This is a genomic window from Kitasatospora dryopteridis (assembly GCF_050749075.1).
Lineage (GTDB): Bacteria > Actinomycetota > Actinomycetes > Streptomycetales > Streptomycetaceae > Kitasatospora.
This window is the reverse complement of sequence record NZ_CP192749.1, coordinates 904,095-958,865: the sequence shown is the minus strand read 5'-3', so window position 1 is coordinate 958,865 and position 54,771 is coordinate 904,095. Positions and strand designations below refer to the sequence as shown.

The window sequence follows — 54,771 nt, the reverse complement described above, 5'->3', positions numbered from 1 at the left end:
GTTGTCGAGGTCGTGGCCGCCGCTGGTCGGCGACTGGTGGTCGGCCGGACCGACGTCCAGGGCCAGGGCAAGGTGGCGGACCACCGCCACCTTGCCCTGGCCGACCGGTGCCTCCACGTTGGCGAGGTGGGCGGCCGGCCGCACCTGGCCGGGTGACCCGGCGGCGTCCCGGCCGACAGGACACCGCCCGAGGAGGTGGTGGCGTGGATCGAGGAGGCGGTGCTCCGCCCGGACCGGACGGCCTGGCTGACGTTCCGTCTGGCAGCGCTGGGGCTCACCGACGCGACACCGGCGTGCCGGATCTCCGCGAAGCCTGCGGGCGGCGGGGATGGGCCGGAGGTCGTCATGGGTCGGGTCCGCAAGGAACTCCCCGAGGAGACCGGCCGCCTGGTCGCGGTGCTCAGGACGGTGGCGCTGTCGGTGATCGTCGGCAGCGTTCTGCTGGGCCTCGGCGTCTCGTGGGGCCAGGACCGGGAGTGGCTCCGGCACGACACGACCCGGACCGGCACCACCGGCACCACCGGCACGGGCGGCGGTGCCGGCGGCCCGGGCGTCGGTGGAGGCGGTCACCTCCGGGGGCCTCGCCGACGGGCGGCCTGTTCCCGAACGGGTTGCCGACCTTCCTGACCCCGCTGCCCGGGGAGAGGGTCGGCCGCCTGCCGATCCTGTCGACGCCGTTCGACATCGGGCCCCTTCGCCCTCCAGCAGTGACCGGCGCGGCCCGGCCGGCCCGCTGCGGCCGGCCGGGTCAGCCGGCGTAGGGGCCGGTGATGGCGAGGGTCTCGGCGACCGCCTCGCGGACGGCGCGGGCGTGGGTGAGGGGCTCCGGCCCGGCCGCGTCCGGGGTCGGGCGGACGCCGCGGTCGGCCAGCAGGTAGAGCACGCGCAGCGTCCGCATGGTGTTGGAGGCGTAGGCGGGCACCGGCCCCGGGGAGGCGGCGCGGAAGTCGGCGGCGATCGGCTCCAGCCAGCGCAGCGACTGCTGCTCGGTCAGCTCGGGGCGGGTGAGGGTGAGGGCGACGGCACAACCGAGCCGGTCGTCCTCCATGGCGTCGAAGACGTGGTCGGTGGGGGTGAGGAGCCGGGCGCAGGCGAGGTCCAGCAGCTCGGCCGGGTCGGTGTGCGGGCTGCGGCCGAACGCCCCGAGCAGGTCCGCGCCGTGTGCGACGGCGTGCAGCCAGCCGAGCCCGGCGTCGTGCCCGCGGAGGTCCCGCTCCTCGCGGTACCAGCGGTCGAAGGCCCGCAGCCAGGCCGGGTCGTGGTCGCCCAGCCGGACGAGCCGGGCGAGGATCAGCGGCGCGAAGGTGCGGGCCTGGATCTCGGGGTCGGAGAAGCGTTCGGCCATCTCGTCGCCGAGCGACTGCCGCAGTTCGGGCGGGAGCCGGGGTATCCAGCGGTGCAGCAGCACGTAGGCCTGTTCGTCGCGGACCACCGGGTCCGGGGAGCGCAGGTCGGCGCTGAGGCCGGCCACCAGTCCGGGCGCGGGGCGCAGGGACTCGTCCTCGAGGAATGGCTGCCAGGGGCTCACCCGGTCATCCTACGAAAGCGCTCCCCGGCTGCCGGAACCCGCCGATCGGCTGCCGTCGCGGCGTTCTGACCGGCCGTCGGCACCGCGGGGCGCGTCCGCTGAGCCGACCGGACGGCAGCGGCGGCCGGGCGGGCCACTGCGGGTGTCCTGCCCCGTCGGGCGGGCCGGCGGCGGTTATCGTCGACAGTCCCTGCCCTCCGGATGGGAGTCGTGGTTCGCCCGTGGCGAGGTTGTCCGAGCAGTGGCCGCGCTACGTGCGGCTGGCGCCGTGGGTGCTGGTCGTCGGCGGGCTGGTCTGGGACTCGCTGGCGACCGCCGACTACTGGGGCGACCCGATGATGGCGGCGGCCTTGGTGCTGGCGGGCGCGCTGCTGTCGCTGCGGGACACCGTGGCGGTCGGCGTCGCCATCTCGGTGGGCGTGATCGTGCTGACCGCGCGGGACGGCACGATCGGCACCACGGCGGGCTGGCTGGAGCTGCTGAACACGGTCTTCGCGGCGCTGATCGGACTCTGGGTCAACCGGGTGATCGCCCGGCACGGCCGCCGGCTGGCGGTGGTGCGCTCGGTGGCGGAGGCCGCCCAGCAGGCGGTGCTGCCCGCGCCGCCCGCCCGGGTGGGCCCGCTGGCGGTGGCCGCGTGCTACCGCGCCGCACAGACCGAGGCGCTGATCGGCGGCGACGCGTACGCCGTCCAGGAGACCCCGTTCGGTGTGCGGGTGCTGATCGCGGACGTCCGGGGCAAGGGCCTGCGGGCGGTCGCGGCGGTGTCGGCGCTGCTGGGGGCGTTCCGGGAGAACGCCGACCGCGAGCCCGACCTGCCGGCCCTGGCCGCCGGGCTGGAGCGGGCGATGGCGCGGGAGAGCGCCCTCGGGGAGGAGGAGGTGCGGGCGGAGGGCTTCGTCACCGCGCTGCTCGGCGAGTTCGATCCGGCGGGGCGCCTGCTGCGGCTGCTGAACTGCGGGCACCCCGGCCCGTACCTGCTGGCCGCGGGCGGCCGTGCCGTCACGGTGCTGGAGGCCCGCGAGCCGGGCCTGCCGCTGGGGATGGGCGGTCTCGGGGTGCCGATCGCGGCGGCGGAGGAGTGGCCGTTCGCGGCGGGGGACACCCTGCTGCTGGTCACCGACGGAGTCACCGAGGCGCGGGACCGGGCGGGGGAGTTCTACGACCCGGCGGTCCGGCTGGCCCCGCTGGGCCCCTTCGAACGGCCGCAGCAGGTGATCGACGCCCTGGTGGCCGACGTCGAACGCTGGACGGGCGGCCCCCGCGACGACGACATGGCCGTCCTCGCCGTGACCTGCCGCCCGGGCCCGTAGGGCGCACCGCCTGGATGTTCCGTCCAGATCGGACGTATAGTCCAGATATGGAGACGGAACCGACCGACCCCCGGGTCCGGCTGTGGGGCCCGGTCTGCCAGGCGGTGGCCCTGCTGCTCGGCCCGTACGCCGAGGTGGTGCTGCACGACGCCCGCCGCGACCGGGTGCTCGCCATCTGGAACCCGCATGCCGGCCGCGCCCCCGGCGACCCCTCGCTGCTGGGCGAGCTCGACCGGCTGGAGCCGGCGGCCCACGACGTCTACGGCCCCTACGAGAAGCTGCTCGCCGACGGCCGGCGGCTCTCCTCGGTCAGCGCCGTGCTGCGCGGCGAGGACGGCACGCCGTCCGCCGTGCTCTGCGTCAACCTCGACCGCACCCCGCTGGACCAGGCGGCCGCCGTGCTGAGCCGCTTCGCCGCGCCGACCGCCGAGCGGCCCGAGCCGCTGTTCGAACAGGACTGGACGGAACGCGTCCAGGAGATCGTCGGCGCCTTCGTCCGCGACCGCGGCCGCCCCGTGGAGCGCCTGAACCGCGCCGAACGGCTCGCCGTGCTCGCCGAACTCGACCGGGCCGGCGTCTTCGCCGTCCGCCGCGCCGTCCCCGTCGTCGCCACCGCCCTCAAGGCCTCGCGCTCCACCGTGTACGCGCTGCTCGCCGACCTCAAAGCCCCACGGAGCACCCCATGACCCGCCTGCCCGACTTCCGCCTCGAGACGTACTTCTCCCGCTGGGAGTTCACCGCCCGCCACCACCTCACCGCCTCCGACGTGCAGACCATGCCGATGGCCGACCTGCTCGCCCTCGCCGATGCGGAGGACCTCGACGCCTGGCAGAACCTCACCCTCGGCTACACCGAGACCTTCGGCGACCCCGGCCTGCGCGAGGCGATCGCCGGCATGTACGAGACGGTCGGCGCCGACGACGTGATCTGCTTCGCCGGCGCCGAGGAGGGCCTGTACATCGCCATGCAGGTCCTCCTCGACCGCGGCGACCACGCAGTCGTCGTCACCCCCAACTACCAGGCCGCGGAGACCATCCCGCTGGCGCTGTGCGAGGTCACCGGCGTCGCCCTGGACGAGAAGCAGGACTGGGCCCTCGACCTGGACGCGGTCACCGCCGCCCTGCGCCCGAACACCCGCGTGGTGTCCGTCAACTTCCCCAACAACCCCACCGGCAAGGTGATCGACCGGGCCGACTTCACCGCGCTCGCCGCCCTCTGCGAGGACCGCGGCATCCACCTGTTCAGCGACGAGGTCTACCGCGGGCTCGAGCGCGACCCCGCGCGCGCCCTGCCGCAGGCCGCCGACCTCTCCCCGGGCGCCCTCTCGCTCAACGTCACCTCCAAGGCCCTCGGCCTGCCCGGCCTGCGGATCGGCTGGATCACCTGCCGCGACCGCGCGCTGCTGTCCCGCCTGGAGCGGGCCAAGCACTACACCACCATCTGCAACTCCGCCCCCAGCGAGGTCCTGGCCCGCATCGCGCTCAAGGCCCGCGCCACGATCCTGGACCGCAACCGGGCCCTCATCGCGGCCAACCTGCCGCTCTTCGACGCCTTCTTCGCCGAGCACGCCGACCTCTTCGAGTGGCAGGCCCCCGACGGCGGCTGCGTCGCCTTCCCCCGCTACCTCGGCGCCGACGGCGTGGAGGAGTTCTGCACCCGGCTGGTCGAGGAGGCCGGCGTCCTGCTGCTCCCCGCCGGCATCTACCGCTCCGAGCTCACCCCCACCCCCGCCGACCGCTTCCGCATCGGCGTCGGCCGCCGCGACCCCGAGCCCGCCCTGCGGGCCTTCGGCGACTGGCTGAGGGCCCGCCGGTGACCGCCCCCGACGCGCGGCCGGCGACCGGCCCCGACACCCTGCTCTCCCGGCTCCCGCCCGCTCTCCTCGCGGTGCCGTACGTCGGCGCACGGCACCCGCTGTCCCGGGCGGTCGCCGAGCGGCCCGGCCCGGAGCACGGCGCCAACTGCCAGCTCTACGCCTACGCCGTGCTCGCCCACTTCGGCCTGCGGGCACCGGCGCTGCGCTCCAGCGACCTCTGGGAGGACACCGGGAGCACCCTCCGGGTGGCCGAACCGGCCCCGCTGGACCTGCTGCTCTTCAACGCCGGACCCGACCCGTACGGCGCGCACGTCGGTGTGTGCGCCGGTGAGGGCGCCGTGCTCCACCTCTGCGCGGAGGTGGGCCGCCCGGCCGTCTGGAGCCTCGCCGAATTCGCAGCCCGGGAGCGGTACCGGGTGCTGATCGGCGCCAAGCGGGTCACCGCCTGACGCTCCACCAGTACGCAGACCCCGGGCCGCCGTGCTGGTCACGGCCCCTCCGCCCGGCCGGCGGCCCCGGGCGCGTTGGTAGATTGGGCGGCGCAGCAGTCCCCGGTCCAACCGCAGCCACCCCCGGAGGGGAACCCCGTGTCACAGCCGTCCACGTCACCGTCGGTCGGGCCGGAGCAGGCGGCGGATCTCGCCGCCGCCCGTGCCGCCTACGAGGAGCTCCGCGCCAGCGGCCTCAAGCTCGACCTCACCCGGGGCAAGCCCTCGTCCGAGCAGCTGGACCTCTCGGACGAGCTCCTGACGATCCTGCAGCCGGGCGACGTCAAGGCGGCGGACGGCACCGACTGCCGAAACTACGGCGGCCTGCAGGGCCTGACCGAGCTCCGCGCGGTCTTCGCCGAGCTGCTGCAGGTCCCGGCCGAGCAGCTGTTCGCCTGCGGCAACGCCAGCCTCACCGTGATGCACGACATGGTCGCGCACGCGATGCTCTCGGTGCTGCCGGGCGCCAAGCAGCGCTGGGCGGACGAGGACGAGATCCGCTTCCTGTGCCCGGTGCCCGGCTACGACCGGCACTTCACGATCTGCGACCGCTTCGGCATCACCATGGTGCCCGTCCCGCTGACCGGCGAGGGCCCCGACATGGACGTCGTCGAGGAGCTCGTCGCCGCCGACCCGCGGATCAAGGGCATGTGGTGCGTGCCCAAGTACAGCAACCCGACCGGCGAGAGCTACAGCGACGAGACGGTGCGCCGCCTCGCCGCGATGCCCGCGGCCGCGCCCGACTTCCGGCTGTTCTGGGACAACGCGTACGCCGTGCACCACCTCACCGCCGAGCCCACCGAGGTCCTGCCGATCCTGGCCGCCTGCGCCGACGCCGGCCACCCGGACCGCGCCTTCGTCTTCGGCTCCACCTCCAAGATCACCGCGGCCGGCGCCGGCGTGGCCTTCTTCGGCTCCTCGCCCGCCAACATGGCCTGGTACGCGGGCCTCGCCGCCGCACAGACCATCGGCCCGGACAAGCTGAACCAGCTGCGCCACGCCCGCTTCTTCAAGGACGCGGCCGCGGTCGAGGCCCACATGGAGCGCCACCGGGCGCTGCTCGAGCCGCGCTTCGCCGCGGTGTACGAGGTGCTGGAGCGCGAGCTCGGCGGCATCGCCACCTGGACGCGTCCGAGCGGCGGCTACTTCGTCAGCCTGGAGGTCCCGGAGGGCTGCGCGTCCGAGGTCGTGCGGCTGGCCAAGGAGGCCGGCATCGCGCTGACCCCGGCGGGCGCCGCCTTCCCCGGCGGCCGCGACCCGCGGGACAGCCAGATCCGGCTCGCCCCGTCCTTCCCGTCGGTCGACGAGGTCCGCGCGGCCATGGAGGGCGTGGCCGTCTGCGTCCGCCTCGCCGCCGCCGAGCGCGCCGCAGCCTGACGCGAGGCGTTCACCACCAGGGCGCGGGGAACTGCGCAGTTCCCCGCGCCCTACGGGTGACCCGCCGTTGGCGCGGCGGGCCGTTTGGCCAGCCGCAGTGAGCAGACGTACGAGACGACCACGGCGACGATCACCAGTGGCATGACGGTCAGGCCCTCGCCGCCGAGCAGCAGGCTGGCCAGCAGCACCGAGGTCATCGGCAGCTTCAGCATGGCCACCGACATGGCTCCCAGCCCCATCGCGAATCCGGCGGTGGTGTCCAGGCCGGGCAGGTGGGAGAGGGCGAGCCCGCCGGCCGCACCCACGAAGAGGGCCGGGAAGACCGGGCCGCCGCGGAAGGCGCTCAGCGAGGCGCAGTAGGCGAGCGACTTGCAGAGCACCAGCACCACCAGGGCGCCGACGGTGTAGTCGGCGCTGTCGGCCAGCAGCGGGCCGAGGGCGTCCTGCCCGGAGAAGAGCACCCCGGTGGCCGGCTTGTCGGTGATCACCGCGTAGATCAGGGCGAACACGCCCACGGTGACGCCCATCAGCACGGTGAGCGGCAGCCGGTGCCGTTCCACGTGCCGCTGCAGGCCGAGCGAGGACCGGTGGATCGCCTCGCCGAGCAGGGCCGCGGCCACGCCGGCCACGATCGCCCAGCCGAACTCGGCGAGGGTGGGCCGGTCGGTGGGAGGCACCTGGTGCAGGGTCAGCGAGTAGGTGCCGAGGCCCGTCCAGGTGCCGAGGCCGGTGAAGATCAGTGAGCCGATGCCCGCCGCCAGCAGGCCGGGCACCAGCACCACGCCCATCATCAGCCCGCCCACCCCGGACGCCTCCATCAGCAGGAAGGCGCCGACCAGCGGTGAGCCCAGCAGTTCGCTGATGGCCGCGAAGCTGCCGGCGGCGGCGACCACGTTGACGGTGCTGGGCGGCGCATCGCGTTTCAGCAGTTTGATCGCACCGGCCGCGAGCCCGCCGCCGAGCGCGATCAGCGGCGCCTCCGGGCCGAGTACGGCACCCAGGCTGAGCGTGGCGATCGCGGCGAGGGCGACACCCGGAACCGACGCGACCGTGGGTGCGCCGCCGGTCTTCAGTCCTTCGGCGGGCTTGTGGCCGCCGCCGCCCGGCAGGTACCGGATCGTCAGGGCGACCAGCACGCCGGACACCGCGAGCAGCGGGATCGCCCACCAGTCGGGTGTCCCGTCGAAGCCGAGGCCCTTCGGCAGGTCGTCGAAGAGCAGCGACTGCAGTTCGGAGACCAGGGCGAGGAAGCCGAACGCCATGGCCGAGATCGGCACGCCCAGCAGGGCCGAGAGCACCAGCACCGAGATGTAGCCGCGGCTGCGGACGATCGCCATGGGGTCCTGCGGGGCCGTGGCGGGCCCGGCGACCGGTTCGCCCGGCATACGCATCGTCTCCTCGGCATCTGGGCCCGGCGGTCGGCCGGACCCGGGGTCCCCGGTCACGTGATACCACGCGGAGGCCGCCCGGCCACGGCTGCTGCCGCCGGTCGGCGCCGCGCATCCGGCACGGTCATCCGCACGGCCCACGCCCGGTTGCGGGCACGGGCCGTGACACGGTCGGCTCAGTCGGCCTTGGCGACCGGGTCCGCCGCCGGCAGCCGGCCGGCTCGGACGGCCGCCACCAGTGCCTCGTGGTCCCGCTCGTTCTGGTCGGCGTACGCCTCGGCGAACTGCACCAGCGCCCGGTCGAAGACGTCCTTGCCGCCGAGGTAGGCGGCGATCGCGATCCGGTCCCCGGAGCGGGCGTGCGCGCGGGCCAGGGTGAAGCCGCAGAGCTCGCCGAAGGCCCGCATGCCGGGCGGCTCCATCGCCTCGGCGACCGCGATGCCCTTCCAGTCGCGCAGCTGGCGGACGTAGAAGTCGCGGCGCTTGCCGTCGATCCCGTCCACCCGCTCCCAGCCGAGGAAGATGTCGCTGGCCGCCTGCATCAGCCGCTGGCCGGCCACCACCCGCTCGCCCTGGTTGCGGTACCGGCTGGCGCCGACGTGCGCCGCCAGCACCGAGGCGTCGGCCTCCTTGGCCTGCAGGAACAGCGGGTCGCGCCCGTCCCGGCCGAGCAGCAGGAAGATCCAGCAGCGGGTGCCGACACTGCCGACGCCGACGACCTTGCGTGCCACGTCGACCAGCCGGAAGTCCGTCAGCAGGTGCCGCCGGTCGCTGGGGAGGGTGCGGCCGTAACGTTCGACGAGGCCGTGGAAGAGCGTCATCAGCGCCGTCCGCTCGACGGCGGGCAGCAGATCGGAGATCGGCATCAGCAGCGGCGCGTCCGCGGCGATCCGGGGGTGGCCGTCGACCATCTCGGTGAGCTTGTCGAAGACCTGCAGGCTGTCGCGCGTCCGGGCCTTCGCCATCGCCTGGGCGAGGCCGCGCTGCCCGCGCTTGGGCGCCCGCTCGGCGGCCAGCGTCTGCAGCATCTCCGAGTCCATCCGGGCGTACCAGACGTCCAGGTTCCGCATCTCCGCGAACCGGGCCATCGACTCGCGGTACTGACGGACCGTGGACCGCACGATGTCCGCGCGCTCCCGGCCGTCGAAGCCGTTCGCCCGGCCGGCGATCACCAGGCTCGCCGAGAGCCGCTTGACGTCCCACTCCCAGGGCCCGGGCAGGGTCTCGTCGAAGTCGTTGATGTCGAACAGCAGCTGCCGCTCCGGCGAGGCCAGCAGCCGGAAGTTCAGCATGTGGGCGTCGCCGCAGAGTTGGGCGCGGATGCCGGAGTCCGGGCTGCCGGCCAGGTCGGAGGCCATGATGGCGGCGGCGCCCCGGTAGAAGCGGAACGGCGACTCGGTCATCCGGCTGTAGCGGATCGGCACCAGCTCCTGCACCCGCTTCGCCGACTGGGCCTCCAGGATGCCCAGCGGGTCGGGCCGGTTCCGGCCCGGCCGGAACTCGGCGTGGCTGGAGCGGGGTGCCGCGCGGCGGGCCGCCCGGCCGCGCGCCGCGCGCTCCTCGGGCGTGGCGTGCTGCCCCGGCGTCCCCGTGCGCTGGTCCTGGGCCATCGGTCGTCCTCCTGCCTGGCGGAGCGCCGCACCCGCGCGTCGTCGGCGGTGGGCGCAGCCGTTCTCCGATCATCGCGGCCGGGGCCGGTTCCGTCCTGCCGAGCGGGCCGCGGCACCACCCGTACGCCCATCCCCGGTGGTGGGGGCGCCGGGCCGCGCTTCTCCTGATAGGGCGAACCGACCCCGACCCGAGGAGAGCCCGATGGCATCGAGCGACTCCGAGCCCGGCCCCGGCGAACCCCGGCCCGGCCGGCCCGACCAGGGCCCGCCGGCGGAACCCACGCCCCCGGGCGGGCAGCCGACGGTGCCCGGGACACCCGCGCCGCCGTCCGTGCCGCCGCCCCCGTCCTCCGGCACGCCCGCCGCTTCGGGTGCGGAATCGGACGAGGTCGCGCGGCTGCATGCCCGGATCGCCGCCCTGGAGGCCACCCACCCCCCGGCGAAGAAGGAGCACCACCGCTGGCGGACGTCAGGCGCCGTGGTGCTCATCGTGATCGCCTCGCTGCTGTCCATGATCTCCGTGCTGGCGGTCTGGACGGCCGACTTCGTCGGCAACACCGACCGGTACGTCTCCACCGTCGCGCCGCTGGCCACCGACCCCGACATCCAGGCGGCGGTCACCAACCGGGTCACCCAGGTCGTACTGGAACAGATCGACGTGGACGCCCTGGTGAAGGAGCTCTCCGACGCGGCCGCCCAGCAGGGCGTGCCGGAGAACGCGGCGAAGCTGATCGACAATCTCAAGGGGCCCATCAAGAGCGGCCTGACCCAGTTGGTCAGTTCGGCCGTCGACAAGGTGGTCACCAGCCAGGCGTTCGACACCATCTGGGTCGACGCCAACCGGCTCGTCCACTCCGCCCTCAACAAGGCGTTGACCGGCGAGGGCGGCGGCGCGGTCAAGCTGGAGAACAACCAGGTCGCCATCGACATCGGGCCGATCGTCGCCAAGGTCAAGGACGAGCTGGTCAACGCCGGCTTCGGCCCGGCCGCCAGGATTCCCGACGTGCACACCAACTTCGTGGTCTTCGCGTCGAAGGACATCGGGAAGATCAAGACGTACTTCCGGCTGCTCGAGGTCATGGGCGTGTGGCTGCCGATCGTCGCCGTGCTGATCGCCGCGGCTGGTGTCTTCCTGGCCGTCAACCGGCGCCGGGCGCTGATCGGCGCCGCGGTCGGCGTGTTCTTCGGCATGCTGCTGCTGGGCATCGCCCTCACCCTCTTCCGGGAGATCTACCTGGACCGCCTGCCGCCGGGCGCCAACCAGGCCGCGGCCGCCACGATCTACGACACGTTGGTCCGGTTCATGCGGGCCAGCATCCGGGCGATCGGCACGGTCGCCGTGGTCACCGCCGTCGGCGCCTTCCTGATCGGCCCGTCCAGGCCGGCCGTCGCCGTGCGCACCGCCTGCCGGCGGATTATCGGGTCGCTGCGCGACGCGCTGTACTCGCTGGGCATGAAGCTCGGCCCGGTGGGCCCCTTCGTGCACCGCTGGAAGCGGTGGATCGGCGTGGCGATCCTGCTGATCGCCGCGATCGTGCTGGCGACCTGGAGCTACCCGACCTGGGCCGTGGTGCTGTGGATCACCTTCTTCGTGGCGCTGGGCTTCGCCATCCGCGAGTTCCTCGACACGGGAGCGGAGGGAGACCGGGCGCCACCCCCCTCGGGCGTGGGCGGGCCGCCGCCGGCCCACGCCTGACCGAGCCGGGGCCGGGGCCCGACCGCCCCGCGCCCCGGCCTCTGCACGCGGGAGAGACCCTCTGCACTCGAGAGAGGACAGGCCTTGGCCGGAGCGGACACCCCCGGACCGCGGACGGAGGCCCCGGGCCGGGTGCTGGCGCCGCTCGCGCTGGCGCAGTTCATCTGCAGCTTCGCCGGCTCCAACATGAACGTGATGATCAACGACATCAGCCACGACCTGGACACCACTGTGCAGGGCGTGCAGGTGGCCATCACGGTGTTCCTCCTGGTGATGGCCGCGCTGATGATTCCCGGCGGCAAGGCCACCGACCGCTTCGGCCGCAAGCGCTGCTTCCTGGTCGGGCTCGCGGTGTACGCGGTGGGCGCCGTCCTCAGCGCGGTGTCGCCGGGGCTGGGGGTGCTGATCCTCGGCAACTCGATCCTCGAGGGCGTCGGCACGGCCCTGCTGATCCCGCCGGTCTACATCCTCACCACCCTGCTGTTCACCGACCTGACCTCCCGGGCCCGGGCCTTCGGGGTGATCATGGCGGCCGGCGGGATCGGCGCGGCGGCGGGCCCGCTGATCGGCGGCCTGATCACCTCGGCGATCAGCTGGCGGGCGGCCTTCGTGTTCCAGGCCCTGGTGATCGTGGTGATCATCGTGCTGAGCCGCTCGATCGCGGACCCGCTGCCGCCGGCCCCGGCGCGGCACTTCGACGTCCGCGGGGCCGTGCTCTCGGCCGCCGGCCTCGTCCTGGTGGTCATGGGCATCCTGGCGGCCGACAACAACCTGTGGCTGATGGCCGCCCTGCTGGTGGCCGGTGTGCTGGTGCTCGCGTGGTTCCTGCACTGGGTGCGGGCCGAGGAGCGGGCCGGGGTGGAACCCCTGCTCTCCACCGCCCTGTTCCGCAACCGCACCTCCAACCTCGGCCTGGTCACCCAGAACGCGCAGTGGCTGCTGCTGATGGGCTCCTCGTTCACCGTGGCGGCGTTCCTGCAGGTCGTCCGCGGCTACGACGCCATCCAGACCGGTGTGATCTTCACGGCGGCCACGCTCGGCCTGCTGGCCACCTCGCTCGCCGCCGAACGACTGGCGAAGCGGCGCCCGCAGCGCACCCTGATCATCGCCGGGTTCGTGCTGACCATCGCCGGGATCGGCGTCCTGATCGCGCTGGTCGCCGGCTCGCCCGGCGCCTGGGCCTTCGCCCCCGGCCTGCTGCTGATCGGCCTGGGCCTCGGCGTGATGCTCACCCCGTCGGTCAACGTCGTCCAGTCGGCCTTCCCCGAGGAGCGCCAGGGCGAGATCTCCGGCCTCTCCCGCAGCATCTCCAACCTCGGTTCCTCCTTCGGCACGGCCGTCGCCGGCACCATCCTGGTCGCCGGACTGAGCAAGAACGCGTACGCGGCCGCCATGGCCTCCCTCGCCGCGGCCGGCCTGATCGGCCTCGGCGCCGCCGTCCTGCTGCCCCGCACCGGCAAGCCGGACGGGCGGTCCTGAAGGGGCCGCGGACCGGCCTCAGCCGCCGGCCCGGGCGTCGCGGCGGCGGCCGATGCGGCGCCAGACGGCGCGCTGGAAGCGGAGCGTGGCGGTGCCGACCGCGATCAGCACGACCACGTTCAGCAGCAGCTGGAAGAACGAGCCGCGGGCCTTGTCCCAGGACTCGAAGGCCGCGGAGACGCCGACGTCGGCGGCCGCCGGAATGGTCGTCACCGAGATGAAGACGCCCAGCAGGGCGCTCGTCCGGGCCTCCGTGAGCGAGACGATCCCGACCACGCCCGCCAGGCAGGCGACCGCGACCGAGAAGAAGTCCGGGGTGCCGATCAGGTGGGAGACCGGCCGCAGGCCCGCACGGTACGCCGGGGACTCCAGGCCGAAGCCGCGGATCAGCAGGGCGAACAGGAAGGTCGCGGCGATCGCGGCGAGGAAGCCCCCGGTCAGGGCGGTGAGCCCGCGCCGGACCGCCTCCCGGTCGCCGCGGTCGAGGCCCAGCGCCACGCCGACGATCGCCCCGTACTCCGGGCCGACGACCATGGCGCCGACGATGAGGATCTGCGAGTTGGTGACGATCCCGACGGCGCCGATCAGCCCCGCCACCACCAGGTAGAGGTAGAAGCTCGGCGCGAACGCGGTCTGGGCGCGGATACGGGCCTCGACCTCCTCCCAGACCGGCGCATGGGCGCGCAGGCCGAGGCGGCGGGCGCCGTCCTGCGCGGCCCGCCCGAGGAAGGCCAGGTCCACCGGCTCCACGACCACCGATCCGAGGGTGTCCAACTCCAGCGCCCGCAGCCCGCGCAGGACCTCGTTGGCGCCGCCCGCCAGCACGTCGCACTCCAGCGCGTCCCCGTCCGGGCGGCGCGCCGACCCCGGCAGCAGGACCAGGTTCAGCACGCAGGGATCGCCGGTGAGCAGCGCCACGACCTCGTCGGTCAGCTCCGGCGGGCTCACCGCGCGGACGTGCACCATGTCCATCCGGCACCTCCCGCACTCCGGGCGCTCCGCCCGCGGGCGCGGCGGCCACCTCCAGTAACACCGCGGGCCGCGGGTGCGGCAATCCGGGCGGCGCCGGGCACAGCGGGCGCGGGCGGGCCATTGGCCCGATAGTGGACCGAGCGGGGGACCTCCGAGAGGGGATGTTCATGGACCGCTACCCGCCGATCGCCGAACACGGCCTCGTGGGCGACCTCCAGACCGCCGCCATGGTGTCCTCGCAGGGCGTCGTCGACTGGTTCGCCGCACCGCGCTTCGACTCGCCGAGCGTGTTCGCGGCGCTGCTCGACCACGACCGCGGCGGATACTTCCGGCTCTCGCCCGTCCACGAGGAGGGCACCTGCCGGCAGCTGTACTACCCGGACAGCGCCGTCCTGGTCACCCGCTTCATGTCGCCGGACGGCGTCGGCGAGGTGGTCGACTACATGGTGCCCCAACCGGGCGCCGCGAGCCCCCGGCACACCCTGGTGCGGACGGTGCGGTGCGTACGCGGCACCGTCCGGTTCACCCTCGAGTGCCGGCCCCGCTTCGACTACGGGCGGGCCACCCACGAACTCGACCTGCGCCCCGAAGGGGCCGCCTTCCGCGCGCCCGGCGCCGCAGCCCACCTGATGACCACCTTCCCGGTGGAACGCGACGGCCAGGACGTGGTCGGCGAGGTGACGCTCTCCCTGGGCGACGGCGCCGTCGCGGCGTTCACCGTCGGCGGTGCCGACGACCCGGCCCCCGCGCCGGTCTCCGTCGAGGGCGCCACCGAGGAGCTCTGGCAGGTCGTCGACCACTGGCAGGACTGGGTCCGCAACTCCCGCTACCGCGGCCGCTGGCCGGACATGGTGAACCGGGCCGCCATCACCCTCAAGCTGCTCACCTACGCCCCGACCGGCGCACCGGTCGCCGCGGCCACCATGGGCCTGCCGGAGCAGATCGGCGGCGAGCGCAACTGGGACTACCGCTACACCTGGGTGCGCGACGGCTCCCTCTCGGTGCGGGCCCTGGTCGACCTGGGCTTCGTCGAGGAGGCCGGCGCCTTCACCCGCTGGCTCGGCGCCCGGCTCCGTGACGGGGTCGACTCGGGGGGCGAGGCCCTGCAGATCATGTACAAGGTCGACGGGGAGCCCCTGCTGACCGAGGAGATCCTCGGGCACCTGGAGGGCTACCGCGGCTCGGCACCGGTGCGGCTCGGCAACGCCGCCGCCGACCAGCTGCAGCTCGACATCTACGGCGAGGCGTTCTACGCCCTCTCCGAGGGGCGTGAGGTGGAGCTGCAGTCCGCCTACCAGGGCTGGAAGACCGTCTCCAAGGCGCTGGACTGGCTCGCCGACTCCTGGGACCGGCCCGACGAGGGCATCTGGGAGACCCGCGGCGGGCGCAAGAACTTCACCTACAGCCGGTTGATGTGCTGGGCGGCCTTCGACCGCGGCCTGGAGATGGCCACCCGGTTCAGCCGCCCCGCCGACATCCTCCGCTGGCGGTCGGCCCGCGACGCCATCCTGGAGCAGGTGGTCGAACGCGGCTGGAGCGAGAAGCAGCAGGCCTACGTCCAGCACTACGAGGAGGACGTCCTCGACGCCTCGCTGCTGCTGATCCCCCGGGTGGGCTTCCTCGCACCGATGGACCCGGCCTGGCTGTCCACCCTGGACGCCATGGACCGCACCCTGGTCTCCGACAGCCTGGTCTACCGATACGACCCGGCCGCCTCCCCGGACGGCCTGCGCGGCTCCGAGGGCACCTTCAGCCTCTGCACCTTCCTGTACGTGGACGCGCTGGCCCGCGCCGGCCGGCTGCGGCAGGCCCGCTACACCTTCGAGAAGATGCTCACCTACGCCAACCACGTGGGCCTGTTCGCCGAGGAGATCGGCCCCACCGGCGAGCAACTGGGCAACTTCCCGCAGGCCTTCACCCACCTCTCCCTCATCATGGCGGCCACCACCCTCGACAACGCCCTCGACCGGCTGAGGAGTTGAGCGGCAAGCCACCAAGGGGCGCTGGGAACTGCGCAGTTCCCGGCGCCCCTATGCGGTGCCCGCGGGACCGAGGAGGACGGCCATGTCGCCGGCTGCCGGCTGCGGGGTGCGGTCCTCGGTGACCGGGAGCAGGCGGCCGTCCGGGCGGACCAGGAACAGCACCTGGTGACCGGGCGGGCCGCTGCCAGCCGAGTGCGTGCTGATCCTCGCCCCGGCCGCGTAGCGCCGTGCCAGTTCGGGGCGGGTCAGGCCGCCGCCGAAGAGCACTTCGCCGCCGGTGTACGGCGCCACCACGCCCCGGCCCCCGGTGGCCGGGCCCAGCCGGTAGACCGCGCCCTCCAGCGTCTCGTGCAGCGTCACCGAGGCCAGCGCGTTGAAGTCGTCCTCCTCGGTGAGCAGCAGCACCCCGGTGATGCCCTCCAGTTCGGCCCCGGCGCCGGTGGCCGCCGCCAGCAGCTCGCCGGGCGCGAGTTCCAGCCCGGCGGCCGTGATCCGGGCGCGCTCGGCATCGGCGCCCGCCCACATCAGCACGTCCAGGCCGAGCGAGTGCAGGGCCAGGCCGAGGTCCACCGCGAACGCGTCCCCGCCGACCAGCAGCGGCCGCGAGCGGGCGGGCCGCAGCACGTGGAGCCGTCGGGCGACCGGGAAGGCCGTCAGTCCGTACAGGGCCACGGTGGCGACGATGACCAGGAAGGTCGCGGGCAGCAGCCGTTCCGCGCCGTCGACGCCCTTGGCGACCAGGGTGGCGGCGAAGGTGGAGGCGGTGGCCGCGGCGACGATGCCGCGCGGCGCCATCCAGCCGATGAACGCCCGCTCGGTGCGGGACAGGTCGGTGCCGAGCGTGGCCAGCAGCGTCACCAGCGGCCGGACGACCAGCACGAGCGCGCCGACCAGGCCGACCGTGGGCAGCACCACGTGCTGCAGCGACGCGGGGGTGACGGTGGCCGAGATGGACACGAACAGCAGCCCGATGACCAGCGAGACCAGGGTGTCCAGGAAGGGGCGGCGGGCCGGCAGGTCCAGCCCCGGCAGGTTGGCCATCGCCATCCCCATGACCACCGCCGAGATCAGGCCGGTGTCGTCGCGCAGTGAGTCGCAGGCCGCCGCCACCCCGATCACGGCGGCGAGCTGCACGGTGGTGCCGAGCACCTCGGAGAGCCGGATGCTGCGCAGCAGCACGAAGAGCAGCCCCGCGCCGATCGCGCCGCCCGCGCAGCCGACCGCCGCACTGATCCAGAACTGGCCGACCTGGCTGCGCAGGCCGTCCGCGTCGGCCGAGAGCACCCCGTGGAAGACGAAGGCGCCGAGGATGCCGCCGACCGGGTCGATCAGCGAGCCCTCCCAGACCAGGATGCGCTGCAGCCGCTCCTTGGGGCGGACGAAGTGCAGCAGCGGCCCGACGACGGTCGGCCCGGAGACGACGAGGATCGCGCCGAGCATCACCGCCGAACGCTTGGACATGTCGAGCAGCGGTACGGCGAGCGCCGACGCGGCCGCCCAGGTGATGAGGGTGCCCAGCCAGATCAGCCGGACGACCACCCGCCGGTCGTGCCCGCGGAGGCGCTGCAGGTCCAGTCCGAGGCCCGCCTCGTAGAGGATCACCGCGACCGCCAGCGAGACCATCGGGGAGAACGCGGGGCCGAGCAGTTTCTCCGGGTCGACGGTGTCGGTCAGCGCCCCGGCCGCGAACCCGACCGGGAGCAGGACGAGCAGAGCGGGGATGCGCAGGACGCTCGCCAGCAGCTGGGAGGCCGCGGCGAGGACCACGATCAGCCCCAGACCGGTCAGCACCTGCTCGGCCGTCACAGCGCCGCCTCCTCGGTCGGTCCACCGGCTGTCCCCGCGCCCGGCGGCACGGGTCGTCCGCCGGGCGCGGGGTGGCCCGCGCCAGCCTTCCGCCGCGGCGGGCCGGGTGCAGGGTGCGGCTCGCGGTACTGGGCCGTCGGGGTGAGGGCCGTCCCTCCGACGGCGTACCCGCCGGGCGGCACAGGGCGTCCTCCGTTTGCACCCGTCCGACCCGGTGTGCGCCGTCGTACCCGGGGTCTACACTCGCGGTCTGACGCCAGGTCAGGCCGGGCGCGGCGCGTGCACCGGCGGGGGGCGGCTACGGGGGTGCAGGTGGCTCAGGGCTCGGCGCGCGAGAGCGCCCGGATCGGCGGTGTGCGCACGACCGCCAAGTACGAGGTGGACGCGCTCGTCAAGGACCTCATCGACCAGTTCAGCGGCGCCCGGCTGCCCATGCCGGTCGTCGTGCTGTACGCCGAGGACGACGACCCGGAGCTCGACCGCGAGGTCGAGGGCGTGGTTCACGCCGTCCAGGAGGCCCAGGAGAACGGCGGCCTGCCGTACCGGGTGGTCGCGGGCGCCGAGGGCGACGACCCGCACCGCAACGCCGTGGCCATCCTCGACGGCCTCTCCAAGGGCCCCTGGGCCCGCCGCGGACCGGCCTGGTACCGCGCCTACCCCAGCCCGCGCTCCCGGCTGGTCGCCGCGATCGAGGCCGCCGCCCGGCACGTCCTCACCGCCCCCGCGACCGCCGGCCGCCGCTGGACGAGCAGGTCGAGGCCGTCCTCGCCCGGCTGCGCGACCTGCACTGGCGGCCCGAGCCGCGCACCGCCGGCGGCGAACTCCAGCGCGTCCTGTCACCGGTGCTGAACTCCACCACCCTGATCGGCGCCTTCGTCCTCGCGGGGCTCACCAGCCTGCTCACCCAGGCGCAGTGGCAACTCGTCGTCCTCGTCATGCTCGGCGCCCTGCTCGTCCTCGGCGTCACCGGGTGGGTGCGCCGCAACACCGCACCGCTTTCCTGGCTCGGCCGGGCCAGCCGCTGGTTCGCCACCACCACCTTCCTCGCCGCCTCCGGCCGGCAGGCCGCCGCCTGGTCGCTGTGGCGGCCCCGGATGTCCTGGGACGTCACCCAGGCCCGCGCCCGCGAGGTTGCCGGCGAGATCCTCAAGGCCCAGCTGCCCGCCACCCCCGACGACGAGAAGGACCGCGCCCAGCAGTTCCACCTCCAACTGCGCACCCTCGCCCTGCTGGAGGACCTCCGCTGGGCCCACCGCTCCTGGGCGCCCGACCTGCGCGGCCGCAAGCGCCGCGTCCCGCCCGTGGTGTTCGTGCCCCGCGCCGACGCCGGCAACGGCGCCCTCCGGGTGCTCGGCGCGATCAGCGACGTCCGCAGCCGCCGCAGCGAACAGGACCCGCTGCTCGTCCTCGCCGGCGTCGCCCACGCCGACGTCGCCGCCTGGCTGGAGGACGCCGGGACGGCACCCGTCACCGTGCACGCCGTCGGCGCCCGCCGCCGCGGCCCCTACGAGAGCTGGGTCAGCGACCTGCGGGTGCGCCAGGCCCCCAGCCGCGGGCGCGCCCTCGCCTGGACGCTGCCGGTGCGCCTCACCCGTCTCCAGCTGAGCGCCGGCGAGACCACCCGGCTCGCCGCCGTGCCCGTCCGCCGCTCCTGGTGGTTCCTGTGGTCGCGCTGGACCCTGCTCGCCGTCCTGGTGCTCGCCGCCTGCGGCGGCGTGCTGCGCGCCCAGCAGCTCGGCGACCGCTACTGCGAGGCCCGGCTGCTCGGCTCCAACCCCGACGCCGTGTGGCGACAGGACCCGGGCGGCACCCGCGAATGCATCGGCGTCGCCACCGGCGGCGTCTCCTTCGCCGGCGACGGCGGCGGCATCCGCCTCAGCGGCACCCTGCCCGGCACCGACACCGACCGCACCGGCGCCGCCGTCGGCCTGGAGACCGTCGAGGCCGCCATCCGCCGCGAGAACGCCCGCATCGACGCACTCCCCGACGTCCGCTACATCACCGTCGTCTACGCCGGCTCCCTCACCACCGCCGCCGGCCAGCAGCCCCGGGCCCTCAACAGCCTCAAGGAACTCACCGGCGTGCACCTCGCCCAGCTGCGCAACAACGCCGGCGACCCGCTGAAGATCAAGATCCTGGTGGCCAACGGCGGACAGGACATGTACTTCCAGACCGAGATGGTCCAGCGGATCGTCGACGCCGCCCACCGCGACCGCTCGATCGTCGGCGTGGTCGGCCTCGGCCGCGACACCGCCGACAGCGACAGCTCCCTCACCCTCCTCCAGCAGGCCGGCCTCGCCGTCGTCAGCACCACCAACTCCGCCACCTACCTGGCCAAGGGCCACGTCAACTACTTCGGCCTCGCCGCCACCGACCAGGAGGAGGCCGCCGCCCTGCGCCTGATCGTCGACGGCCTCGCCCTGCCGGCCGCCGACAGGTACGCCGCCGTGCTCACCCGCACCCCCACCCGCGACGACCGCTACAGCCCCGAACAGGCCGAGTACGGCTCCGCCATGCTCAAGGACGCCGGCTTCCAACTCCTCGGCGGCCGCCCCCTCGAGTACGGCCTCACCAGCAACGGCGACCCCGACTTCGAGGCCGCCCTGCGCACCAGCTGCCACTCCGACCACCAGCCCTCGGTGCTCTACCTGGCCGGCCGGGCCGACGACGTCAACCAGCTGATGCGGCGCCTCGCCGCCGACGCCGGCTGCAGCCGCCCGCTCACCGTCCTCACCGGCGACGACCTGACGAAGGCCCAGTTCCGCACCGGCGCCACCTGGATGGCACCCCAGGCCACCCTCTACTACACCGCCCTCACCGACCCGGCCGTCACCGCCCGCGCCTCCGACCTCGCAGAGGTCGCCGCCGCCGAACTGCGGCTCGCACCCCGCGGCGACAACCCCTACGAGGACGACGTCTTCTCCGACGGCGCCCTCGCCCTCGCCTACGACGCCACCGCCGCCCTCCAGGCCGGCGCCGCCAAGGCGGGCGCCTCGCAACTGGGCGGGATCGGCTCGGTGATGGCCGGCCTGCGGGCCGTCGAGATGAAGAACCGGGCCACCGGCACCGTCGACTTCCGCGACACCCGCCCCCTGGCGACCGGCCCGCAGCCCGGCCACGGCCTCCACATCATCCGCGTGCGCCGCGCCGCCGAAGGAGCCCCCCTGATCGAACGCATCTGCGGCCGCCCCGCCGGCGACCCCCGCCCCCTGACCGCCTGCACCCCCTGAGGGACCGCAGGGGGCGACCATCAGGGGCGCGGGGAACTGCGCAATCCGGGGCCGGAGAACCTGCGCGACCGGCCGGCCATGAACAGGGGCGCGGGGAGCTGCGCCGTGTGGGAGCGGCGAACTCGAGAACCAGGGGTTTCACCAGTTCGGTGAGCTCGCCCCACCTCGATTGCGCAGTTCCCCGCGCCCCTGGTGGCTTGCCCATCCGGCTCAGACGGGGTGGCCGGCGGTGCGGAGGCCTTCGCGGACGGCCAGGGCTGCGGCGGCGGCGCCTGCGTAGGCGGCGGGGCGGGCGTCGTTCGCTGCGGCGATCCGGGCGGCCCGCTGTTCGGCGGCCTCCGCGACCGCGCGGGCCTCCTCGTCGGTCAGCCGGGCGCCGTCCAGGCAGGCGGCCCGCCGTTCGCGAAGGGTCTCGACGCGCTGCCGGGCCCGTGCCAGCTCCACTTCGGCCTCGGTGACCCGGTCGGTGAAGTAGTTCGTCACGGCATCGCGCACCGGCGGACCGTACGGTGCGGACGGCTCCTCTAGCTCGGCCATGGCAGCACGCTAACCGCCGGTGCCGGATACGGCGTCATCTCAGCCCTTCGCCTTCTTCCGCGCCTTTGCGGCGTCCGCCACCTGCTGCTCCTCCCCGGCCCGCTGTGTCGCGTACAGCAGGCCGTACCCGAAGGCGTCCTCGCCGTGGTGCCGTGCCTCGTCGGCGGTGTCGAGAACGGCGGGTTCGGCGACGACGCCGTCCTGGTGGGCGCCGAGCGGCTTCTGGATGCGCTTCATGTTCTTGCGCAGCCGTTCGGCGGGCTTTCCGGCGACCGGTGCGGCGCTCTCGGACGTGTAGCGGGCCCGTTTGGCCGCCTTGCGGGCGCGGTGCAGGGCGGCGTCGCGTTCGGGGCCCGGTGGCAGGTCGAGGGCGGTGCCGAGGCGGCGCACCGTCCGGCGGCGCTGTTTCTTCAGGACGCGGCGGGCCTCCGCCTTGCCCCGTTCGGCCCGCCGGGTGAGCGGGGGATCGGCGGCGAGCCTGTCGACCGCGTCCAGCAGGGCGAAGTAGCGGCGGCCGTCCATGACCTCCAGTGCGGCCCGGTGCGCGCGGCGGTAGCGGCGGCCGAACCGGGCGGTGATCCGGGCGGACACCTCGGCGGGGCGGCCCGCCGCGGGCAGTTCGGCGGCCTGTTCGCCGAGGCGTTCGCCGAGCACCTCGGCATCCCTGGCCCGGCCGAGCACCTTGCCGAACCACCGGAGCTCCTTGTCCAGCGGGTCGGTGATGTCGCGGTCCAGCAGTTTGCGGTGGGAGGCGAGGGCACTGCGGATGCGGCGCACGGCGACCCGCAGCTGGTGCACCGAGTCCGGCCGGTCGTGGCGGACGGCCGGGTCGAGGGCGCGGACGGCCGCCACCTGCTCGCGCAGGTAGGCGGTGAGGGCGGCGCCGACCGAGCCGGCGGGCGGCTCGGACTGCTCCTGCCCCTCGGTGAGGCGGTCGCCGAGCACCCGGCCGAGCTTGGAGCTGGCCGCGGACCGGCGCAGCCCCCGGGCCCGCAGCTGCTCCTCGACCTCGTCCATCAGCTCGGGCCGGCCGTCGGCCAGCTCGACCTCGGTCTCCTCCCAGACGGTGACCGCCGCGCGCCGGGCCGAGGGTTCGGCGGACGGTTCCTCGGCGGACACCCGGTCGCGGACCACCTCGGCGAGGGTCCGCCGCTCGGCGTCGACCAGCAGGGTGATCACCCGTTCGGTGCGCAGCCGGGCCACCGGGGCGAGCGGTTCGCCGCGGGCCGCGCCGCGGGTCAGCCGGACGAGTTCCTTCGGCGGCCGCCGTTTGCGGCCGGCGTCCAGGGGCAGCCGGGTCTCGACGCGGATGCCGTTCGAGCCGGGTGTCTTGAGGTGCCAGCCGGCGTCGGCTCCGCCACGGCGTCGGCGCAGGGTGATGCCGCTGCGCAGCAGGCGCAGGTCCGGGGTGTCGAAGTAGACGGCGTCCAGCTTCTCGGTGCCGCCCGGGACGGCCTGCGCCACCTGCGGCAGCCCGTCGGCGGACAGCGGGCGCTCGAGGGCGCCGTCGTACTTGCGCTCGTTCTCCTCGTGCACGGTCGTCATACCGACCGTCTGTCCGTTGCGCGCCCGCTCCAAGCGGGGAAACGGCGGATGTTTTTCGCGGCCGCGGTCACTTCTGCTTGATCGCGGAGACGTCGAACTCGAGGAGGATCCGGTCGGAGACCAGGACGCCGCCGCCCTCCAGCGCGGCGTTCCAGTTGACGCCGAAGTCCTTGCGGGAGATGGCCACGGAGCCCTCCAGCCCGACCCGGAGGTTGCCGTACGGGTCGACGGCGCTGCCCGTGTACTCGAAGTCGATGGTGACCGGCCGGGTGGTGCCCTTGATCGTGAGGTCGCCGGTGACGTGGTACTCGTTGGTGCCGACCTGCCTGACCGCGGTCGAGGCGAAGATGATCTCGGGGTGGTTCGGCACGTCGAGGAAGTCGTTGGTGCGCAGGTGCTGGTCGCGCTGCTGGTTGCCGGTGTCGATGCTGCCGGCCCTGATGGTGACGCGGGCGTGGGAGCTGCCCGGGTCCTCGCTGTCCAGGTGGGCGGTGCCCTCGAACTCGTCGAAGGAGCCGCGGACCTTCGTCACCATGGCGTGGCGGGCGACGAAGCCGAGCCGGGTGTGGGTGGGATCGAGGACGTACTCCCCGGTGAGCCGGGGCAGCGCGGTGGTCATGGCGGCGTTCCTCCTCGGGCGGGCCCGGCGGCGGACGGCCGCGTGGGCGGTTCCTCTGCCGGCGCGCTTCTGCCCAGGTCGGGACCCGGCGACACGCCGTCCGGCCGGGAAATGCGAACGGCCGCGGCTGCCCCGGTGGAGGGCTGCCGCGGCCGTCGGCCGTGTCTTGTGGATCCTGCCGGATCAGGCGTGGACCTTGGCGGCCGGCTCGCCGGCCTCCGCGGTGCCGTCCGCCGACTCGCCGGCGGTGTGCGGGCGGGCGTGCCGAGGGAGCAGGAAGATCGCGACGAAGACCACGGCCATCATGGCGAGCTCGACGACGAGGGTGATCTGCTCGGCGTGGACGAAGTCGCCGTTCTTCACCTGCTCGAAGAAGACGGTGCCGAGGATCGCGGTGCCCAGGGCCGCGCCGAACTGCTGCACCGAGGTGAGCGTGCCGGAGGCGGAGCCGGTCTCGTGCGGCTCGACCGAGGCGAGCACGGTGTCGAAGAACGGCGCCATCACGAAGCCCATGCCGAGGCCGGTGACGGTCAGGGCCGGGGCCAGCTGCCAGGGGGTGACCTCGGCACCGGCCAGGTGCAGGGTGAGCATGATGCCGCCCACGCCGAGGGCCATCACGATCAGGCCGCCGTGCATGACCTTGCGGCCGAAGCGCTGCAGCGCCTGCGAGGCGACGAAGGCGACCACCATGCCGAGCGAGGACGGGATGCCGGCCAGGCCGGCCTTGAACGGCGAGTAGTGCAGGCCGATCTGGGTGTAGAGGCTGAAGGTCAGCCAGAAGCCGGTCATCGCCGAGAAGAACAGCAGGCCGAGGACCATGCCGCCGCTGAAGCCGCGCTTGGCGAACAGGCTGGGCTCGACCAGCGGGTCGCCGCCGTTGCGGCTGCGCCGGCTCTCGTACCAGCCGAAGAAGCCGAAGACCGCGACGGAGGCGGCGATCAGGGCGAAGGCCCAGAGGGGCCAGTCGTGCTCGCGGCCCTGCACCAGCGGGAAGATCATCAGGGCCGAGCCGGCCGCGGCCAGCAGGGCGCCGAGCAGGTCGAGGCGGACGGCGCGGGCGCTCTTCCACTCGGGCAGGAAGCCGAGGCCGCCGGCGATGGCGAACAGGCCGAGCGGGATGTTGATGAGGAAGATCATGCGCCAGCCGGTGCCGAACAGGTCGGCGTCGACCAGCCAGCCGGCCAGGATCGGGCCGCCGACCGTGGACAGGCCCATGACCGGGCCGAACATGCCGAACGCGGTGGCCTGCTCCTTCTCGGAGAACATCTCCTTGAGCATGCCGAGCCCCTGCGGCAGCATCACCGCGCCCAGCAGGCCCTGGAAGACCCGGGCGGCGATCAGCTGGTCGGGCCCCTGGGCGAGGCCGCAGCCGATCGAGCCGAGGGTGAAGCCGACGGCGCCGATCAGGAACATCCGGCGGCGGCCGAAGATGTCGCCGAGCCGCCCGCCGGTGATCAGACCGATGGCCATGGCCAGCGTGTAGGCGGCGCCCATCCACTGGATGGTGCTCTCGCCGCCGCCGATGTCGGCGCGGATGGAGGGGGCGGCGATGTTGGTGACCAGCGAGTCGAGGAGGTCCATGACCTCGGCGGCGAGGATCACGAACAGCGCGGCCCACCGCCAGCGGTAGGGGGTGGGTGTGTCGCTCATGGCGTCTCCAGACGGGAGGAACAGCGTTTCCATCGAACGAACACTGTTCTACGGACCCGATCGGCGTTCTGTCAAACAATATTCGCGGGGGCGAACACTGTTCGTTCTCGGTTACGATGATCGTCGACGTCCGTTGCGTTCGTCGATGTCCGTTTGCACTTGAGGAGGCGGCCGTGACCTCGGAGATGCCCGCGATCCCGTGGCACAAGACCCGGAAGGCCGACACCCGCCAGCCGCTCACCCCCGACGCCCTGGTCGAGGCCGGCATCCGCGTGCTCGACCGCGAAGGGCTGGAGGGCGTCACCATGCGCCGGGTCGCCCAGGAGCTCGGCACCGGCCCCGCCTCGCTCTACGCGCACGTGTCCGGCAAGGACGAACTGCTGGAGCTGATGCTGGAGCGCGTCTCCGGCGAGATCCGGCTGCCCGCCCGGCCCGAACCGGAGCGCTGGAAGGAACAGATCAAGGAGGTCTGCCGGGAGGCCCAGCGGGTCTACACCGCGCACCGCGACATCACCGTGGTCTCGCTCGGCGGCATCCAGCTCGGCCCGAACAAGCTGCGGGTCGCCGAATTCGTGGTCGGCCTGCTGCTCTCCGCCGGCATCCCCCGGCAGGTCGCCGCCTTCGCGTTGGACGGCCTCGGCCAGCTGATCGACTCGGATGCCTACGAGGCCTCGCTCTACACCACGAAGATCGCCGCCGGCGTGGACGTCGACGCGTACTTCGACGGCGTTCGGGACTACCTCGCCCGGCTCCCGGAGGAGCGCTTCCCGCTGCTCAGGGACATGGCCGAGACGATGGTCCACGGCGACGGCGACGAGCGCTTCGAGTTCAAGGTCGAGGTCTTCCTGCGCGGCCTGGAGTCGTACATCGAGCGGTAGCCGGGCCCCGGTGCGGGCCGGTTCCGTGTCGCGCCCGCCGACGCGGACGCCCGGGCGGCACGGGGGTGCCGCCCGGGCGGGCTGTGGGGAGGGGGAACCGCTCCGGGCGGGTCAGGCCAGGAACCGCTCCAGGCCGGCGACCACCATGCGGTGGTCCTCGGCCTGCGGGAGGCCGGAGACGGCGACCGTGCCGACCACGCCCACACCCTCGACGGTGATCGGGAAGGCGCCGCCGTGCGCCGCGTAGGTGTCGGGGTCGAGCCGGGACTTCTCCTCGAAGCTCTCGCCCTTCGCGGCGAACCGCAGCCCGACCAGGTAGGAGGAGCAGCCGTAGCGGTCCACCGTGCGGGTCTTGCGCAGGATCCAGGCGTCGTTGTCGGCGGAGGTGCCGGGCAGTGCGCAGTGGAAGAGCTGCTGGCCGTTGCGCCGGATGTCGACCACCACCGGCGCGCCCTGCTCCCGGGCCATGTCGACCAGCAGGCTGCCGAGCCGCCACGCGTCGTCGTTGTCGAAGCGCGGCAGCCGCAGGCGCCGCTCCTCGTCCTCGATCCGCCGGATCAGGGCGCCGATCTCCTCGGGGGTCACCGGGCCTCCTCCGAGCTCAGGGCGACCGTCCGGCCCTCGGTGGAGGAACGGCGGGCGGCCTCCAGGACGGCGAGCGCGGCGACCGCGTCGCGCGGGTCGACCGGGGCCGGCCCGCCCTCGCGCAGGGCGCGCACCACGCCCGCGTAGAAGGCGGGGTAGTCGCCGGGCAGCGAGGGGTGCGGTGCGGTGCCGTCCTCGGTGCCGAGCAGGCCGCGGCCCGCCTCGGCGACCTCGCCCCAGCCGGGGCCGGGGCGCTGCCCGGCGCGCAGCGCGTCCTCCTGCGGGTCCATGCCGTGCACGGAGTACGCCGAGCGGTCGCCGAGCACCCGCAGGCGCGGGCCGAGCTGGCCGGTGAGGGCGCCCATCCACAGGTGGGAGCGGACGCCGCTGGTGTGGGTGAGCGCGACGAACGCGTCGTCGTCGACCCGGGCGCCGAGGCGGCGGGTGTCGACCTCGGCGTAGACGTGCGTGGCCGGGCCGAAGAGGGTGAGCGCCTGGTCGACCAGGTGGCTGCCGAGGTCGTACAGAATGCCGCCGGCGTCGGCCGGGTCGGCCGACTCGCGCCAGCCGTCCTTGAGCTCGGGGCGCCAGCGCTCGAAGCGGGACTCGTAGCGGTGCACGGTGCCGAGGGCGCCGTCGGCGAGCAGCTGCTGCACGGTGCGGAAGTCGGTGTCCCAGCGGCGGTTCTGGAAGACCGTCAGCAGCAGACCGCGGGCCTCGGCCAGGTCGGCCAGCTCGGCGGCCTCGGCGGCGGTGGCGGCCAGCGGCTTGTCGACGACGACCGGCAGGCCGGCCTCCAGCGCGGCGCGGGCGAGCGGCACGTGGCTGCGGTTGGGGGAGGCGACGACCAGGAGGTCCAGCGCGCCGGGGTCGGCGAGCAGCTGCTCGGCGGTGTCGACGGCACGGGCCTGCGGGTGGTCGCGGTGCAGCTGCTCACGCCGCTCGGGGTCGGCGGTGACCACGGCCTCCAGGCGCAGGCCCGGAGTGGTGGCGATGAGCGGGGCGTGGAAGGCGGCGCCGGCCAGGCCGTAGCCGACCAGGCCGACGCGGAGTGCGGGGCTCTCGGTGCTCTGGGTGGTCTGGGTCGTCATACCGCCAGTTAAACAACACTGTTTCCTAAGTGCAAGCCCAGGCAGAATGAAGCCATGACGACGCCGCCGCACCCAGGACCGTCCGGCACCAACCTCGCCGGACTGCGCGACCACAACGCCGCCCTCGTCCTCGGACTGCTCCGGGCCGCCCCGCACGGCGGCAGCCGCGTCGAACTCGCCACCCGCACCGGCCTCACCCCGCAGGCCATCGGCAAGATCACCGCCCGGCTGCTGGCCGACGGCATGATCGTCGAAGCCGGGCAGGCCGCCTCCACCGGCGGCAAGCCCCGCACCCTGCTGCAGCTGCGCGCCGAAGCCGGCTGCGCCGTCGGCGTCCACCTCGAACGGGACGAACTCACCGTGCTGCTCGTCGACCTCGCCGGCCGGCAGCACCACCTGCACACCCGCCCGCTGGAGGAGGGCTCCGCCCCCGCCGACACCGTCGCGGTCGTCGCCGAGGAGGTCCGCCGGGCCCTCGTTGCCGCCCCGCCCGGAGCCCGCCTGCTCGGCGTCGGCGTCGGCACCCGCGGCCCGCTGGACCACGCCGCGGGCATCCTCCACTGGTTCACGCCGGCCGGCCCCCGCGGCTCCTCCGACTGGCACCACTACCCGCTGCGCGACGAACTCGCCGCCCGCCTCGACGGCCTGCCGGTCACCGTCGACAAGGACACCAACACCGCCGCCCTCGCCGAGCCCCCCGCCGGCCCCCGCTCCGGCGGCGGCCTCGCCTACGTCCACCTCGCCGCCGGCCTCGGCGCGGGCCTGCTGCTCGACGGCGCCCTGCACCGCGGCACCCGCACCAACGCCGGCGAGTTCGGCCACCAGACCGTCCAGGTCGACGGACCGCCCTGCGCGTGCGGCAACCACGGCTGCCTGGAGGTGCTCTGCCTCGCCGAACTGCGGCGCGGCGACCACGCCGCCGCCGCCCGACTGGTCGGCGTGGGCGTGGCCAACCTCGTCCGGCTGCTCGACATCGACCGCGTGGTCCTCGGCGGACGGGCCGTCCTGGCCGCCCCCGACACGTACCTCGACGGCGTCGCCGCACAGCTCAAGGCCCGCATCCCCGACCCCGACTGGCAGCCCGTCCCGGTCACCGTCAGCACCGCCGGCCGCCTCGCCGTCGCCGTCGGAGCCGCCGAACTCGTCCTCGGCCCGCTCTTCGGCCGCCGTACCTGACGGGCAGCCACATCAGGCGGCAGGTGCGAGCTCGCGTACGGCGTCGGCGACGGCCCGGAAGTCGTTGCGCAGGATCTTCGAGTGGTTGCTCGCGACCTTCGCGCTGATACGGATGTTCGGGTTGCGGGCGAGCACCGGGTCGAGGTTGGCACGTATCTGTTCCATCAGCTCCGGGTCGCCGCCCAGGTTTCCGCCCGTGGCGAGCACGTATCGGACAGGCACGGTCAGGCGGTCGAAAACCGGGTCGAGGGCGGCCGGCGCACACAGCTCGTTGGCCTCGATGTTGATCTCGGCGTGCTGCGCTGCGCTCATCCGCGCGGCCAGGCCGAGCCGGCGGGCGACCGGGAACAGCGGGCTCAGCCGGCGGAACAGCTTCCGGATCTGCTCCCGGGCGGCGTCGTCGAGCCACTCGTGCGGCAAGGCGCCGTCCACGGACACCGCTCCCAGGGTGCGGTCGGGATTCCGGGCGGCCCAGTGCACCGCGAGCATCGCGCCGTAGGACCAGCCCACCAGGATCGGCCGGTCCACGCCCCGGGCCCGGAGGACGGCGTCGAGGTCGCGGACGCACGCCTCGAACGAATAGTCCGCCGAGCGCCCCGACTTGCCGCGGGCGCGTTCGTCGTAGCTGATGTGCCGGTAGTCGCCGCCCAGGTCGGCGATGACGCGCCGCCAGTGCGACCGGTCGGCGTAGGAGCCGTTGAGGTAGACCACGGGACGGCCGGTCCCGCCGGTGTCGGTCACGGCCAGTGCGGTGTCGTCGACCGAAACCGTGCCGGTCCAGGCGGACTGATGGATGGTCAAGGTGTGTCTCTCTCCAGGGTGGGACGCGGGTCGGGAGCGGGGGGCGGTGGTGCCGATCCGGGGACCGGCACCACCGAGGGCACTCTTCACAGGCTGCGGGCGGTGATGTCGCCGTAGGCGGTGGTGGCGTGGACGGTGAGGCCGGCGGTGCCGTCGGTGTTGCGGAGTGCGTTGTGGATGCGGCCGTGGCCGGTGCCGGCGTCCAGGGAGGCGGAGACTCCGCGGGCGGCGCCGATGGTGATCGCGCCGTGCTGGGTGCGGAGGGTGACGGTGCCGCGGTGGGCCTCGGTGACGGTGATGTCGCCCTTTTGGGTGTCGATCTCGGCGGGGCCGGTGAGGCGGCCGAGGGTGATGTCGCCGGCCTGGAGGGTGAGGCGGGTGGTGGCGGTCTCGTCGAGCTTGACGGTGGCCTGGGCGGCCTCGAAGGTGACGTCGCCGAGGCGTCCGACGCCGCGGAGTTCGGCGGCGGCCGTCTTCGCGTCGATGCGGGAGCCGGCGGGCAGCTGGACGGTCACCTCGACGGAGCCGGAGTTGCCGAGGATGCGGTTCGTCGCGGCCGGGGCCTCGATCCGCAGGACGCCGTCGTGGTAGGTGGCCCGGGTCTGCTCGGCGGCCTTCAGGTCGCGGCTCTTGCCGGGGTCGGCGGGCAGGATCTCGACCGTGGTGTCCGTCCGGTCGGCGGCGATGAGGCGGATGCGGCCGGCGGGGATGTCGAGGACGGTGGTGATCGGGGCGGTGGTGTCGAACTTCTGCATGGTGTTCTCCCGTTGCTTGCTGTTTCTGACAACGGAAAAGCTACGTTGCGTTCGATGATCTGGCAACGCATTCGTTGCGCAGAATCGCAATAATTGCAGGTAAAGGCCGGGAAATCATTGCAATGGTCTTGCGAATTAACGCAACGTCAGCGATCGGATCGTTGCAATGGAATGAGGGTGAACGCCATGCCGGGCGCAGGGGCGCGCCCCGTGTCAGGCGGTGCGCAGGCCGGCGAGGAGGGCGTCGACGGTGCGGCGGGTGGTGGCGGCCATGTCTACGGCTTCCGGGGCCAGCAGCCACTGGACCTGGAGGCCGTCCATCACCGCGATGATCGCGTTGGCGACGGCTTCGACGTCGGTGTCGGGGCGGGTCTCGCCGAGGTCGCAGGCCTCGCGCAGGGCCTCGGCCACCAGGGCGCGCAGGCCGCGGTAGCGGGCGCGGAAGAAGTCCTGGGCGGGGTGGCCCTCGGTGACGCTCTCGGCCGAGAGCACCGCGTACAGCCGGACGATGCCCTCGCGTTCGGTGTTGCGCCGCACGGTCTCCACCAGGTGGTCCAGGAAGGCCAGTCCGCGCGGGCGTTCGGGGCCGAGCTGGCGCATCTCGGAGTTGTCGCGCAGCTCCAGGACTCCGCTGAGCAGGGCGGTCTTGGAGCGGAAGTGGTGCAGCAGGCCGGCCTGGGTGAGCCCGGCGCGTTCGGCGATCTCGGCCAGTGAGGAGTGGTGGTAGCCGCGGGTGGCGAAGGTCTCCACGGCGATGGCGAGGATCTCCTCGCGTCGGCGCGCTCCGTCGGCGCGCGGGGAGCGGGGGCCGGACGCCGGTGCGGCGTTCGCGGCCCGTCCGTCGGTGCTCTCGAGGGTCACCGGGTGAAGTGTACGAGCCCTCCGGGCGCTTGTGCCGCCCGTCCGGGGAGGCCGTCGGCCGACGATCCGTCACGCCGTGAAAAAAGGCGCGCAGAAGACTTACCTAGTGGTCGGTAGGTCTGATTGCATGTCAGCTGCCCTCAGCAGTGCACCACCCGGCGCGGCAGTCCCGTCTGCCGCCGCCGGACGCGCCCGTGTGCGCGTGTCCGCCCATCCACCGCGATACGGAGAGACACGTGGAATCCACCCGCTACGGCACCACCCGCCGCCCGCACCGCCGCCGGGCCCTGCTCGCCGGTGCCGTGCTCGCCGCATCGGCCCTGGCCGCGGGCACCGTGCCGCTGACCGCGGCGCAGGCCGCGGAGCAGTCACCGGCGGCAGCCGGCGGCCGCCCGCTGCCCTACCTCGACCCGAAGCTGCCGGCGCAGCAGCGGGTCAAGGACCTCCTCGGCCGGATGACCCTGGAGGAGAAGATCGGCCAGATGACCCAGGCCGAGCGCAACGCCGTCGACGCGGACCGGGCGCAGATCACCGACCTGGGGCTCGGCTCGCTGCTCTCCGGCGGCGGCTCCACCCCGACCCCGAACACGCCCGGGGCCTGGGCCGACATGGTCGACGCGTACCAGCAGCGCGCCCTCGCCACCCGCCTGCACATCCCGCTGCTGTACGGCGTCGACTCGGTGCACGGCCACAACAACCTGGTCGGCGCCACCGTCTTCCCGCACAACATCGGCATGGGCGCCACCCGGGACCCGGACCTCGTCGAGGAGGCCGCCCACATCACGGCGACCGAGACCCGCGCGACCGGCCCCCAGTGGGTGTTCGCGCCGTGCGTGTGCGTGGCCCGCGACGACCGCTGGGGCCGCACCTACGAGAGCTTCGGCGAGGACCCGGACCTGGTCACCCGGATGGAGACGGCCGTCGACGGCCTCCAGGGCGACGGCCGCAGGGACCTCTCCCGCCCCGACCGGGTGCTGGCCACCGTCAAGCACTACGCGGGCGACGGGGACACCGCCTACGGCAGTTCCACCAGCGGCAGTTACAAGCTCGACCAGGGCGTCACGATCACCGACCGCGAGCACTTCCGCACCGTCGACCTGGCGCCGTACGTGGCCGCCGTCCGCAAGCACGGCGTGGGCAGCATCATGCCCTCGTACTCCAGTGTCGACTGGACGGAGGACGGGGTCGGGAACCCCGTCAAGATGAGTGCCAGCAAGGAGCTGCTGACCGACGTCCTCAAGCAGAAGATCGGCTTCGACGGCTTCCTCATCAGCGACTGGGACGCCATCAACCAGATCCCGGGCGACTACCCGACCCAGGTCCGCACCGCCGTCAACGCCGGCCTGGACATGTTCATGGTCCCGTACAGTGCGGCGAAGTTCGAGCAGACCCTGCTCGCCGAGGTGCAGGCCGGACGGGTGCCGACCGCGCGCATCGACGACGCCGTCCGGCGCATCCTGCGCGCCAAGTTCGACCTCGGCCTGTTCGAACACCCCTACACCGACCGCAGCAACGCCGGCACCATCGGCTCCGCCGCCCACCGGGCGGTCGCCCGCCGCGCCGTCGCCGAGTCGCAGGTGCTGCTGAAGAACGACGACCGGACGCTGCCGCTGAAGGCGGGCCGGAAGATCTACGTGGCCGGTGCCAACGCCGACGACATGGGCAACCAGGCCGGCGGATGGACCGTCACCTGGCAGGGCAAGTCCGGTGCCACCATTCCCGGCACCACCCTGCTGCAGGGCATCCGGCAGTACGCCCCCGACGCCGCCTACAGCCGCGACGCCTCCGCCCCGACCGCGGGCTACGACGTCGGCATCGTCGTCGTCGGCGAGACCCCGTACGCCGAGGGCGTCGGCGACGTCGGCAACGGCCACACCCTGAACCTCTCCGACGCCGACCGGGCGAACATCGACCGCGTCTGCGGCGCGATCCCCACCTGCGTCGTCCTCGACGTGGCCGGCCGCCCGCAGATCGTCACCGGCGAACTGCCCAAGGCCGACGCCTTCGTGATGTCCTGGCTGCCCGGCAGCGAGGGCGCCGGTGTCGCCGACGTCCTCTTCGGCAAGCGGCCCTTCACCGGCAAGCTCCCGGTCAGCTGGCCGCGCAGCGAGGCCCAGGAGCCGATCAACATCGGCGACCGCTCGTACGACCCGCTCTTCTCCTACGGCTTCGGCCTCACCACCCGGCGCTGACACCCGCGCTGACCGGCCGTCGGCGACCGTCCGGCGCCGTTCGTCGGCGACCTCCCGTAGCACCCGCAGCCGCCGCCGACCCGGCGGCTGCGGGCAAGGCACGGAGGGCCCTCCCGGTGCAGGGGAGGGCCCTCCGCCCGCAGGCCGGTGCAGACTGGGGGGCGTGTACCGAGCCTTCGTCCATGACGCGGTCCTCGCCCTCGGGCCGGGCGGCGACCCGCGCGCCCCCGGGGCCGCCGTCACCGTCGCCCTTTGCGGCCACTGGGAGCACGACCCGCCGTGCCCGCTGGCCCCGCACCACACCACCGCCGAACCGGCGGCCGGTACGGGGGAGCTGCACCTGCGCGTCCTCTTCGCCGCCGACCCGGCCGACGAGGCCGAGGTCCGGGCCCGGATCGAGGACGCCCTCCGCAGCGGCAGCCTGCAGGGGCCCGACGGCACCCGTTCCCACTGGCGGCTTCTCTCGGCGGCGGCCGGCGAAGCGAGCCCCGACGAGCGCGCCCACGCCACCCGTCTCACCGCACCCTGACCCGCCCGCCGCCGGGCCCCGACCCGGGCCGCCCGGGGGTACGGGCCGGGGGCCCGGCGACACGCCGTGTCCCGGCCGGCGGCCGGCCCGGCGCTTACGATCGTGAGCACTTGCCCGCCGTCCGGTCCCGCACCGGGGGAAGCCAGGTGCGCGCGTGATCGCGCTGGTCGTCAGCATGGCAACGCTCTTCGCGTGGGCCCTGGTCGCCGGGCGGCTGGCCCGCTGGAGCGTCACCGCGCCGGTCGCGATGACCGCCGCCGGTGTGCTGCTGACCGTCGGCCCCCACCCGCTGGTGTACGTCAGACTGACCACCGCGGACGCCGAACGGGCCGTCGAGATCATCCTCGCCGTGCTGCTCTTCACCGACGCCACCGCCGTCCCGGCGGGCGTCGTCCGCGGTCACCGCCGCCTGCTCGCCCGGCTCCTCCTGGTTGCCCTGCCGCTCACCATCGCCACCGGGGTGCTGCTCGGCGGCCTGCTCTTCCCGTCGAGCCGCTGGTGGCTGGCCGCGCTGTTCGCCACGGTGACCGTCGCCGTCGACCTCGCGCCCGCCGCCGAACTGATCCGCGACTCCCGGCTGCCGTCCTGGCTGCGCGGCGTCCTCACGGTCGAGACCGGGCTCAACGACGGCATCCTCGCCCCCGTCTTCCTGTTCTGCCTGGCCGGCGCCGAGGCCTACGGCGACGTCCCGCAGCCCTCCGGCGACCCGCTGGGCGACGCGCTCGACGCGGTGCTCTGGGCCGTGGTCGCGGGCGCCCTGGTCGGCAAGCCCGGCGGCCTGCTGCTGCGGAAGGCCTGGCAGGCCGGCTGGACCAGGCCCGCCGCCGTACGGCTCGGCATCGTGGCCCTGCCGCTCGCGGCGTACGGGCTCGGCATCCTGCTGGAGGGCAGCGGCTTCATCGCCGCCTTCGTCGCCGGGCTCTGCTTCGCCCCGGACGCACGCGCGCTGCCGCCCAGCGCCCTCCGCCTGGTGGACGACGTCGGCACCCTGCTCTCCCTCACCCTCTGGTTCGTCTTCGGGGAGCTCGTCACCCAGGCCTTCACCGGCGACTTCGACGTCCGGGTGATCGCCTATGCCGCGCTGTCCCTCACCGCCGTCCGCGTCCTCCCCGTCCTGCTCGCCCTGACCGGCAGCGGCCTGCACCGCGCCGACCGGCTGCTGCTGGCCTGGCTCGGCCCGCGCGGCATGGCCACCATCGTGTACGGGCTCCTCGCCTTCAACGGCCTCGCCTTTGTCGACCCGCACGCCGCCGACCTCGTCGGGCAGGTGATGACCATGACCGTGCTGATGAGCCTCGTCCTGCACGGCCTGACCTACGGCCCGCTCGCCGCCCGCTACGCGGGCACCCGCAGCCGGGCCCCCGCAGACCCGCCCGGCGACGCAGCCTGACGGGCCCGGCCGACCGCGCCGTTGCCGGTCAGGAAAGCAGCTTGGGCAGCAGCGCCCGGACGGTCTCCGCCATCGCCGGCCCGGCCGGCGCCGCCGACGTGCCGCCGGACGCCTTCGCGCCCCCGGCGTCGGCGGACCCGGTCAATGTGCGCCGGTGTGCTCGAGGATTGCGCGGACGATCGTCGCCCAGTCGGCCCGGTCGACCCCGTGGCCGGCGTCCTTCAGGACCAACAGCCTTGCCCCGGGGACCTGTTCTGCAAGTGCCTCGCCGTGCCGGAGCGGGAACACCGGATCGGCGGTCCCGTGGATCACCAGCGTGGGCACGGCGATCGAGGACAGGGACGCCTGTGGCAGCTCGCCCTCCGGAAGCATGTCGTGGTTCCGGGCCGAAGCGAAGTCGTGCGCGCGCTCGACGTCGCGGCGGACCAGGCTGCGCACGGCACTCTCGTCGAACGGGCGCCGGCCGCCCGCGAGCATCCGCGCATAGGCGACCTGGTGGTCGATCACCGATTCGGCCTCCGGCCGGTCGACCTGCGCGGCCGCCGTGAACCGAATGAACTCCTCGGTCGGCGGCGGGAGTTCGCCGACGACGGGCACGGCGGCCGACGTGCTGACCAGGACGAGCGAGAGGACGCGGCCGGGGTGGCCGAGTGCGAGCAACTGCGCCAGTGCCCCGCCGGCCGAGACACCCACGACGTGCGCGGCCGGCATTCCGTGGGCGGCGAGCACACGGGCGGCGTCACCGACCAGGTCCGCGCTGGTGTACCCGGGACGGCCCGGCCCGTAGGTGACCGACCGGCCGGTGTCGCGGTGGTCGTAACGGATCACGAAGCGCCCGCCCCCGGCGAGCATCCGGCAGAACCCCTCCTCCCACCAGAGCATCGAAGCCCCAGTGCCCATGACCAGGAGGACGGGCGGATCGGACGGGTCACCGAAGGCTTCGGTGCACAGCTCGACACCGTCCGTCTCGATGATGCGCTCGGCCATCGCTGCGCCTCCTCTCCCGTCCCATGGTCGCCCGAGCGCCCGGGACGCACCCTCCGGGCCGCCGGCCGCGGTGTCGGGGGTGTGCGGTTGGATGGCGTGAGTTGCCGTTGAACGGGGGACGTCCGTGAACAAGTCCGAGCTGGTCGCCGCCGCGCGCCGGCCCACCACCGAGTGGCTGGAGTCCTGCTTCGGCCCGGGGACGGTCTGGCGGCCGACCGAGGAGGAGCTGCCCGGACGCCTCCACGACGCCGGGGCGCGGGCCTTCCTGACCGAGGTCGGGATTCCGGCCGTGCGCCTCTCCTTCGTCGACTGGGACTCCACCGGCCTGCCGGAGAAGGGCATGTGGGAGGAGGACCCGGACGAGCTCTTCGGAAACCGGTACCCGGACGACAACTCCCCGCCCGCCTGCTACTCCTACAGCATCGGCACCCGCGACGTGCGGCACCTGATGGTCCGCGGCGACACCGGCGCCGTCGAGATCTACGACCCGGAGGGCTGGGACCACGGCGCCGGCTACGGCGGCCACGCCGCCGAGGCACTGCCCGTACTCGTCGGCGCCCTCGGCCTGCTCGCCCGCTACGAGGACCGCCTCACCGGCGACGAGGCGGACGCCGCCCGCGAGGAGTTCACGGCCCTGCTGGAGGAGTTGGGCCAGGGGCCTGACGACTCGCCGTTCTGGGACGGCCTCCTGGCGGAAGTGGAGGACGAGTACGGCCTCCTGGAGGACTGACGGCCTGCGCCCCGCCGCCCGCCCGCGCCCCGGTCGCGCGGGCGGGGCCGCCGGCCGTGGAGCACATCCCGGGGCGGCCGAGCACGATGCCGCCCAGGATGAGGGCCATGCCGGCCAGCTGCCGCAGGGTCAGGGACTCCCCGGCGAGCGAGGTGCCGAGGACCACGCCGGTGACCGGGTTGAGCAGGCCGACCAGGCCGACCGTCCCGGCGGGCAGGCGCCGCAGCCCGGCGAACCAGACGACGAAGGCCAGCGCGGTGGCCACCACCGTGACGTAGCCGAAGGCGAGCAGTTCGGAGCGGCCGAGCGGTGGTGGCGGGCCCTCCACCACGGCGGCCACCGGCAGCAGGAGCAGACCGCCCGCGGTCAGCTGCCAGGCGGTCGAGGCCAGCAGGCCCGCGCCGGCGCCCCACCGCTTGCCGAGGACGAAGCCGAGCGAGGAGACCAGCATGGCCGCGGCCGAGGCCAGCACCCCCGGCACGCTCACCCGGCCCGCCCCGCCGAGCAGCATCAGGCACACCCCGGCGATCCCGATGCCGGCGCCCGCCAGATGGGCGGGGCGTGGCCGTTCGCCGAGCAGGGCCCAGCCGGCCAGCATCATCGCCAGCGGCGCGAGCGCCATGACGGTGGACGCCACGCTGGTGGCCAGCAGCTGCGACGCCGCGTAGACCAGCACGAAGAAGGCACTGGTGTTGAGCAGCCCGAGCACGGCCGACCGCCACCACCAGGCACCGCGCGGCAGCTCCCGGCAGAGCGCGAGGAGCAGCAGCCCGGCGGGCAGCGCCCGGACGGCCGCCCCGAAGAGCGGGTGGTCCTCCGGCAGGAACCGCTGGGTCACGAAGTAGTTGACGCCCCAGGCCACCGGGGCGATCGCCGTGAGCAGGAGCCACCGCGGATTACCTTCCATGGAAGACAATATACCTTCCTGGGGAGATATAGTCGCCGCATGGACGAACCGCAGCCGCTCGACCACGTCGCCCGCATCCAGGCCGAATGGGCCCGCGAACGGCCGGACCTCGACGTCCGCCCGCAGGGCGTCATCGGCCGCCTCCACCGTCTCGCCGCCCTGCTGACCGAGGAGCTCTGCCTGGTGTACGGCCGGTACGGCCTGGGCGAGGGCGAGTTCGACGTGCTGGCGGCGCTGCGCCGGGCCGGCGAGCCGTTCGAACGCGCCCCCGGCGAACTCGCCGCCCACACCATGGTCACCACCGGCGCCATGACCAAGCGGATCGACCGTCTCGAACGGGCCGGCCTGGTCACCCGACGCCGCAGCGACGCCGACGGCCGGGCCCGGGTGGTGGCCCTCACCGCCGCCGGACGGGAGCTCATCGACCGGGCCTTCGCCGACCACATGCGCAACGAACGCCGCCTCCTGGGCACGCTCGACCCCGCCGAGGCGGCCGCCCTCGAGACCCTCCTCACCACCTGGCTCGCCCGCATCGAACCCCCGCAGGTGCACCACTGAGGGGCGCGGGGAACTGCGCAATTCGGATGCGGGCCGTCGTGCAGATCAGTGCTCGGCCCATCATGTCGTGGCACCCGCACCCGGATTGCGCAGTTCCCCGCGCCCCCGACGGTGTGCTCACCCGCCTTCGAGGTACTGCCTCAGCCCTCGCGGAGACCCCACGGGGAGCCGTATTCGGTGAGGAGGTCGAGGAAGGGGCGGGCGGGCAGGGCCTCGGGGCCGAGGACGCCGGTGCCGGTCCAGGTGCCGGTGGCGATCAGTTCCAGGGCGACCACCGGGTTGATGGCGGTCTGCCAGACGACGGCCTGGGAGCCGTACTCGCGCATCGACCACTGGTTGTCCACCACGTGGTACAGGTACACCTCGCGGGGCTCGCCGTCCTTGGTGCCCTTGACCCAGGTGCCGGCGCAGGTCTTGCCGTGCATCCGTTCGCCGAGGTCGGCGGGGTTGGGCAGGACGGCCGCCACCACGTCCCGCGGGGAGACCTCGGCCCGGCCGCCGTTGCTGGAGACGGAGACCGGGGCGGTGCTGTCGAGGCCGAGTGCGTGCAGGGTCTTCAGCTTGTCGATGAAGTCGTCGCCGAGCCCGTACTTGAAGGTCACCCGCTTGGCGTCGACCCAGCGGGGCACCAGCAGCACCTCCTCGTGCTCGACGTTGACGCACTCGACGGGGCCGATGCCCTCCGGGAAGTCGAACACCTCGGGTTCGCTGAAGGGCGCCGTGGTGAACCAGCCGCGGTCTGCCTCGTAGACGACCGGCGGGTTGAGGCACTCCTCGATGGTGGTCCAGATGCTGAAGGAGGGGGCGAAGTCGTAGCCCTCGACCGTCAGGTTGGCGCCGTCGCGGATGCCGATCTCCTCGATCTCGTCGAAGAGTTCGTCGGCCGCGTGGCGGGCGAAGACGTCGGAGAGGCCGGGTTCCACGCCCATGCCGACCAGCGCGAGGCGGCCGGACTTCTCCCACAGCTCGGCGCGCTCGAACTGGGCGTCGCCGAGCTTCACCCCGCACAGCTCGTACGGCCGCTCGGGGTGCGGCGCGGACAGCGACATCGCCATGTCGACATAGTGCGCACCGGCCGCGAGCGCCGCCTCGAACAGCGGCATCACGAAGCGCGGGTCGGTGGCGTTCAGCAGGACGTCGCAGCGGTGCTCGGCGAGCAGGGCCCGGACGGCCTGCTCGTCGGAGGCGTCGACGCGGCGGGCGGTGAACCGGTCCGCGGCCTCGCCGAGCGCCGCGACGGCGGCCTCGGCCCGGGCCGGGTCGTAGTCGGCGACGACCATGTGGTCGAAGAACGGGCGGCGGGCCGCGATCCGGGTGATGGCCGTGCCGACGCCGCCGGCTCCCACAAGCAGTACTCGCATGGCAGAACTCTTCCTTTCCCGGCGGATTCCCGCCTGTCGGAAGGAAACGCCCCGGGCGAGTGCAAGGTCAATGGCGTTGGCATAAGCTCCCGGGAAGGCGGAACACGGGAAGCGGAACACGGGAAGCGGAACACGGGAAGGTGCCCCATGGCCAAGCAGGTCGTCCCCGAGGCGGAGCGCCGGCGACGGCGCCCGACCAAGCAGGGCGCGGTGCTCTCCGAGCAGCTCATCGTGCGGACCGCCCTGCGGATGCTGCACGAGCACGGCAGCAGCGGCCTCACCGCCCGCCGCCTCGGCCTCGCCCTCGGCGCCGACCCGAGCACGCTCTACCGGTACTTCCGCAGCATGGACGACCTCACCCTGGCGATCGGCGACGAGCTCATCGGACGGGCGCTGGCCGACTGGCAGGCCCGCGGCCGCTGGCAGGACGACCTGCGCGAACTCGGCCTGCGCATCCACCGCTCGTACCTCGACCACCCGCAGGCGGCCGTCCTCACCGCCAGCCGGGTCACCGGGCGGGCCCGGGAGATCGCCGCCGACGAGACCGTGCTCGGCATCCTGCGCACCGCAGGGTTCGCCGACCCGGCGGCCGTCCGGATCTACCACGCCTTCGTCGACCAGGCCCTCGCCTTCGCCGCCCTGGACGCCGCCTCCCTCGCCCTGCCCGCCGAGGCGAGGGCGGCCGACGAGCGGATGTGGGAGTCCACCTACGCCCGGCTGTCGCCCGAGACCCACCCGCACATCGCCGCCACCGCAGGGTTGCTGGCCGCCCGGATGAACAACAGCGCCTATCCGGCGGCCCTGGACATGCTGCTGGACAGTGCTGCTCGCCAGCTCCCTCAGCCTGCAACGGGCATGGGCACACCCGGCGCCCCGTCCCAGGGGCTGTGAGGCCACGTCGCGGTCGCACCCGCCCTCGCGTCCGCGGCCCTGCGTCCGACGGCCCGGAGCCGTGGCTGCCAGCATGGAGCCATGGTCTCCGTACGGGTCGCCCACACCGCCGATCTCGACGCCGCCACCCTCGCCGCGGCCCGTCGGTTGCTCGACGAGGTCTTCGCCCCCGACATGGCCGACGAGGACTGGGAGCACTGCCTCGGCGGCCTGCACACCCTGGTGTGGGACGGCCCCGAACTGGTCGGCCACGCCGCCCTCGTCCAGCGGCGCCTGCTGCACGGCGGGCGCGCCCTGCGCACCGGCTATGTGGAGGGCGTGGCCGTGCGTGCCGACCGGCGCCGCAGCGGGGTCGGCGCCGCCATGATGGACCACCTCGCCAGGGTGGCCCGCGCCGCGTACGACCTGGCCGCGCTCGGCAGTTCCGACACGGCCGGCCCGTTCTACACCGCCTGCGGCTGGCAGCCGTGGCTCGGCCGGACCTTCGCCCTCACCCCGGACGGCATCCGCCGCACCCCCGACGAGGACGGCGGCATCTACGTCCTCCCGCTCGCAGTGCCGCTGGACCCCGGCGGCGACCTGGTCGCCGACTGGCGGGACGGCGACGTCTGGTGACCGGAGGCCCCGAGCTCAGCGGGCCGGCGAACCCGCCGCCGCTGCGCCCGCCGCCTCCCGCCGGCGGGCGGCGCCGTTGAGCCGCTCGTCCGCGGTCCGCCAGGCTGCCGTGACGGCCGCCCGTGCGGTCTCGGTCGCCTGTGCGACATCGCCGTCCAGCCGGACCGGCGTGGCGAGATGGACGTGCAGGGCAGGGCGGCGCAGCGGCGCCGTGGCGAAGCCCGCGATCTGCTTGGCGGTGCCGCCCGAGCTCAGCCGGCGGGCACCGCACTGCCCGAGCGGCACCACCGGTGCACCGGAGGCCGCGGCCAGCCGGGCGAGGCCGGTGCGGAAGGCGCCGGGGGCGGCGTCCTCCGGGTTCCGCCGCTTCGGCAGGCCGCCCTCGCCGTAGATCAGCACCACCCGGCCGTCCGCGAGGGCCTCGGCCGCCCGGTCGAGCGCCTCGGCGGCCCGGGCGGTGCCGCGGTGCACGGGGATGTGCCCGCCGCTGCGGAGGACGCCGCCGAGCACCGGGATGCGCCACAGCCCGGCCGTCGCCATCACCACGGGCTCGGTGCCGAGCCGGTGCAGGGCGGCGAGCACCACGCCGGGGTCGGCGAGCGAGCTGTGGTTGGCCGCGACGATGCTGCCGGGGGCGACGGGCCCGTCGAAGTCGGAGCTGACGGTCAGGCGGCCGAGGGCGGGCACCAGCGTGCCGGCGATCCGGCTGAGCATGGGTGGGTCCTTCACAGGTGGTGGCGCAGAGCCTTCTGGCGCGGCGGCATGCCCATCCTCCCGAAGTGCCGGTGCGCCCACCTGAGTAGGCCTACTCAGTTCCGGCGCGGGGCGTGCTCGGCGCGGGGTCGGCCGTGCGCACGCGGCAGGACAGCTCCGCGATGCCCATGCCCACGGTGGCGATTCCGAGGCCGATCCACCACACGGGCAGGAGCAGCCCGAGGGTGCAGCCGACCGCCAGCAGCACGCTGCCGAGCGCCCACAGCCGCGGCGAGGCGACCATCACCCAGATCAGGGCCGTGCACGTCCATCGGAACGACGCCACGAGCCTCTCCTGCTTCCTGTCCCTGCATGCCCGCGGCACCCTGCCGCGGCGGGAGGGGATCTTCGCACATTTCCGGCCGATTCCCGGTACGGCCGGTGCGTGCCGGGCGGCGCCCCCACCGTCCCTGCAACCCGGTGCCGAAGGCGGCGAAGCCGGGGCTGTGGGTGGTGCTGGCGGCCGGGGCGGTCCTGCTACTGATCCAGCAGACCGGTGGCGGGACGGCACCGCAGCCCGGGCCGACGGCGCCCGCAACGGCACCCGCGCCGCGCGCCGATGCCGCGGCGGCCGCAGCGGCGGTGGTGCTGCTGTGGATCGCGCCGCGCACCACGGCGGACCGGATCGCCGCCGGCGTCGTCGCCGCGGTCGCCCTCGTCCTGCTCACCGAAGCCCTGCGCGCGGCGGGCCGGATGCTCGCCGCCGCATGGCCGCTGCTGGTGGCCGCCGCGGTCCTGACCACCGCGGCCGGAGCCCACCGACTGCACCAGTCGGCCGTGCGGCGCCGAGCGGAGGCGGACCGCGCATCACGGCTGCAGCTGACGCTCGCCGCGATCGACGCGATGACGGACCGCCAGTTCGAGTTCGCCGCCCGCGACCTCCTGCTGCGCGACGGCTGCACCACGGCCCGGCAGGTCGGCCGCCAGGGCGACCAGGCCGCCGACGTCATCGCCCACCACCCCACCCACGGCCGGATCGTCATCCAGTGCAAGCACACCAAGGTCGCCGGCAAAGTCGGCGCCCAGGTCATGTACCAGGTCAAAGGCACCGCCGGCCCCGTCCACCACGCCGACGTCGCCGTCGTCGTCACCAACGGCACCCTCACCCGCGACGCCGCCACCCGGGGAGACACACACGGCATCCACTGGATCGACCGCGACCGGCTGCGCCGCTGGGCCGACGGGTCCCGTTCGGTGAAGGCGGCCAGCGACTCCTCGTTGGCGGCCGCCAGCGAGCCGGGAGTGCCGTCGCCGTACGTCCGCTCCTCGCCGGCGGCCAGGGCGGCCTTCAGTTCGTTGGCGATGGCGAGGTGGGCGGCGGCCTGGCCCACCGTCCACTCCGCGCCCGGTATCGGCACACCGCTGTCGCGGCAGGCGCCGAGCAGGGCGGCCGCCTCGTCGCCGACGGCGGTGACGGCCTCGAACAACTGGGTGCGCGCACCGGGGGAGCGCCGGGGGAGCGGGAGGGTCATGGAGGTGAAGAGTGGCCCACGCCCGCCCGGCTGTCCAGAGGCCCGGCCGCGGTGCACCGTGCCCCGCCCGCAGTGCCTTTTCAGGAGGCGGTCCGCTCCGAGGGGTGCACGCCGGTGGCCGGCGCTGCCGGGGCCGCCGATGCGGTCGACCGTGCCGGTGCCGGCCGCGGCCGCAGCACCCGGGCCAGCATTGCGGGCGCCATCAGCCGCTGCGGCGGCTCCTCCAGGTTGGCCACGGCCAGGAAGGCCCGTCCGACCGCCGGATCGGTCTCCGCCGCGCGGTGGATGCGCGCCACGTACCGGTTGAGCAGCCGGACGCGCGGAGTGCGGCGCCCCTCGACGAACGGGAACCGCAGGTCGCCGCCGACCGACATGTCCCAGGCCACGTCCGTGATCCTGGCCGCGCGGCGGAAGAACCGCTGCGCCAGCGGCTCGGCGGACTCCTCCGCCAGGCACTCGCGCAGCGCCGCCGCCTCGCACGCCGCGACCGTCATCCCCTGCCCGTAGGTCGGGTTGAACTGGCACAGCGCGTCGGCGATCACCAGGTACCCCTCCGGGAAGCGGGCGAGCCGCTCGTACCGGCGGCGGATCGACACCGGGCTGCGCATCAGCCGCGGCGCGGTCAGCGGCTCCAGCCGCTCCAGCAGCCGGTGCAGGTCGGGCACGGCCAGGCGCTGCGCGAACCGGTGGTAGCCCTCCGGGTCCACCGGCGGGACGTCGCCGTTCATGCCGAACAGGGTGACCAGCCAGCGGTCGCCCTCGCCGCTGAGCGCGACCCCGCCGCGCGGTGCGTCGGCCGAGGCCCCGACCACGAAGGCGTCCGCGTCCGCGTCGCCGGGCCGGCGGCGGTACTCCCGGGAGACGTAGACCAGCCCGGAGTCCACCCGCTCCTCGGGGGCGGCCTCGTAGCCCAGGGCCCGCAGCCAGGTGGCGCCGCGGTTGCTGCGGCCGGTCGCGTCCACCACCAGGTCGGCGTCGAGCACCTCGGGCTCCGCATTGACCCGCAGCAGGCGCACACCGGTGACCCGGCCGGCGGGGTCGGCCAGCGGCTCGAGGATCTCCGTCCGCTGGTGGATCTCCACGCCCGGCAGGGCCGCGACCCGCGAGCGCAGGTACCGCTCGAGCTCCGGCCGGCCGACCATCAGGCAGGGCAGCCGCGAGGGCTCGCGCCGCAGCCGGCGCCCGTCGTTGAACCAGTTGACGTCCGCCTGCACGTCCCGGACGAGCGCACCGCGCGCCACCAGGTCCTCGTGCAGCCCGGGGAAGAGGTCCTGCAGGACCTCGAAGCCCTTCGAGAGCATGCCGTGCGCGTGGTGGCTCTGCGGCACCCCGCGCCGCGGGACGCCGCCCTCCGGCAGCGCGTCCCGCTCGATCACGCTGACCCGCTCGAAGCGCTCGCTCAGCACCCGCGCGGCCAGCAGCCCGCCGATCCCCGCCCCCGCGACGACCGCGTGGCCCCGTCCCGTCCCTCTGCCGTCCCTCATGGTGTCCCCCTAGTCCTCGACCGGACAAGCCTGCCGTCCGCCGATTGACGCCCGATTGCCATCGGATTGCCGCCGGCCGGGCAGCACCCGCCGGAGCGGTGGCCGGAGCGGTGGCCGCCCCGGCCGCATGCCGGGTGCGTCCGGTACGGCGAAGCTGGAAGGACGGACATTCGGGCGGCACGCCGGAGGACGGGCATGGGCGACGAGGAAGCGCGGGACCGGCGGCACATCCGGCCGGAGGGGATGGACGACGGGACGGTGGAGGCGCTCGGGCTGCTCTCGGAGGCACTGGAGACGACCGAGCGGGCCCGCGGCCGGCTCTACGACTTCCACCAGCTCACGGGCCGCGCGCACCGGACGGTCGGCCGGGCCGTCCGGGCACTGCGCGCGGCCGGGCACGAGGAGCTGGCCGACCTGGTCGCCCGGGAGGTGGAGGGCCGCGACGTGCTGCCGGGCATGTGGACCTTCCAGGTTGTCGAGGCCTACGACGAGGACTACCACCGGACCTTCGTCGAGGTCGAGCGGCGGGTGCGGGAGGAGCTGGCCCCGGGCCGCGAGCACATCGCCGAGGCGGAGATGCGCCTGCGGCGCGAGACCCGCTGAGCGGCGGGGCACGTTCGGTGCGGCCCCGAGGCCGGGCGGCCCGGCGGGCGTGAGAGTGTGTGGCCATGAGCGAGACGATCACGCTGACCACCTGGTACCTGGAGCAGACCTCCCGCGACGACCTGGTGACCGCGCCGGCGCCGGAGGGCGTCGCGCTGCAGGTGGTCAGGGCCGAGGAGACCGGACCGGAGTTCGCCCGCTTCCTCTACACCGCCGTCGGCGGCCCGTGGACCTGGACCGACCGGCTGCCGTGGACGTACCGGCAGTGGCAGCAGTGGCTGGACCGGGACGGCGTGGAGACCTGGGTCGCCTACGTCGCCGGGACGCCCGCCGGATACGTCCAGCTCGAGCCGCGGGACGCAGGCACCGTCGAGGTGGCCTACTTCGGGCTGCTCCCGGCGTTCATCGGCCGCGGCCTGGGCCGGCACCTGCTCGGCACCGGCCTCGCCCGGGCCTGGGACCTCGCCGACCGGCACCCCGCGCTGCCGCCCACCCGCACGGTCACCGTCAACACCTGCTCGCTGGACGGCCCCGCCGCGCTCCGCACCTACCGGGCGGCGGGCTTCCGAGTGGCCCGCACCGAGACCTCCGAGAAGCCGGCCGCCCCCGCACCCGGCCCGTGGCCCGGCGCCGACCGGCCCGCCCCTGCGGCCGGCTGACGCCGCCGGGCCGGCCGCGGGGGCGAAATCACCACAGAAATCGCGTTAAGCCGGCGTTTTCCGGGACACACGCGAGGAGTACGGCAACCGCCGAGACGCCCCGGGGTGGTGGTCATGAACGGACACGCCGCACTGGCCCCCGATCACCGGCGGCTCCCACTGGCCCCCGGCCGGGCGGACAACATCACCAACGCCCTGGCCTTCGTCCAGCACGCCCTCGACGCATGGACCGGCGGCACCAGGCCCGCCGGACCCGAAGCCCGCCGGACGTACGACGACATCGTCCTGGTGGCCTGCGAACTCGTCGCCAACGCCTGCGTCCACACCTCCGGTCCGACCGGCCTCGACCTCGACCTGGACCCGGTCGGCGGCCGGGTCCAGGTGGCCGTCACCGACACCGGTCCCGGCTCGCTCCGGGCACGCGGCCCCTACAAACCCGGCCTTCCGTACGGCCGCGGGCTGGACATCGTCGAGCGGCTCGCCGAACGCTGGGGCCACGACCCCGTGCCCGACAACGGCAAGACCGTCTGGGCCGACCTGCCCGCACCGCCGCTCGACGGCCTCGGCGCCGCCGGCAGCCCCACCCGCCCGTCACAGCCGTGACGCCGTCCGGGCGTCCCGCGGCCGTCACGGCTGCCAGGCGACCCCGTGCGCGCGGGCCGCGCCGGCCAGCAGCGGGCCGAGATCGCGGTGCACCCCGAAGACGAAGCCGCCCGGGCCGGAGAGCAGCCGGTCGACGTAGCCGCTGCCGACGTCCAGCCGGAGATCCGCGAACGGGACGAGGCGGGTCACCACCAGCGGCCGGCGGCGGTACCGGCGGTACGCGCGCGCCCTGCGGTCGAGGGGCCTGCGGAAGTGCCGGGCGACCTCCTCGTCCGGACGGAACAGCGCATACGCCTCCCACATCGTCCGGGCCTCGTCCCGGGCCACCCCGATGTGCCCGGTGGTGAGCACGATGTTCCGCGTCGCATGCCCGCGGTCGCCCCGGGCGTCGGACGCCGCCGCCTCGTGCGCCCAGCCCTCCAGCAGCCATCCGGCGACCGTGCCGACCGGCACGTCCGGGCTCTCGGCCCGCCAGGCGGCGACCCCCGGGCTGCCCGCCGCCGTCATGGCCCCGAGGAACCCCTCCGCGGCGGCCACCCGGGCCTCCCGGACCGGCTCCTCCGCGGCCAGCGCCCGCGCCCGCCGCTCCTCGGCGCGGGAGACCGCCGCCTGCCGGCAGTCCGTGCACTGGTCCTGCGGCCCGCTCGACGGCGGCGCGGCGTGCGACGGGCAGTACGCGCGGCCGCAGTCCGCACACCGTCCCTGCGCGGCGACCACGCAGAAGCGCCCCTGGGCGGCCACCGCGCAGAAGCACAGAGCACTCTCAGTCATCGCCGCCTCCTCGGGACGAACCTGCTCCGCCCGACAGTGTGCCGGGCCGCGGGCCGTCATATGCGCAGAACGCCCGGATAGCTCCGGATCGCCCCGGCACGTGACATTTGCGGCCGCCCCTCGTTGGTGAGCGAGACGGGGCCGGCGGCGAACGGCGCAGCAGGTCCCGAGGGCCGCACCACACCGGACCGGTGGCAGCACACCGGACCGGCCGAACGACCGCCACGGGGGTTCCTCACCTGATGCCGTACCGACCCGCGCGCACCGCCGCGAAGGCCACCGCCGCACTCGCCCTGGTGCCGACCGTGCTGCTGGGCGCCGCCCTCGGCCGCCCCGCCGAGGCCTCCGCGGCCGGCACCGCGGCGGAAGCCCCGCCCGCAGAGCCGGCGCACACCGGCCTCGCCGACCGTGCCGGGCACGAGGCCGGCACCGCCGAGCGGCCACTCCGGCCGACGTACAGCGCAGTCCGGACGCTGCCGGACAAGGGACTCGGCGTCCTGACCGCCGACCGCTCGGGCCTGCGGCTGCACGCGGCCGGCCTGGGATCGTCACGCGCCGCCGACGGTGCCGCCGTGCTCGCCATGCCGGCCGACGGCCAGGACCCGCAGGAGTGGCTGGTGACGCCGACCGCGGACGGTCGGCTCGCCCTGCGCTCGGTGCTGCTGAACGCCGACGACACCGGCCCGCTGCTGCTCACCGCCGACCCGGACGGCACCGTCCGGCTCCGCCCCGACCGCACGCAGGGCATGCGCGGCGACCCGGCGCAGCTGTGGTCCTTCGCCCCGGTGGGCGCATCCGACCGGTGGAACCCGGCGCCCGGTTCCGACCGCGTCCGTTTCACCGTCCGGATCGGCGGTGGCGGTTGTCTGGTCGACCGCGGCGAGGGCGAGCCGATCGGCCTCGGCCCGTGCGAGGACCCGGCGGCCCGGTGGACGGCGGACGGGCTGACGACCTGACGACCTGACGACCTGACGGCACCGGCACCGGACTCGGTACCGGAGTTCGGCGACGAGGCCGACACCGCCCGCGGCCGCGGCCTGCCGACGCAGTCCGCGGGCGGTTCACCCGCCCCACCTAGGGGCGGCTCCAGTGCCCCTGGGTGACGGCGCGGTCGCAGTCGGGGCAGATCCGGGCGGTGGACGGTGACGGGTACCAGGACGCGGAGGACGCGGACTCCAGGTCGACCTGGCTCATGCCCTCGGCCTCCTCCCCGCAGAAGGTGCGGGTGAGCGGAACGTCGGTCGGCGCCGCGTGCACCGTGGTGCCACCCGCCCCGCCACCCGGCCCCGCGGGCCGGAGAGCCGAGCTGTCCGCCGCCGGCTCGTGCAGAACGACGATGCTCATGCCTCCACTCTTCTCCCCGCCCGCGGTTTCGGCACCCCGTCCCGGTGCCGGCGCCGGCGGACCTGCCGTTCCGGGCACGGCGGTCGGCGGACCCGGACGCGGCGGCTACGGTCGTGCAATGACGATCACCGCCCTCCTGGTCGACGCCACCACGGCCTCCTCCGTGCTCGCCGGGCTGCTGCTCGGCTCCCGGCTGCCGACCCGCCCGGCACCGCCCCGGGCCGGCCGCACCGTCTCCCCGGGCGTCCTGCTGGCAGTGGTGATCGCCCTGGTCTACCTCAACCAGCTGCTCTGCTCCGCCTACCTGCTCCGGGTGCACGGCGGGGACACCTCCTTCGTCACCCGCTACCTGCCGCCCGGCTGGTTCGAGCAGCCCGTCGGCAATCCGCTGATCCGCCGGCTGGCCGACCACCTGCCCGCACCCGGGCTGTTCGCACCCACCGTGCTCCGGGTCCAGGCCTTCCTGGAACTGCCGTTCGTGCTGCTCGCCTACGGCACGGTGCTGCGACGGCTCAGCCCCGCCCTCTACCGGACGGCGCTCGGCTCCCGGCCGCTGGTGTGGTCGGCCGCGCTCTCGTACACGGTGGTCTTCGGCGTGGTCGAGTGGGACCTGTACAACCCGTGGACCATCCAGGACCTGGTGATCCGCGCGGCGTCGGCCGCCCTCACCGCACCGCTGCTCACCGCACTCGCCCGGCGCGAACCCGGTCCCGACCGGCAGCCCGGGGCGCTCGGCCTGCTGCTCTTCGCCGCCTCGCTCTGGGCCGTCGGGCAGCTGGTCATGGTGGTCTACGACACCGCCCTGCTCTACAACCTCGCTCACCTGCACACCCGTTGGCCCGAGGCACTGCTCGCCCTGCTGGTGCTGGCGGCCACCGCCCGGTACCGGCCGGCCGACACCGCCGACCACGGGAGCGTGGCCGTCCTCCGGGCGGTGCTGCGCCGGTCGCTCGTGCTGTTCCTGGTGCCCGCGCTGGCGATCCGCTACGGCGCCGCCTTCGGCACCCCGCTGCTCGCGGCGGGCGGCGCCCTGCTGGTCGTCGCGGTGGCGCTGTGGCACCGGCCGGTACGGGACGTGCTGCTCCCGCTGGCCCTCGCCGGGGCGGCCGGGCCGGCGGCCGCGTACCCGGCGGTGCGGCTGGTCACCGACACCCACTACGAGAGCGCCCTGCTGCGGGCGATGGCCGCGGTGCTGGTGACGGTGACCCTGGTCTGTGCCCTGGCCGACCGATACCGCCGGAGCGTCGGCGAGTTGCTCAGGTGAAGTCGAGGGTGCCCGTCCGGGTGCGCTTGAGTTCGAAGAAGCGGGGGTAGCCCGCGAGTGCGCGTACGCCGTCGAAGATCCGGACGGCCTCCTCGCCGCGCGGGATCGCGGTGAGCACCGGGCCGAAGAACGCGGTGCCGTCGATGTGGATGGTGGGCGTGCCGACCTCCTCGCCGACCGGGTCCATCCCCTCGTGGTGGCTCTTGCGCAGGGCGTCGTCGTAGTCGGTGGTGTCCGCCGCCCCGGCGAGCTGCGTCGGCAGGCCGGCCTCGGCCAGCGCTTCGCGGACGAGCGCGTCGTCGGCGGTCCTGCCGTCGTCGTGCAGCCGGGTGCCGAGCGCGGTGTACAGGTCGCGCAGCACGTGGTCGCCGTGGTGCTCCGCGGCGGCGATGCAGACCCGGACGGGCCCCCAGCCGGTGTCGAGCAGCCGGCGGTACCGCTCCGGAAGGTTCTCCCGGCCCTCGTTGAGCACGGACAGGCTCATGACCCGGAAGGTGAGGTCGAGTTCGCGCCGGCTCTCGACCTCCAGCATCCAGCGGGAGGTGATCCAGGCGAACGGGCAGACGGGGTCGAAGAAGAAGTCGACTTTGGTGGTCACCCGCCCGAGCCTAGGAGCCGATCCGGCGCCGGGGCAGGGCCATTGGCCCACCATGATCGTGGGCCACTCGGTGCCGCACGGGGCATGTCGGTGCCGGCGGGTACGGTGCTGTGCCCAGGAGGCCCGATGACGTTCCACGCCCGACCGAGCGGCACCGTTCCGTTGCCCGACGCCGCCTCGGTGGTCGGCGGCCACGCCCTGCTCCGGCATCCGTCCGGTTCGCGGCACGCCCTGCTGCGCGACGCGGGCACGATCCGGCTGGTCGACCTCCTCGCCGCGTTCGACGGGGCCCCGGGGCTGCTCGCCGTGGTGCCCGACCCGTGGCCGGGGTGGCGCAACGGCGTCCGCGGGGCGAGCGCCGACGGCAGCTTGATCGTCCTCGCCGGCCAGCGTTCCGTCCTCGCCCTGGAGGCGGACGGCCGGGCCCGCTGGGAGTACCGGCACGGCTGCTGGGGCGACGGCCCGCACGCGCACGGCGGCGCCGACGGGCCGTGCCACGGGCTCTGGTCCGGATCCTGCGCGGTGAGCCCCGACGGCACGCTGGTGTGGGCCCACGTCCTGCCGGACCTGGACCACGGCGACCCTGCGGTCGACTCGTACGAGGAGTGGCTGATCCTCGATGCCGCGGACGGGGCGGTGCTGGGCCGCACCCGGCTCGAGGGCGGCACGGGCGGTTCGAACCACCTGCCGTACCCGGACGGGGCGCGCATGCTGCTCTCCACCGGTCAGGGCCAGGACGGCACGCCCGCGTACCTCGGGCACTGGGACGGAACCGAGTTGACGGTCCGTGAGGTCGGTGACGGCTTCCGCATCCCGGTGGACGTCCATCCCGGCGGCCGGGCCTTCCTGAGCACCCCGCACGGCCGGGACGGCCTGCAGCTGCACCGCTCCACGGACGGACTCGTCGTGATGGAACGCGCAGCCGGCGACCTCGCCGCCGATGGCGACGAGGCACCGCTGTGGGACTACGTTGCCGGATTCGTCGACGGCCACACGGTGATCGCCGCGGCCCACGACGCAGGTCGTCGCGAGGATCGGCGGCACTGGCTGCTCGATGCCCTCACACTGCGCCCGCTCGGCCCGGTCGCCTATCCGCGCCCGGTGGGCGGGTACCCGCTCGCCCTCGGCGACGGGAGCTGGCTGACCCTGGACGCCGAAGGCTCGGCACTGCTGCGCTGGAAGGGCAGCCGTACGGCGGTGTGACCGCCGTGTCCACGGGCCCGGGACACGCCCTGGGAGAGGGGGCTCAGGCAGGCCGGACGACCGGCTGCCGGAGAGCGTTGGATGCCGGTGCGGGAGGTTCCTCGTCGCCCTGCACGGCGTTGTCGGTGGTGTGCTGGCACGACGGGCACAGTTCGTGCCGGCCGGCCTCGGTGATCACACTGCCCCAGCCGCGACATTCGGTGCAGCCTCGGGCGAGTGCGACGTCGGCACGGGGGGCAGGTGCGGGAGCGGGGTGGGCTCCGTGATGCATGGGTGATGTCCTCTGTTGAGCGGTATCACTTCCACCCACTGTGTCATGGTTTGACCGGAATCGACTGTGACATGGCTCTCCCGTGCGGTGCAGCGGCCGCGGTCCGGGCCCGGCGGGCGCGCCCGTGGCAGAATCGCCCGCGCACGGAGAACAGCGGAGGAACGGGGCGGGCGTGACCCTGGAAGTACTGCGGGCGAGCGAGCGGCAGGCCGTGCCGTGGCTGAACGGCGGCGGCGTGACCCGCGAGGTCGCCGCCCGGCCGGAAGGCTCCGGGATGACCGACTTCGACTGGCGGATCAGCCTGGCGGACGTCGACCGGGGCGGGCCGTTCTCGGGCTTCGCCGGGGTCGACCGCGTGATCACGCTCGTCGAGGGCGCCGGGATGGCCCTCACCGTCGCCGGTGCCGAGCAGGTGCTCGACGCGCCGTACCGGCCGTTCCCCTTCCCCGGCGACGCGCCCACCGACTGCCGGCTGCTCGCGGGCCCGGTCGTCGACTTCAACGTGATGACCAGGCGCGGCCGTGCAACGGCCGAGGTCGCGATCGCCCGCTCGGCCCGCCCGCTGCCCGTCCCCGAGGGCGCCGAACTGCTCGTCGTCTGCCTGGCCGGCACCGCCGAGCTCGCCCCCGCCGCACCGGACGCCGCCCCGCTGCGGCTCGAGCGCTTCGACGCCGTCCTGCTCCGCGGCGACGGCGCCCGCCTCACCGAGGTCGACGGCGCCGCAGCGGTGGTCACCCTCGGCACCCCCTGAGGCCCCCGCACCCGGCCGGGCGGCCGTGCCCGTGGTCTCGCGGCGCTTCCCGCCGCGCAGCCCCTCGTGCCCCGAGCGACCCGTGGCCGGGTTCGAGGACGCGCCATAGGCTCGATCTGGATGCCGACCGCCCCCGGGACGGCGGCCGCCCGAGCGGAGAGGGCCACCGGATGCCTCGCGAGATCGCACTGCTGGGAGTCCCGTCCTGCGCCGGCACCCACGGGCCCGGCCAGGAGAAGGCACCCGCCGCCGTCCGCGCCGCCGGGCTGGTCGACGGGCTGCGGGCCGCCGGGGCCTTCGTCCGCGACGACGGCGACCTGCCGGTGGTGCCGTTCCGCACCGACCCCGCGAACCGCGACCGGCAGAACCTCGGCCTGGTCGCGGAGGTCGCCCGGAGCGTCGCCGACCGGGTCGGGCGGCTGCTCGACGACGGCGCCCTGCCGCTGGTCGTCGGCGGCGACTGCACCATCACCCTCGGCGTCGCCGCCGCCCTGGTCGCCCGGTGGCCGGACACCGGCCTGCTCTACTTCGACGGCGACCTCGACCTGTCGGTGCCCGGCACCGGGCTCTCCGGCATCCTCGACTCGATGGTGCTCGCCCACCTGCTCGGCGAAGGCGTCCCCGAACTGCGGGACATCGGACCGCGGACCCCGCTGCTCCCCGCCGGGTCGGTCATCGCCTTCGGCCACGATCCCGCCGAGGTCGGCCCGCACCACCAGGACGTCCTCACCGGCCACGGCCTGCGCACCCACCCCTGCACCGAGGTCACCGCCCCCGGCAGCGAGCCGGTCGCCGCGGCCCGCACGGCCCGCCGCACCCTGGCGGCCGGGCACTCCCGCCTCCTGCTGCACTTCGACGTCGACGTGATCGACTCCACCGAACTGCCGCTCGCCAACTTCCCGCACTTCAACGAGGGCCTGCCGCTCGCGGTCGCCCTGGACTGCCTCGCCGAGTTCGCCCGGGCCCCGCAACTGGCCGCCGTCGTCGTCACCGAGATCAACCCCGACCACGACCCCGACGGCGGCATGGTGCGCACCCTCAGCGACGGCCTGGTCCGCGCCCTCACCACCCCGCCCGACACCGGCGGGGACACCGCCGTCCGCTGATCCGGCGTCCCGGCCGGCCGCCAGCGGCCGGCTCCGTAGTAGCGCGCTCAGCGGGACTTCTCAGCGGGACTTCAGGGCCTCGTCGCAGGTGAGGCAGTGCCGGGTCGTCTGGGACGAGGGGTACCAGGGGTCGTCGGGGCCCTCGGGCCGGTAGGGCTCCTGCTCCAGGTCGCTGGTGTCCAGGCCGCAGAAGGTGGTGGCCGCGGGCCGGTCGGAGTCCTGGGGGTCGGGCGGTGCGGCGTGCACCCACCGGATGCGTGCGCCGACGTCGACCTCGCCGGCGTCCAGCACCTCCGTGGACGGTTCCAGCTCGAGGAGTACGACGACATCGGTCATGCCTCGACCTTGCCCCGCACGGCCGACCCGCGCATCCCGGCACAGGGGCCCACCCGGCCCGTGCGGCGCCCGCCGGCGGTCACCCGAGCGGGCGACGCACGTCGTGGGCTGCGGCCGGTCGGCGCGGGGCGGGGATAGGGTCGCCGGGTGAGGGCCGGTCCCGGGGCGGGCCGGGCCGCCCGGAGGCTGGAGGTCACGTCGTGTCCCGAG

General features: G+C 74.4%; 53 protein-coding genes and 2 pseudogenes (2 of these 55 running past the window's edge). 31 read left to right on the top strand and 24 right to left on the bottom strand.

What is annotated here, in order from left to right; genetic code table 11:
• On the top strand, positions 1 to 156 hold the 3' portion of the coding sequence (locus ACQ614_RS04430) for a hypothetical protein (RefSeq protein WP_431676837.1). Its footprint begins 9 nt before the window's first position; 156 of the gene's 165 nt are visible here — the last part of the coding sequence; the start codon falls outside the window, past its left edge; its stop codon occupies positions 154 to 156.
• 42 nt (positions 157 to 198) lie between these two features.
• Complete coding sequence (locus tag ACQ614_RS04425; RefSeq protein WP_431676836.1) at positions 199 to 627, top strand: hypothetical protein; 429 nt, start codon at positions 199 to 201, stop codon at positions 625 to 627.
• A 121-nt stretch (positions 628 to 748) separates the two neighbouring features.
• On the opposite strand, the gene ACQ614_RS04420 is transcribed toward ACQ614_RS04425, so the two are convergent.
• A complete protein-coding gene (locus ACQ614_RS04420; RefSeq protein WP_431676835.1) occupies positions 749 to 1,528 on the bottom strand; it encodes a DUF2785 domain-containing protein in 780 nt (259 codons plus the stop codon).
• Positions 1,529 to 1,749: 221 nt separating this feature from the next.
• Between ACQ614_RS04420 and ACQ614_RS04415 the strand changes: the two genes are divergently transcribed.
• The 5 genes from ACQ614_RS04415 (at position 1,750) to ACQ614_RS04395 (ending at position 6,522) form a co-directional block, all read left to right on the top strand.
• Complete coding sequence (locus ACQ614_RS04415) at positions 1,750 to 2,841, top strand: PP2C family protein-serine/threonine phosphatase (RefSeq protein ID WP_431676834.1); 1,092 nt, start codon at positions 1,750 to 1,752, stop codon at positions 2,839 to 2,841.
• A 47-nt stretch (positions 2,842 to 2,888) separates the two neighbouring features.
• Positions 2,889 to 3,527: a helix-turn-helix transcriptional regulator gene (locus ACQ614_RS04410; protein WP_431676833.1), complete on the top strand. Its 639-nt coding sequence runs from the start codon at positions 2,889 to 2,891 to the stop codon at positions 3,525 to 3,527.
• Positions 3,524 to 4,657 (top strand): aminotransferase class I/II-fold pyridoxal phosphate-dependent enzyme, encoded by a 1,134-nt coding sequence (locus tag ACQ614_RS04405; protein WP_431676832.1) that lies wholly within the window; start codon positions 3,524 to 3,526, stop codon positions 4,655 to 4,657. Before ACQ614_RS04410 ends, ACQ614_RS04405 begins: the two co-directional genes overlap by 4 nt.
• On the top strand, positions 4,654 to 5,106 hold the full coding sequence (locus ACQ614_RS04400) for a hydrolase (protein ID WP_431676831.1): 453 nt from the start codon (positions 4,654 to 4,656) through the stop codon (positions 5,104 to 5,106). The genes ACQ614_RS04405 and ACQ614_RS04400 overlap by 4 nt, the downstream gene beginning before the upstream one ends.
• 138 nt (positions 5,107 to 5,244) lie before the next feature.
• Positions 5,245 to 6,522: an aminotransferase class I/II-fold pyridoxal phosphate-dependent enzyme gene (locus ACQ614_RS04395; protein WP_431676830.1), complete on the top strand. Its 1,278-nt coding sequence runs from the start codon at positions 5,245 to 5,247 to the stop codon at positions 6,520 to 6,522.
• 50 nt (positions 6,523 to 6,572) lie between these two features.
• On the opposite strand, the gene ACQ614_RS04390 is transcribed toward ACQ614_RS04395, so the two are convergent.
• Entirely contained in the window at positions 6,573 to 7,907 is a 1,335-nt protein-coding gene (locus ACQ614_RS04390; RefSeq protein ID WP_431676829.1) for a chloride channel protein, read from the bottom strand.
• A gap of 179 nt (positions 7,908 to 8,086) precedes the next feature.
• Positions 8,087 to 9,520, bottom strand: coding sequence for a DUF2252 domain-containing protein (locus tag ACQ614_RS04385; protein ID WP_431676828.1), 1,434 nt, complete (start codon positions 9,518 to 9,520; stop codon positions 8,087 to 8,089).
• Between the two features lie 202 nt (positions 9,521 to 9,722).
• On the opposite strand from ACQ614_RS04385, the gene ACQ614_RS04380 reads away from it, so the two are divergent.
• A complete protein-coding gene (locus tag ACQ614_RS04380; RefSeq protein WP_431676827.1) occupies positions 9,723 to 11,216 on the top strand; it encodes a hypothetical protein in 1,494 nt (497 codons plus the stop codon).
• An 84-nt stretch (positions 11,217 to 11,300) separates the two neighbouring features.
• Positions 11,301 to 12,695 carry an MFS transporter gene (locus tag ACQ614_RS04375; RefSeq protein ID WP_431676826.1) on the top strand — a complete coding sequence of 465 codons (1,395 nt, stop codon included), beginning with the start codon at positions 11,301 to 11,303 and terminating at the stop codon, positions 12,693 to 12,695.
• A gap of 18 nt (positions 12,696 to 12,713) precedes the next feature.
• Here ACQ614_RS04375 and ACQ614_RS04370 read toward each other — a convergent pair whose 3' ends face one another.
• Positions 12,714 to 13,667: a DUF389 domain-containing protein gene (locus ACQ614_RS04370; RefSeq protein WP_431676825.1), complete on the bottom strand. Its 954-nt coding sequence runs from the start codon at positions 13,665 to 13,667 to the stop codon at positions 12,714 to 12,716.
• A gap of 167 nt (positions 13,668 to 13,834) precedes the next feature.
• Here ACQ614_RS04370 and ACQ614_RS04365 point away from each other — a divergent pair, with 167 nt between their 5' ends.
• Complete coding sequence (locus ACQ614_RS04365; RefSeq protein WP_431676824.1) at positions 13,835 to 15,649, top strand: glycoside hydrolase family 15 protein; 1,815 nt, start codon at positions 13,835 to 13,837, stop codon at positions 15,647 to 15,649.
• 48 nt (positions 15,650 to 15,697) lie between these two features.
• Here the strand turns inward: ACQ614_RS04365 and ACQ614_RS04360 are convergent, their stop codons facing one another.
• Positions 15,698 to 17,455 carry a cation:proton antiporter gene (locus ACQ614_RS04360; protein ID WP_431676823.1) on the bottom strand — a complete coding sequence of 586 codons (1,758 nt, stop codon included), beginning with the start codon at positions 17,453 to 17,455 and terminating at the stop codon, positions 15,698 to 15,700.
• Between the two features lie 312 nt (positions 17,456 to 17,767).
• On the opposite strand from ACQ614_RS04360, the gene ACQ614_RS04355 reads away from it, so the two are divergent.
• Together ACQ614_RS04355 and ACQ614_RS04350 are read left to right on the top strand one after the other, a co-directional pair.
• Positions 17,768 to 18,304 (top strand): hypothetical protein, encoded by a 537-nt coding sequence (locus ACQ614_RS04355; protein ID WP_431676822.1) that lies wholly within the window; start codon positions 17,768 to 17,770, stop codon positions 18,302 to 18,304.
• The gene (locus ACQ614_RS04350; RefSeq protein ID WP_431676821.1) at positions 18,298 to 20,685 is read left to right on the top strand and encodes a hypothetical protein; all 2,388 of its coding nucleotides are present in this window, start codon (positions 18,298 to 18,300) and stop codon (positions 20,683 to 20,685) included. Before ACQ614_RS04355 ends, ACQ614_RS04350 begins: the two co-directional genes overlap by 7 nt.
• A 210-nt stretch (positions 20,686 to 20,895) precedes the next feature.
• Here ACQ614_RS04350 and ACQ614_RS04345 read toward each other — a convergent pair whose 3' ends face one another.
• From ACQ614_RS04345 to ACQ614_RS04330, 4 genes are all read right to left on the bottom strand, one after another.
• Positions 20,896 to 21,222, bottom strand: a complete 327-nt coding sequence (locus ACQ614_RS04345; RefSeq protein WP_431676820.1) for a hypothetical protein — start codon at positions 21,220 to 21,222, stop codon at positions 20,896 to 20,898.
• A gap of 39 nt (positions 21,223 to 21,261) precedes the next feature.
• Positions 21,262 to 22,767, bottom strand: coding sequence for a CHAD domain-containing protein (locus ACQ614_RS04340; RefSeq protein WP_431676819.1), 1,506 nt, complete (start codon positions 22,765 to 22,767; stop codon positions 21,262 to 21,264).
• A gap of 67 nt (positions 22,768 to 22,834) precedes the next feature.
• On the bottom strand, positions 22,835 to 23,386 hold the full coding sequence (locus ACQ614_RS04335; protein ID WP_431676818.1) for a YceI family protein: 552 nt from the start codon (positions 23,384 to 23,386) through the stop codon (positions 22,835 to 22,837).
• Between the two features lie 183 nt (positions 23,387 to 23,569).
• On the bottom strand, positions 23,570 to 25,036 hold the full coding sequence (locus tag ACQ614_RS04330) for an MFS transporter (RefSeq protein WP_431676817.1): 1,467 nt from the start codon (positions 25,034 to 25,036) through the stop codon (positions 23,570 to 23,572).
• 173 nt (positions 25,037 to 25,209) lie between these two features.
• On the opposite strand from ACQ614_RS04330, the gene ACQ614_RS04325 reads away from it, so the two are divergent.
• The gene (locus ACQ614_RS04325; protein ID WP_363486756.1) at positions 25,210 to 25,914 is read left to right on the top strand and encodes a TetR/AcrR family transcriptional regulator; all 705 of its coding nucleotides are present in this window, start codon (positions 25,210 to 25,212) and stop codon (positions 25,912 to 25,914) included.
• Positions 25,915 to 26,025: 111 nt separating this feature from the next.
• On the opposite strand, the gene ACQ614_RS04320 is transcribed toward ACQ614_RS04325, so the two are convergent.
• Complete coding sequence (locus ACQ614_RS04320; RefSeq protein ID WP_431676816.1) at positions 26,026 to 26,499, bottom strand: heme-degrading domain-containing protein; 474 nt, start codon at positions 26,497 to 26,499, stop codon at positions 26,026 to 26,028.
• Complete coding sequence (locus ACQ614_RS04315; RefSeq protein ID WP_431676815.1) at positions 26,496 to 27,590, bottom strand: Gfo/Idh/MocA family oxidoreductase; 1,095 nt, start codon at positions 27,588 to 27,590, stop codon at positions 26,496 to 26,498. Before ACQ614_RS04315 ends, ACQ614_RS04320 begins: the two co-directional genes overlap by 4 nt.
• A gap of 54 nt (positions 27,591 to 27,644) precedes the next feature.
• Between ACQ614_RS04315 and ACQ614_RS04310 the strand changes: the two genes are divergently transcribed.
• Positions 27,645 to 28,766, top strand: a complete 1,122-nt coding sequence (locus ACQ614_RS04310) for an ROK family protein (protein WP_431676814.1) — start codon at positions 27,645 to 27,647, stop codon at positions 28,764 to 28,766.
• A 12-nt stretch (positions 28,767 to 28,778) separates the two neighbouring features.
• On the opposite strand, the gene ACQ614_RS04305 is transcribed toward ACQ614_RS04310, so the two are convergent.
• The 3 genes from ACQ614_RS04305 to ACQ614_RS04295 all read right to left on the bottom strand — a co-directional run bounded on the left by ACQ614_RS04305 (position 28,779) and on the right by ACQ614_RS04295 (position 31,087).
• On the bottom strand, positions 28,779 to 29,567 hold the full coding sequence (locus tag ACQ614_RS04305) for an alpha/beta fold hydrolase (protein WP_431676813.1): 789 nt from the start codon (positions 29,565 to 29,567) through the stop codon (positions 28,779 to 28,781).
• 86 nt (positions 29,568 to 29,653) lie between these two features.
• Entirely contained in the window at positions 29,654 to 30,322 is a 669-nt protein-coding gene (locus ACQ614_RS04300; RefSeq protein WP_431676812.1) for a DUF4097 family beta strand repeat-containing protein, read from the bottom strand.
• Between the two features lie 213 nt (positions 30,323 to 30,535).
• A complete protein-coding gene (locus ACQ614_RS04295) occupies positions 30,536 to 31,087 on the bottom strand; it encodes a TetR family transcriptional regulator C-terminal domain-containing protein (protein ID WP_431683818.1) in 552 nt (183 codons plus the stop codon).
• 410 nt (positions 31,088 to 31,497) lie between these two features.
• Here ACQ614_RS04295 and ACQ614_RS04290 point away from each other — a divergent pair.
• From ACQ614_RS04290 to ACQ614_RS04280, 3 genes and pseudogenes are all read left to right on the top strand, one after another.
• Positions 31,498 to 33,366: pseudogene (locus tag ACQ614_RS04290) on the top strand (glycoside hydrolase family 3 protein); the annotation flags it as partial.
• A 172-nt stretch (positions 33,367 to 33,538) separates the two neighbouring features.
• Positions 33,539 to 33,904, top strand: a complete 366-nt coding sequence (locus ACQ614_RS04285) for a hypothetical protein (protein WP_431676811.1) — start codon at positions 33,539 to 33,541, stop codon at positions 33,902 to 33,904.
• Positions 33,905 to 34,058: 154 nt separating this feature from the next.
• The gene (locus tag ACQ614_RS04280) at positions 34,059 to 35,294 is read left to right on the top strand and encodes a cation:proton antiporter (RefSeq protein WP_431676810.1); all 1,236 of its coding nucleotides are present in this window, start codon (positions 34,059 to 34,061) and stop codon (positions 35,292 to 35,294) included.
• 141 nt (positions 35,295 to 35,435) lie between these two features.
• Here ACQ614_RS04280 and ACQ614_RS04275 read toward each other — a convergent pair whose 3' ends face one another.
• Positions 35,436 to 36,281, bottom strand: a complete 846-nt coding sequence (locus ACQ614_RS04275; protein WP_431676809.1) for an alpha/beta fold hydrolase — start codon at positions 36,279 to 36,281, stop codon at positions 35,436 to 35,438.
• Positions 36,282 to 36,405: 124 nt separating this feature from the next.
• Between ACQ614_RS04275 and ACQ614_RS04270 the strand changes: the two genes are divergently transcribed.
• Positions 36,406 to 37,011 (top strand): SUKH-4 family immunity protein, encoded by a 606-nt coding sequence (locus tag ACQ614_RS04270; protein ID WP_431676808.1) that lies wholly within the window; start codon positions 36,406 to 36,408, stop codon positions 37,009 to 37,011.
• On the opposite strand, the gene ACQ614_RS04265 is transcribed toward ACQ614_RS04270, so the two are convergent.
• Positions 36,908 to 37,918 (bottom strand): DMT family transporter, encoded by a 1,011-nt coding sequence (locus ACQ614_RS04265; RefSeq protein WP_431676807.1) that lies wholly within the window; start codon positions 37,916 to 37,918, stop codon positions 36,908 to 36,910. The two genes, ACQ614_RS04270 and ACQ614_RS04265, sit on opposite strands and share 104 nt — an antisense overlap.
• Before the next feature lie 39 nt (positions 37,919 to 37,957).
• Here ACQ614_RS04265 and ACQ614_RS04260 point away from each other — a divergent pair, with 39 nt between their 5' ends.
• Positions 37,958 to 38,476 carry a MarR family winged helix-turn-helix transcriptional regulator gene (locus tag ACQ614_RS04260; protein WP_431676806.1) on the top strand — a complete coding sequence of 173 codons (519 nt, stop codon included), beginning with the start codon at positions 37,958 to 37,960 and terminating at the stop codon, positions 38,474 to 38,476.
• A gap of 140 nt (positions 38,477 to 38,616) precedes the next feature.
• Here the strand turns inward: ACQ614_RS04260 and ACQ614_RS04255 are convergent, their stop codons facing one another.
• The gene (locus tag ACQ614_RS04255; protein WP_431676805.1) at positions 38,617 to 39,837 is read right to left on the bottom strand and encodes a saccharopine dehydrogenase family protein; all 1,221 of its coding nucleotides are present in this window, start codon (positions 39,835 to 39,837) and stop codon (positions 38,617 to 38,619) included.
• Positions 39,838 to 39,984: 147 nt separating this feature from the next.
• Between ACQ614_RS04255 and ACQ614_RS04250 the strand changes: the two genes are divergently transcribed.
• Both ACQ614_RS04250 and ACQ614_RS04245 read left to right on the top strand, forming a co-directional pair.
• Entirely contained in the window at positions 39,985 to 40,728 is a 744-nt protein-coding gene (locus ACQ614_RS04250) for a TetR/AcrR family transcriptional regulator (protein WP_431676804.1), read from the top strand.
• 81 nt (positions 40,729 to 40,809) lie between these two features.
• Positions 40,810 to 41,343 carry a GNAT family N-acetyltransferase gene (locus ACQ614_RS04245; protein ID WP_431676803.1) on the top strand — a complete coding sequence of 178 codons (534 nt, stop codon included), beginning with the start codon at positions 40,810 to 40,812 and terminating at the stop codon, positions 41,341 to 41,343.
• A 15-nt stretch (positions 41,344 to 41,358) separates the two neighbouring features.
• On the opposite strand, the gene ACQ614_RS04240 is transcribed toward ACQ614_RS04245, so the two are convergent.
• Positions 41,359 to 42,057, bottom strand: a complete 699-nt coding sequence (locus tag ACQ614_RS04240) for a lysophospholipid acyltransferase family protein (protein WP_431676802.1) — start codon at positions 42,055 to 42,057, stop codon at positions 41,359 to 41,361.
• A gap of 91 nt (positions 42,058 to 42,148) precedes the next feature.
• The gene (locus tag ACQ614_RS04235) at positions 42,149 to 42,382 is read right to left on the bottom strand and encodes a hypothetical protein (protein ID WP_431676801.1); all 234 of its coding nucleotides are present in this window, start codon (positions 42,380 to 42,382) and stop codon (positions 42,149 to 42,151) included.
• Between the two features lie 26 nt (positions 42,383 to 42,408).
• Between ACQ614_RS04235 and ACQ614_RS04230 the strand changes: the two are divergent.
• Positions 42,409 to 43,212: pseudogene (locus ACQ614_RS04230) on the top strand (restriction endonuclease); the annotation flags it as partial.
• A 436-nt stretch (positions 43,213 to 43,648) separates the two neighbouring features.
• Here the strand turns inward: ACQ614_RS04230 and ACQ614_RS04225 are convergent.
• Positions 43,649 to 45,052 (bottom strand): NAD(P)/FAD-dependent oxidoreductase, encoded by a 1,404-nt coding sequence (locus ACQ614_RS04225; protein ID WP_431676800.1) that lies wholly within the window; start codon positions 45,050 to 45,052, stop codon positions 43,649 to 43,651.
• Between the two features lie 195 nt (positions 45,053 to 45,247).
• On the opposite strand from ACQ614_RS04225, the gene ACQ614_RS04220 reads away from it, so the two are divergent.
• The 3 genes from ACQ614_RS04220 (at position 45,248) to ACQ614_RS04210 (ending at position 46,917) form a co-directional block, all read left to right on the top strand.
• Entirely contained in the window at positions 45,248 to 45,655 is a 408-nt protein-coding gene (locus ACQ614_RS04220) for a hypothetical protein (RefSeq protein WP_431676799.1), read from the top strand.
• A gap of 65 nt (positions 45,656 to 45,720) precedes the next feature.
• Positions 45,721 to 46,314: a GNAT family N-acetyltransferase gene (locus ACQ614_RS04215; protein WP_431676798.1), complete on the top strand. Its 594-nt coding sequence runs from the start codon at positions 45,721 to 45,723 to the stop codon at positions 46,312 to 46,314.
• Between the two features lie 114 nt (positions 46,315 to 46,428).
• Entirely contained in the window at positions 46,429 to 46,917 is a 489-nt protein-coding gene (locus ACQ614_RS04210) for an ATP-binding protein (protein ID WP_431676797.1), read from the top strand.
• Between the two features lie 24 nt (positions 46,918 to 46,941).
• Here the strand turns inward: ACQ614_RS04210 and ACQ614_RS04205 are convergent, their stop codons facing one another.
• Positions 46,942 to 47,688, bottom strand: a complete 747-nt coding sequence (locus tag ACQ614_RS04205; protein ID WP_431676796.1) for a hypothetical protein — start codon at positions 47,686 to 47,688, stop codon at positions 46,942 to 46,944.
• A gap of 242 nt (positions 47,689 to 47,930) precedes the next feature.
• Here ACQ614_RS04205 and ACQ614_RS04200 point away from each other — a divergent pair, with 242 nt between their 5' ends.
• Positions 47,931 to 48,644 (top strand): RICIN domain-containing protein, encoded by a 714-nt coding sequence (locus tag ACQ614_RS04200; RefSeq protein WP_431676795.1) that lies wholly within the window; start codon positions 47,931 to 47,933, stop codon positions 48,642 to 48,644.
• A gap of 118 nt (positions 48,645 to 48,762) precedes the next feature.
• On the opposite strand, the gene ACQ614_RS04195 is transcribed toward ACQ614_RS04200, so the two are convergent.
• Positions 48,763 to 49,032, bottom strand: coding sequence for a hypothetical protein (locus ACQ614_RS04195; protein ID WP_431676794.1), 270 nt, complete (start codon positions 49,030 to 49,032; stop codon positions 48,763 to 48,765).
• A gap of 118 nt (positions 49,033 to 49,150) precedes the next feature.
• Between ACQ614_RS04195 and ACQ614_RS04190 the strand changes: the two genes are divergently transcribed.
• On the top strand, positions 49,151 to 50,296 hold the full coding sequence (locus ACQ614_RS04190; RefSeq protein ID WP_431676793.1) for a hypothetical protein: 1,146 nt from the start codon (positions 49,151 to 49,153) through the stop codon (positions 50,294 to 50,296).
• Here the strand turns inward: ACQ614_RS04190 and ACQ614_RS04185 are convergent.
• The gene (locus ACQ614_RS04185) at positions 50,289 to 50,948 is read right to left on the bottom strand and encodes a disulfide bond formation protein DsbA (protein ID WP_431676792.1); all 660 of its coding nucleotides are present in this window, start codon (positions 50,946 to 50,948) and stop codon (positions 50,289 to 50,291) included. The two genes, ACQ614_RS04190 and ACQ614_RS04185, sit on opposite strands and share 8 nt — an antisense overlap.
• A 72-nt stretch (positions 50,949 to 51,020) precedes the next feature.
• On the opposite strand from ACQ614_RS04185, the gene ACQ614_RS04180 reads away from it, so the two are divergent.
• The 3 genes from ACQ614_RS04180 to ACQ614_RS04170 all read left to right on the top strand — a co-directional run bounded on the left by ACQ614_RS04180 (position 51,021) and on the right by ACQ614_RS04170 (position 54,225).
• Positions 51,021 to 52,097 carry a hypothetical protein gene (locus ACQ614_RS04180; protein WP_431676791.1) on the top strand — a complete coding sequence of 359 codons (1,077 nt, stop codon included), beginning with the start codon at positions 51,021 to 51,023 and terminating at the stop codon, positions 52,095 to 52,097.
• A 443-nt stretch (positions 52,098 to 52,540) separates the two neighbouring features.
• Positions 52,541 to 53,119, top strand: a complete 579-nt coding sequence (locus ACQ614_RS04175) for a HutD/Ves family protein (RefSeq protein WP_431676790.1) — start codon at positions 52,541 to 52,543, stop codon at positions 53,117 to 53,119.
• A 170-nt stretch (positions 53,120 to 53,289) separates the two neighbouring features.
• Complete coding sequence (locus ACQ614_RS04170; RefSeq protein WP_431676789.1) at positions 53,290 to 54,225, top strand: arginase family protein; 936 nt, start codon at positions 53,290 to 53,292, stop codon at positions 54,223 to 54,225.
• A 60-nt stretch (positions 54,226 to 54,285) separates the two neighbouring features.
• Here the strand turns inward: ACQ614_RS04170 and ACQ614_RS04165 are convergent, their stop codons facing one another.
• A complete protein-coding gene (locus ACQ614_RS04165; RefSeq protein WP_431676788.1) occupies positions 54,286 to 54,561 on the bottom strand; it encodes a hypothetical protein in 276 nt (91 codons plus the stop codon).
• Between the two features lie 200 nt (positions 54,562 to 54,761).
• Between ACQ614_RS04165 and ACQ614_RS04160 the strand changes: the two genes are divergently transcribed.
• On the top strand, positions 54,762 to 54,771 hold the 5' portion of the coding sequence (locus tag ACQ614_RS04160) for a dihydrofolate reductase family protein (protein WP_431676787.1). It continues 635 nt past the right edge of the window; 10 of the gene's 645 nt are visible here — the first part of the coding sequence; the start codon lies at positions 54,762 to 54,764; its stop codon lies beyond the right edge, outside the window.

What these genes read in the sequence shown, in the direction of transcription:
- ACQ614_RS04195 (WP_431676794.1), bottom strand. Translation starts at nt 49,032, where the DNA reads ATGAGCATCGTCGTTCTGCACGAGCCGGCGGCGGACAGCTCGGCTCTC.
- ACQ614_RS04370 (WP_431676825.1), bottom strand. Translation starts at nt 13,667, where the DNA reads ATGGACATGGTGCACGTCCGCGCGGTGAGCCCGCCGGAGCTGACCGAC.
- ACQ614_RS04385 (WP_431676828.1), bottom strand. Translation starts at nt 9,520, where the DNA reads ATGGCCCAGGACCAGCGCACGGGGACGCCGGGGCAGCACGCCACGCCC.
- ACQ614_RS04180 (WP_431676791.1), top strand. Translation starts at nt 51,021, where the DNA reads ATGACGTTCCACGCCCGACCGAGCGGCACCGTTCCGTTGCCCGACGCC.
- ACQ614_RS04335 (WP_431676818.1), bottom strand. Translation starts at nt 23,386, where the DNA reads ATGACCACCGCGCTGCCCCGGCTCACCGGGGAGTACGTCCTCGATCCC.
- ACQ614_RS04345 (WP_431676820.1), bottom strand. Translation starts at nt 21,222, where the DNA reads ATGGCCGAGCTAGAGGAGCCGTCCGCACCGTACGGTCCGCCGGTGCGC.
- ACQ614_RS04275 (WP_431676809.1), bottom strand. Translation starts at nt 36,281, where the DNA reads ATGGCCGAGCGCATCATCGAGACGGACGGTGTCGAGCTGTGCACCGAA.
- ACQ614_RS04190 (WP_431676793.1), top strand. Translation starts at nt 49,151, where the DNA reads ATGACGATCACCGCCCTCCTGGTCGACGCCACCACGGCCTCCTCCGTG.
- ACQ614_RS04255 (WP_431676805.1), bottom strand. Translation starts at nt 39,837, where the DNA reads ATGCGAGTACTGCTTGTGGGAGCCGGCGGCGTCGGCACGGCCATCACC.
- ACQ614_RS04185 (WP_431676792.1), bottom strand. Translation starts at nt 50,948, where the DNA reads ATGGTGGGCCAATGGCCCTGCCCCGGCGCCGGATCGGCTCCTAGGCTC.
- ACQ614_RS04365 (WP_431676824.1), top strand. Translation starts at nt 13,835, where the DNA reads ATGGACCGCTACCCGCCGATCGCCGAACACGGCCTCGTGGGCGACCTC.
- ACQ614_RS04240 (WP_431676802.1), bottom strand. Translation starts at nt 42,057, where the DNA reads ATGCTCAGCCGGATCGCCGGCACGCTGGTGCCCGCCCTCGGCCGCCTG.
- ACQ614_RS04245 (WP_431676803.1), top strand. Translation starts at nt 40,810, where the DNA reads ATGGTCTCCGTACGGGTCGCCCACACCGCCGATCTCGACGCCGCCACC.
- ACQ614_RS04310 (WP_431676814.1), top strand. Translation starts at nt 27,645, where the DNA reads ATGACGACGCCGCCGCACCCAGGACCGTCCGGCACCAACCTCGCCGGA.
- ACQ614_RS04390 (WP_431676829.1), bottom strand. Translation starts at nt 7,907, where the DNA reads ATGCCGGGCGAACCGGTCGCCGGGCCCGCCACGGCCCCGCAGGACCCC.
- ACQ614_RS04205 (WP_431676796.1), bottom strand. Translation starts at nt 47,688, where the DNA reads ATGACTGAGAGTGCTCTGTGCTTCTGCGCGGTGGCCGCCCAGGGGCGC.
- ACQ614_RS04380 (WP_431676827.1), top strand. Translation starts at nt 9,723, where the DNA reads ATGGCATCGAGCGACTCCGAGCCCGGCCCCGGCGAACCCCGGCCCGGC.
- ACQ614_RS04220 (WP_431676799.1), top strand. Translation starts at nt 45,248, where the DNA reads ATGGGCGACGAGGAAGCGCGGGACCGGCGGCACATCCGGCCGGAGGGG.
- ACQ614_RS04330 (WP_431676817.1), bottom strand. Translation starts at nt 25,036, where the DNA reads ATGAGCGACACACCCACCCCCTACCGCTGGCGGTGGGCCGCGCTGTTC.
- ACQ614_RS04300 (WP_431676812.1), bottom strand. Translation starts at nt 30,322, where the DNA reads ATGCAGAAGTTCGACACCACCGCCCCGATCACCACCGTCCTCGACATC.
- ACQ614_RS04210 (WP_431676797.1), top strand. Translation starts at nt 46,429, where the DNA reads ATGAACGGACACGCCGCACTGGCCCCCGATCACCGGCGGCTCCCACTG.
- ACQ614_RS04170 (WP_431676789.1), top strand. Translation starts at nt 53,290, where the DNA reads ATGCCTCGCGAGATCGCACTGCTGGGAGTCCCGTCCTGCGCCGGCACC.
- ACQ614_RS04260 (WP_431676806.1), top strand. Translation starts at nt 37,958, where the DNA reads ATGGACGAACCGCAGCCGCTCGACCACGTCGCCCGCATCCAGGCCGAA.
- ACQ614_RS04225 (WP_431676800.1), bottom strand. Translation starts at nt 45,052, where the DNA reads ATGAGGGACGGCAGAGGGACGGGACGGGGCCACGCGGTCGTCGCGGGG.
- ACQ614_RS04265 (WP_431676807.1), bottom strand. Translation starts at nt 37,918, where the DNA reads ATGGAAGGTAATCCGCGGTGGCTCCTGCTCACGGCGATCGCCCCGGTG.
- ACQ614_RS04215 (WP_431676798.1), top strand. Translation starts at nt 45,721, where the DNA reads ATGAGCGAGACGATCACGCTGACCACCTGGTACCTGGAGCAGACCTCC.
- ACQ614_RS04200 (WP_431676795.1), top strand. Translation starts at nt 47,931, where the DNA reads ATGCCGTACCGACCCGCGCGCACCGCCGCGAAGGCCACCGCCGCACTC.
- ACQ614_RS04315 (WP_431676815.1), bottom strand. Translation starts at nt 27,590, where the DNA reads ATGACGACCCAGACCACCCAGAGCACCGAGAGCCCCGCACTCCGCGTC.
- ACQ614_RS04410 (WP_431676833.1), top strand. Translation starts at nt 2,889, where the DNA reads ATGGAGACGGAACCGACCGACCCCCGGGTCCGGCTGTGGGGCCCGGTC.
- ACQ614_RS04165 (WP_431676788.1), bottom strand. Translation starts at nt 54,561, where the DNA reads ATGACCGATGTCGTCGTACTCCTCGAGCTGGAACCGTCCACGGAGGTG.
- ACQ614_RS04405 (WP_431676832.1), top strand. Translation starts at nt 3,524, where the DNA reads ATGACCCGCCTGCCCGACTTCCGCCTCGAGACGTACTTCTCCCGCTGG.
- ACQ614_RS04340 (WP_431676819.1), bottom strand. Translation starts at nt 22,767, where the DNA reads ATGACGACCGTGCACGAGGAGAACGAGCGCAAGTACGACGGCGCCCTC.
- ACQ614_RS04250 (WP_431676804.1), top strand. Translation starts at nt 39,985, where the DNA reads ATGGCCAAGCAGGTCGTCCCCGAGGCGGAGCGCCGGCGACGGCGCCCG.